We start from the raw sequence: 56599 nt of genomic DNA, 5'->3' as shown, positions 1-56599 counted from the left end.
ACTGGCGTGGGGTGTCGGCGGACATGGGCGGTTCCTCAGTTTCCGGTCGGGGTGCGCCAGGAGGTGAAGCGGCGCTCGAGAGCCACGAGCAGCTGGTTGAAGGCCACGCCGATGGCGGAGATGGTGATGATCCCGGCGTACATCTCGGGGATGGCGAAGTTGAACTGCGAGGCGTTGACGAGATAGCCGAGCCCGGCCTTGGCGCCCACCATCTCGGCGGCGACGAGCACCAGGATGGCGACCGCGCCGGCCAGCCGGATGCCGGTGAAGACGGTCGGCACGGAGGCGGGCAGGATCACCTTCTGGAAGATCCTGGGCGCCGGCAGATCCATCGACTTGGCGAGCCTCAACAGGGTCGGATCGACGCTGCGTACGGCGCTGATGGTGTTGAGCAGGATCGGCCAGGTGCAGGCGTAGAGCACGATGGAGATCTTCGAGGTCTCGCCGATGCCGAGCAGCAGGACGAAGACCGGCAGCAGGGCGAGCGCCGCCGTGTTGCGGAAGACCTCCAGGAGCGGCCCGAGGAGATCGGCGAGCGGCCGGTACCAGCCGATCAGCAGCCCCAGCGGTACGGAGATGGCGACCGCGAGCCCGAAGCCGGCGAAGGACCGGCCGAGGCTGGCCTGCGCGTGCTTGGCCAGCTGTCCGTCCAGGAGCAACTGCCACCAGGCGACGGCGACTTCGGAGAACGGCGGCAGGAAGGTCCGGTCGACCAGGCCGAGCCGGGGTGCCGTCTCCCACACCGCGAGCAGTACCGCGATCGCGATGGTGCGGGTGACGGCGGTCAGCAGGATCCGGCCGGCACGGCGGGCGGGGGCGGGCAGTACGCGGTGCGGTGCCGCGACCGCCGGCCCGGCGTGCTGCGCCGCGCCGCTCACATCGACGGCAGTCGCGAGCGCTTTCTCGGTGGTGATGCTCATAGCGTGGCGGCCTCCCTCTCCTCTTGCTGGGCCCGGCTGACCTCGTCGCGCAGCAGGTTCCAGATCTGGTGGCGGTGGTGCGCGAACTCTGGGCTGGAGCGCGGATCGGTGTCGGAGCTGCGGTCCCCGAGGCCGATCGGCACGACCTCCTTGATCCGGCCGGGGCGGGAGGTGAGAACGGCGACCCGCTGTCCGAGGTGGACCGCCTCGTCGATGCCGTGCGTGATGAAGACGATGGTCTTTCCGGTGCGCTGCCAGATCCGCAGCAGCTCGTCCTGGAGGGACTCGCGGGTCTGCGCGTCGAGGGCGGCGAACGGCTCGTCCATCAGCAGCACATCGGGGTCGTACGCGAGACTGCGGGCGATCGCCACGCGCTGGCGCATACCGCCGGAGAGCTCGTGCGGATGCCGGTCCTCGAAGCCGGTGAGCCCGACGAGCGCCAGATACTCCCTGGCCCGCTCCGCCCGCTCGCGGCGGGGCACATGGGTGGCTTCCAGGCCGAACTCCACATTGCCCTGGGCGGTGCGCCAGGGGAGCAGGGCGTACTGCTGGAAGACGATGCCCCGGTCCAGACCGGGCCCGGTGACGGGCTTGCCGTCCAGCAGGATCTGGCCGCTGGTGGGCTCGGAGAGTCCGCCGAGGAGATCGAGCAGGGTGGACTTCCCGCAGCCGCTCGGGCCGACGACAACCACGAACTCACCGTCGGCGATGTCGAGGCCGATCCCGTCCAGCGCGGTGACGGGCCGCTGTTTTCCGCGTACGGGGAAGGTCTTGCCGACCCCTTGGAAGCTGATCTTCGCGGTCATGGGGTCAACTCGCCTTCGTGGCACGGATGTCGTTGTACTCGTTGGTGTAGAGGTCCTCGACGTGCACCTGGCCGGACTTGACGTCGCCGCGCTCGGTCAGCCAGTCGGCCCAGACCGACAGCTCCGTCTCCGCGATCCGGCCGCCGGGCGCCGAGACGCCGTAGGAGCGCCAGTACTTGAGCGCGTCCGCGCTCTCGCTGCGCTTCCGCTTGGCGACGATCTCGGTCATCCGCGCGACGACTTCCTCGCGGGACGTGGTGCGGGACCAGTCCAGGGCCTTGCCCACTCCGGTGACGAAGGTCCGTACCGTCTCCGGGTTCTGCTCGATGAAGCGGTCGGTCAGGATGTACGTACCGGCGCTGAAGGCCCCGCGCAGATCGAAGTCGCTGAAGAGCTTGCGCACGCCGCCGGTCTCCAGCGCCTTGTCGCGCAGGATGCCGCCGAGGACGGCCACGTCGATCTGGCGCTGGCGCAGGGACTGTTCGGTGTTGACGGGAGGGACGACGATCCGCTCGACCCGCTCGGCCTCCGCCCGGCTCAGCCCGTTCATCTTGAGGTAGATGTCGAGCATCGCCTCGGCGTGGGCGCCGAGGGTGTTCATCCCGGCCTTCTTGCCGATCAGGTCTCGGGGTGAGCGTATGGCGCTGTTCTCGGCCACGTAGAAGCCGCTGTAGGCGTACTTGTCGGAGCCGTAGTAGCTGATGACGGCCTTGATCGGGGCCTTGCGGGCGGCGAGCTTGACCACGGCGCCGTTGAAGGCGCCGCCGAAGTCGGTCTGGCCGGACGCGGCGGACTGGATGTCCTGCGGGCCGCTGATGGTGTTGCCCACCCAGTCGAGCTTCAGATCGCCCAGGTAGCCGAGGTCCGCGGCGAGTTCGGGCGGGGTGACCGCACCGGACGAACCCTGGTAGCGGAGCTTGTCGGTGTTCCGGCTGCTGCTGCCTGCTGCTGTGCCGCAGCCTGCGGCCGCCAGTGCGGAGATGCCGGTGAGCACAAGGAAGTTGCGTCGGGATGTGGTGTGCACGTCGGGTTCCTTCAGTGGCTGCGGGAGGCGGGCGTCGCCGCACCGTGGACGTGGGAGGGGAGTGACTCGATGAACTCGTCGACCACGTCGAACAGCCGGAGTTCGGCCTCGGGGCGCAGCTGCGCGCCGCCGCCGGGCAGCGGCTCGACATGGCTGTCGAGGAGGAAGGAGCCGGCGACGACATGCCGGGCTCCGAGCGCCGAGAGGACCGGACGCAGTGCGTAGTCGATGGTCAGTACGTGCGCCAGGCTGCCGCCCGTGGCCAGCGGCAGAACCGTCTTGCCGGCCAGGCCGGACTGCGGCAGCAGATCGAGGAAGGCCTTGAGCAGTCCGGTGTAGGAGGCCTTGTAGACAGGTGTGGCCACGATCAGTCCGTCCGCGGCGGCTATCTGTTCGGCCGCCGCGCGCAGGGCGGGGGAGTCGGACCGGCCGGACAGCAGCTCGGCGGCGGGCAGTTCACGCACCTTCAGATGGCCGGCGTCGAAGCCGGTGACGGACAGTCGCTCGACCGCGTGCTCGACCAGCAATTCGGTGCGTGAGTTCACGGAGGGGCTTCCGGAAACAGCCAGGATGGAGGTCATCAGTCATTCCGTTTCGGGGTACGCGAAGATGCCTGAAACGTCGCGCCAAAAGTGCTTCGCTTTCAGGAAAGGGTGATGAAAATCGGCAGATGAATTGTGGGAAAGGTCTGCCGATGGAATTACCGAAGGGCCCGACCGGAGGTGCTCAGCCTGCCCTGACCCCCATGAAGAGGGGGCTCGGTGCGGGAAAAGAAGTCAGCTGTGCGTGTTTCAGCGGCCGGCGGCACAGAGTGCGCTGGCGTGCCGTCGAAGATCGACGTGCAGGTGCGATACGAGAATGTCAGCTTGACTCACACCCGAGAGAATGGCAGCGATTTCCGGTCACGTCAATGCGCGCCGTAAATCGTCTCGCATGGTGAATTGTTACAGCTTTCATTCGCGAATATGGCGCGCACTGATGGGCCGTCAGGGGCGGCGTCGGACCCCTTCCGCCGCCCGGCGTCAGCCTGCCGGTGCCCGCTGTTCTCCCCAACGTTCCCACCGCCCCCTGGTGCGTTGGTTCGAGCGCCGCGATGCTGTCCGCAGACAGCCCTTACTGCGTGCTCAACCAGCCGTATTCAGGAGTAGTTGTGGACCCAGGCAGAGCAAGACGCTCCGTCGTGCTGTTCGCGACGGCGTCCGCACTGGCGGCGGGGGCGTTATCCCCCGCCGTCGCTGATTCCACCCCCGACCCCCGTCCCCGTGACCGGGCCGAAGTGCTGCGGCCCCTCGCGCCGCCGCCCGCGAGCGGCCCGGCCGGACGGCCGAGATCCGTCGCGGACGGCGACGGCATCGAGACCGCGCGCAGCTCCCGGCCGATCGCTCCGGGCATCCGGCTCACCTCGTACGACCGGCTTGAATCGGACAAGTGGCTGCGCGTCGACGCGCTCTTGGCCGACCTCGACGGCACCGGCGCACAGGCCGACTACCTCTCCTCCGGCACGGTCGCGGACCGCCGCTCCGTCTCCGAACTCGCCGCCCGGCACGACCCGGGCAAGGGTCGCCGTACGGTCGCCGCGATCAACGCGGACTTCTTCGACATCAACCAGACCGGCGCACCCCAGGGCCCCGGCATCAAGGACGGCAAGCTCACGCACTCGCCGGCCGCCGGCGCCAACCGGGCCGTCGGTATCGGACCCGAGAGTGCCGGACGCGTCCTGCAGCTGTACTTCGACGGCACGGTGACGCTCCCATCCGGTTCGCACCCGCTGAACGCGTACAACGCCGCGAATGTCCCGGCAGGCGGGATCGGCGCCTACAACGCCGCCTGGGGAACCGCCGACCGGGCCCTGACCGTCGACACGGCGACCCCCGTCGCCGAAGCGGTCGTACGGGACGGCAGGATCGTTGCCGTCGCCGACCGTCCCGGCACCGGGGCGATCGCCGCGGACACCACCGTGCTCGTCGGCCGGGAGGCCGGAGCCGGGCTGCTGGCCGCGCTGCGTCCGGGCGACCCGGTCTCGCTCGAGTACCGGCCGCGCACCGACAGCGGACCCGTTCCGCGCACCGCCGTCGGCGGCCGCGAACTCCTCGTCGTCGACGGGGTGCCGCTGAACCACGAGGGCGAGGGCAACAACACCGCCGCGCCCCGTACCGCCGTCGGCTTCTCGAAGGACGGGCGCGCGATGCAGGTCGTCACCGTCGACGGCCGGCAGGCCGACAGCGGCGGCGTCACCCTCACCGAACTCGGCCTGATGATGAAGAAGGCCGGTGCGTACAGCGCGCTCAACCTCGACGGCGGCGGCTCCTCCACACTCGTCGCCCGAGAACCGGGCAGCGACGCCCTCCAGGTCGAGAACAGCCCCTCGGACGGCAGCGAGCGGACGGTCCCCAACGGCCTCGCGCTCACCGCGCCCGACGGCAGCGGACGGCTGCGCGGCTTCTGGGTCGAGACCCGGACGCCGGCCGGCAGCGCCCCCACCGCCGACCCGGTCAAGGGCGGCCACCCCGAGCGGGTGTTCCCCGGTCTGACCCGCCGGCTCACCGCCGCCGGTTACGACGAGACGTACGGACCGGCTGCCGGGACCCCGCACTGGCGGGCCGTACGGCCCTCGACAGGACAGGTCGACGACCACGGCGTGTTCCGGGCGTGGCGCAGCGGCACCACCGAGATTCGCGCGGAACGCGCGGGCGCCCACGGCAGCACCGAACTGACCGTGCTCGACGACCTCGCCCGGATCGAGCCGACCACCCGCCGCGTCGGCCTCGCGGACGGGAGCGCCACCGGCACCTTCGGCATCCTCGGGCTCGACGCCCAGGGCAACAGCGCGCCCGTGGAGCCGGCGGACGTGAAACTGGCCTACGACCACGCGCTGTTCGACATTCGCGACGACGGCAAGGGCTCCTTCACCGTCAAGTCCCTTACGGGCAGCGGCGCCGGACAGATCACGGCGACGGTCGCCGGCGTCACCACCGGCCTCGCCGTCAGCGTGGGCCTCGCCGAACAGCCGGTCACCGCCTTCGACGACGCCGCGTCCTGGACCTTCAGCCAGGCGCGCGCGAGCGGCTCGGTCGCGGCCACGCCCGAGGGGCAGAGCGGCACCGGTCTGGAGCTCAGCTACGACTTCACGCAGTCGACCGCGACCCGGGCCGCGTACGCCAACCCGCCGCGGCAGATCGCAGTCCCCGGCCAGCCGCAGTCCTTCACGCTCTGGATCAAGGGCGACGGCAAGGGCGCCTGGCCGACGCTGCACCTCAAGGACGCCGCAGGCTCCGACCAACTGCTGCGCGGGCCGTACGTCACCTGGACCGGCTGGCGGCAGGTGACCTTCGCCGTGCCGCCGGGGGCCGCGACGCCGCTGTCGGTGTACCGCTTCTATCTGGCCGAGACCGCGGCCGCCAGGCAGTACACCGGGAGGATCGTGATCGATGGCCTCAGCGCACAGGTGCCGCCAACCGTCGTGCTGCCCGAACAGCCGCGTACGGCCGATCCGTTGATCGACCCCGCTGCCGAGACCGAGGGCAGGGACTGGCAGTTCGCGGTCGTGTCCGACGCGCAGTTCGTCGCCCGTGACCCGGACAGCGCGATCGTGGCGCAGGCGCGCCGGTCACTGCGCGAGATCAAGGCGGCGCGGCCCGACTTCCTCGTCGTCAACGGCGACCTGGTCGACGAGGGCTCGCCTGCCGACCTCGCCTTCGCGCGCCGCGTGCTCACTGAGGAGCTGGGGGACGAGCTGCCCTGGTACTACGTGCCGGGCAACCATGAGGTGATGGGCGGGAAGATCGACAACTTCGTCGCCGAATTCGGTCCGGCACAGCGGACGTTCGACCATCGCGGCACCCGGTTCCTGACCCTGGACACCTCGAGCCTGAGCCTGCGCGGCGGGGGCTTCGCCCAGATCAAGGGAGTGCGCGCCCAGCTCGACGCGGCGGCCAAGGACCCGGGCATCGGCTCGGTGATGATCGTCGAGCATGTTCCGCCGCGCGATCCCACCGTCCAGAAGGGCAGCCAGTTGAGCGACCGCAAGGAGGCGGCGCTGATCGAGCAGTGGCTCGCGGAGTTCCGCCGTACGACCGGAAAGGGCGCGGGGCTCATCGGCAGTCATGTCGGTGTCTTCCACGCCGAGCACGTGGACGGCGTGCCGTACTTGATCAACGGCAACTCGGGCAAGTCTCCGGCGGGCCCGGCGGACGAGGGCGGGTTCACCGGCTGGTCGCTGGTCGGTGTGGACGAGGTGTCGCGGGGTGAGCAGACGGTCGGCAGGCTCAGGCCGTGGGAGGGACGCCCGGACTTCGTCTCGGTGCAGACCCGAGCGCATGTCGACGGACTCGCGCTCGACGCGCCCGCCGTACTGAGCCCCGGACACGCGGCTGACGCCGGGGCGACGGTGACGCAGGGTCCGCGGCGGGTCCCGGTGACGTTCCCGCTGAGCGCGGACTGGACAGGCTCGCCGAACCTGTACATCGGCGCGCCGGAGGATGTCCGGCACCGGCACGCGGCCGCGTTCGACCCGACGACGGGCCGCCTCACGGCGCTGCGCCCCGGGACGGTCACGCTGGCGGTGACGGTGGCAGGAGTCACGCAGCGCGCGGAGATCCGCATCGCGGCGGAGGGGGTGACGGGAGCGGCGGCCTGGGCTCGCCGTGCGTGAAGCACCCGCAGCGGGCAGCCTTGGTCGTGAGCGCTGCGGAGGAGGTGGTTCTCCTTGTCGGATCCGACCGCCTCCGGGGCCAGGCCGCCTGCCTCCGGCGCCGCGCCGCCCGCATCCCGTCTGATACGAAAGCCCGACGAACAGGCACCACCGCGCACGCCGAGTACAGGAGCACCATGACCGCCGCACGCCCGAGCATTCTCTACGTCACCGATCTCGGCTACGAGGCGAAGGGCCGCCGCTACTGCGACGAGGACATCCGGCTCTCCGGATGCCTGCGCGAGGATTTCGACATCGCCCTGTGTCATCCGTTGGACGCGGCGCGCCTGATGGGCTCCTTCGACGCGGTCGTCGTACGCAACAGCGGCCCCGTGCTCCACTACCAGCGCGAGTACGACGCCTTCCGCACACTCGCCCGGCAGTCCGGCACGCGGCTCTACAACCCGCCGACGGGCCGCGCCGACATGGCGGGCAAGCAGTATCTGGTGGAGCTGAGCGCGGCCGGATTTCCGGTCATACCGACCGTGGACCACGGCGAGGATCTCGGACGGCTGCCGCGGGCCGATGAGTACGTCGTCAAACCCAAGCTCGGCGCAGACTCGATAGGGATGGAGTTCGTCGGCCGGGACCGGCTCGGGGAGCTCGGATACGGGGACGTCCTGGTGCAGCCGAGGATCCAGTTCCGCTACGAGGTGTCGTTCTACTTCGTCGACCGGGACTTCCAGTACGCCCTCTACGCCCCGCGCCCGGAGCGCCGCTGGGAACTGGAGCGGTACGAACCGGGCCCGGGGGACCTGGAGTTCGCGCAGCGGTTCGTCGACTGGAACACCCTGGACCACGGCATCCAGCGCGTCGACGCCTGCCGGGCCCCGGACGGCGAGCTGCTCCTCGTCGAGCTGGAGGATCTCAATCCGTATCTCTCGCTGGACCTTGTCGCGGAGGGCGTGCGCGCGGCCTTCGTCGCGCGGATGAAGGCCTCGCTCCGCGACTTCCTCGGCGGCTGATCCGCGGTTGATTCCCGGGGCATTCGGGGGTCTCAGCCACCGAGCCCCAGTTCGCCGTCTCCGAGCGGTGCGAAGAACCGGGCCACGTCCGCGTCCGTCACCTCCGAAAGCTCGGCCGGCGACCAGCGCGGCCTGCGGTCCCTGTCGATGACCTGCGCGCGGATGCCCTCCACCAGGTCGGGCGAGGACAGTGCCGCGCACGAGACGCGGTACTCCTGGTCCAGCACCTGCTCCAGTGCGCCCAGTTCCCGGGCCCGCCGCAGCGCGGCGAGGGTCACCTTGAGGGAAGTCGGCGACCTGGTGAGGATCGTCTCGGCCGCCTCTTTCGCCGCCGGCTCGCCACAGTCGAGGAGCCGGCCGACGATCTCCTCCACCGAGTCCGCGGCGTAGGAATCGTCGATCCACGCGCGCTGCCCGGCCAAGTCACCCTCGGGGGCGGGCTGCGCACACCGCCGTACGGCCTTCGCCACATCGAGCTCGGCGAGCGATGCGGCGAGCTCCGTCAGCCGCCGCGACGGTATGAAGTGGTCGGCGAGCCCGCACAGCAGTGCATCGCCGGCGCCCACCGCCGCGCCGGTGAGGGCGAGATGGGTGCCCAGCTCGCCGGGTGCCCGCGCCAGCAGATGTGTACCGCCGACGTCCGGCACGAAGCCGATGCCGGTCTCGGGCATGGCGAGATTCGAGCGTTCTGTGACGATCCGGACATCGCCGTGCGCGGACACTCCGACACCGCCGCCCATGACGATGCCGTCCATCAGCGCCACGTACGGCTTGGAGTAGCGGGCGATACGGGCGTTGAGGCGGTACTCGTCCCGCCAGAAGGCGGCGGACTCGCGGCCGCCCGCCCGCGCGTCGGCGTGGATGGCGCGGATGTCCCCGCCCGCGCAGAGCCCGCGCTCACCGGCTCCCGAGACGACCACGACGGAGACGGCATCGTCCCGCTCCCACGCGGCGAGGGCCGTATCGATCCGGCGGACCATCGCGTGGGTGAGTGCGTTGAGCGCCCGCGGGCGGTTGAGGGTGATGTACCCGGCGCGGCCCTCGGTGCGCAGCAGTACGGAGTCGTCGGGGGCCATCGGATGTTCCTTCCGGGGCGGATCGGGGCGGATCGGGGCGGATCGGGGCGGATCAGGGGGGTTCCTGGGTGGATCTTCTCGACCCATACTCGCTCACGTCGATGACGGGCCGAGAGGGCGGGGGAGGACTGTCCGTTCGAGCTCTTCCCGCCAGTCCGACCAGTCGGTACGTTCGGGTGAGCTGGGTACCGGCAGGCCGAAAGCCGGCCCGAGGCGACGGAGGACGCCATGTCAGAGCGTGCACCACAGATCGACGGCCACTGCGACGAACGGTTCCGGGCCGTGCGCGCCGCCTTCGAGGAGAACATCAGCGAACGCGGCGAACTGGGCGCGGCCGTAACCGTGCTGCTCGACGGGGAGCCCGTCGTCGACCTGTGGGGAGGCTGGGCCGACGAGGCACGCACCCGCACCTGGGAGCGCGAGACGCTGGTCAACGTGTGGTCGACGACCAAGGGCCCCACCGCCCTGTGCGCGCATCTGCTCGCCGACCGCGGGCTGCTCGATCTGGACGCGCCCGTCGCCGCCTACTGGCCGGAGTTCGCCGCGGCCGGCAAGGCGGCCATCCCCGTACGCCAGCTGCTCTCGCACCGCGCCGGTCTGTCCGGGCTGCGCGAACCGCACTCGCTCGAGCAGCTCTACGACTGGGAGCTCACCACTTCGCGCCTCGCGGCCACCGAGCCCTGGTGGGAGCCGGGCACCCAGTCCGGGTACCACGCGATGACGTACGGGTTCCTGGTCGGTGAGGTCGTCCGGCGTATCACCGGACAGCTCCCGGGGGACTTTCTGCAGCAGGAGGTCACAGGACCGCTCGGCATCGACTTCACCATCGGGCTGCCGGAGAAGGAGGCCGGGCGCGCCGCCGAGCTGGTGCATCCGCCGGCCGCGTCCGGCAGTGAACAGGCCGCCATCTTCGCCCAGTTGCAGCCGGCCGCTCTGGCGGCCCTGGTCAACCCCGTCGTCGGTGCGACCGAGGCCAATACGCCGGCGTGGCGCGCCGCCCAGATCCCCGCCGCCAACGGCCACGGCACGGCCCGTGCCGTCGCAGCGCTCTACGGGATCTTCGCCGGCCGCGGCGAGTTCCAAGGCCGGCGCGTGCTGTCCCCGGAGGCCGCCGAACGCGTCCGCGAAGGCCAGGGCAGCTGCCGGGACCTGGTGCTCGGCGCGGGTTTCGAGAACGAGACGGAGGTGGCGCTCGGCCTCTGGCTGAGCGGCAGGAACGGCTCGTACGGCCCCAACCCCCGCGCCTTCGGCCACGACGGCTTCGGCGGCTCCTGCGGCCTTGCCGACCCGGAGGCGGGCCTCAGTCTGGGCTACGTCATGAACCGCATGGGCCCTCATATCGCCGACGACCCGCGGAAGATGGCACTGATCGACGCGCTCTACCGGTCGGTGGGGTGACCGTCCCGCCCTGCCGGCTGCCCTCAAGGGCCGGCCGGGCCTGACTGCCCCGGGCCCTTCCAGATTCTTGCAACACGTTCTACTGTGTGCGCCGCGCATGGGACGGATCGCGAGACACCTGGAGGGGCCGTGCACCTCGAATACACGCCTGAACAGCAGCAGTTGCGAGCCGAACTGCGCACCTACTTCACCGACCTGGTGCCGGACAACGTCTACGCGCGCTACGCCGACCCGGGTGCGCAGAAGCGCTTCTACCGCGAGACGGTCCGCAGGCTCGGCACCGACGGCTGGCTCGGCGTCGGCTGGCCCAAGGAGTACGGCGGCCGCGGGCTGAGCCCCATGGAGCAGTTCATCTTCTTCGACGAGGCCGCCCAGGCCGGCGTACCGCTGCCGCTGATGGCGCTCAACACCGTCGGCCCGACGATCATGCAGTTCGGTACGGACGAGCAGAGGGCGTACTTCCTGCCGAAGATCCTCGCCGGGGAGATCGACTTCGCGATCGGATACAGCGAGCCCGACGCCGGCACCGACCTCGCCGCCCTCAAGACCCGCGCCGTACGCGAGGGCGACGAGGACACGGGTACGTACACCGTCAACGGGCAGAAGATCTGGACCACCAACGGCGACACCGCCGACTGGGTCTGGCTCGCCGTGCGCACCGACCCCGAAGCCCCGCCCCACAAGGGCATCACCATGCTGCTGGTCCCGACCTCCGACCCCGGCTACTCCTGCACCATCATCAACACCCTCGCCTCGCACGACACCACCGCCAGCTACTACGAGAACATCAAGGTGCCCGCCTCCCGCCGCGTCGGCCAGGAGAACAAGGGCTGGCGGCTGATCACCAACCAGCTCAACCACGAGCGCGTCACCCTCGCCGCCCACGGCACCATGGCCATCCGCGCGCTCCACGACGTCCAGCGCTGGGCCGCCGACACCAAGCTCGCCGACGGCCGCCGCGTCATCGACCTCGGCTGGGTGCGGGGGCGCCTCGCGCGGACCCACACCAAACTCGATGCCATGAAGCTGCTCAACTGGCAGATGGTGGGCGCCGTCCAGGAGGGCACCCTCACCCCGCAGGACGCGTCCGCAGTCAAGGTGTACGGCTCCGAGGCGCGCCGTGACGCCTACGCCTGGCTGATGGAGGTCGTCGGCGCGGCGGGCCACCTCAAGGAGGGCTCGGCCGGCGCCGTCCTGCACGGTGAGCTGGAGCGCGGCTACCGCTCAGCCGTGATCTTCACCTTCGGCGGTGGCAACAACGAGATCCAGCGCGAGATCATCTCCTGGATCGGACTGGGGATGCCGCGGGTTCGTCGCTAGGGGCGTGCGACAAAGATCTATAGTTGACACTTAAGGTGGGTAGTTGGCACCAAGATCATTACCCTCCATAGTCAGGAAATGTCTGCTCTGAACGGTCAGTAACCGATGGCCTCGTCAACCTGGATCTGCAGGGGTCGTTCTTCGTCGGAGGCTACTGCCAGGAGTGACGCGTAGCGGTCGAGGCGCTGTCGGAGAATGAGTCGCGACTGGCGAAGATCCCGGTGGTAGACGTCTGCGTAGTTGACGTAGTTGCGCGGATCGGTGCCACTTTCACGCGGAGCCTTGAGAAGCGCGCGGGTTCCAGAGTCGCTGGACGCGCGCGGCCGCGAACTCACAAGCGGATGTCTTCCGCCCCCGAGGTCGGGTTGCAGGACGCTACGGGGAACGTCATGGACGCTGCGGGCCTGCGATCTCGCGTCTGGTCGGAGCCGCTTTCGTGCCGTCGTACGTCCTGGTTGGTCCGCATGCCCGCGACCGCGCCGCGGCAGAGACCGCCGAAGGGCTGATGACCTCGCCCGCCGTGACCGCCCGCGCCCAGTGGAGCATCGTCGAAGCGGCCCGGGAAATGACCCGCCAGCAGGTCAAGCGGCTGCCCGTGGTCAACGAGGCCGGACACCTCGTCGGGATCATCAGCCGAAGCGATCTCCTTCGGGTCTTTCTGCGGCAGGACAGCGCGATCCGCGAGGAGATCACCCGAGAGGTCCTGAGGGACACACTGTCCCTCTCTTCCGAAGAGGTCCAAGTCAGTGTGGTCGACGGTGTGGTGACGCTGACCGGCAGAGTCAGGCAGCGCAGCCTCATCCCGATCGCGATGCGGCTGTGCCAGGCCGTCGGCGGCGTCGTCACCGTACACGGGGTTCTCGACTCACCCGGCGACGACGAGTTTGGGGCGGCCGAGACGGCCAACCCCGACAGTGTCGTCGGATACACCCAGCGCCATTGAAGTCATCGATCGGGGCAGCGGACCCGCCGACGTCCGTCGGTTCAGGTGCCGTCGGTGAGCCGGCGGCACGCGGCCGCGGCCTACTCGGCCGGATGTGTGGGGTGTTCACTGCTCGTGCCGTCGAGTGCGCGTAGCACCTCCGATCACGTTGTGGTCGAAGGTGATGGTCAGGTCTAGCACGGCACGGACCTCGATCCGTCTGTCCACGGAGCGGGGCCGCTCGGTCACGCCGCCGACGCCACCTGAAAGGCATCAGACTCGGCGGGGCGATCCCGACCCCGCCGCCGGCGCCGAACATCCCTACCGCTCCCCGGGCAGGGTGAGTGTGCAGGATTCCCCGGGCGCCACCGAGACCGTGCGGTCCAGCAGGGCGATGTCGATCGGTGAGCGGTCGGATTCGGTCACGGTGATCTGCAGCTCCCCTGCGCGCAGCCGGAGCCGTACGCCCCAGTGGCCCTGGTAGCGGATCGCAAAGCCGTACTCCTGTGGACTTCTTGGGCTCAGTCGTGGGGGACCACCGCAACGGGCGAGGTGGCGTGGTGGAGTACGGCATGTGCGACGGGCCCGATGTGGGCGCCGAGCGTCGAACGGCGAGTCCGGCGGCCGACAACGACCAGGGACGCGTCTCGGGAGGCGTCCACCAGGTGGTTGGCGGGTTTGCCCGATCGCGACCGCTCGACGACTTCGACGGCCGGGAACTTCTGCCGCCAGGGGCGCAGCGTCTCGGCCAGGGAGTCCGCCTCCTGGGCGGCCAGTTGGGCGTTCATCCTCGGGTCGGCGGGAAGCCCGTATGCGAAGTAGGGCGGCAAGTTCCAGCCGTGGACGACGTGCAGGGCGGTGGCGCGGCGCGCAGCCGCGTCGAAGGCGAACTCGATCACGGAGTCGTCCGGGTGCTCGGTGTCGAGGCCCAGCACAACGGGCCGGTTCGCAGTGGGACCGGGCGCGCGCTCGTCCTCGGTCTTCTCCTCTGCCCGTACGAGGACGACGGGCCGCTCCGTGTGGGCCACGGTTGCCATGCCGACGGACCCGACCATGAATCCGGCGACGCCGCTCAGGCCACGGGAGCCCAGGACCAGGAGCTCGGCGTCCCGGGCCTCGTCGGGCAGGACGGTACCGGGCCGGCCGGCGACCTGATCCGCGGTGATCTCCACATCCGGGTGACGGAGCCGCAGTTCGTCGGCCGTATCGCGGGGAATGCGCTCCGCCCAGTGCTGCATCGTTTCGCCGCCCAGGAGTGGAGCCTGAATGTAGGGCTGCGGTTCCCAGACGTTGACGAGGCGTAGCGGCAGACCGCGCAGCCGCGCTTCGCGGGCGGCCCATTCGGCGGCGGCCAGGCTCTCGTTCGAGCCGTCCAGGCCGACGGTGACGGTGCGGGACATGATGCGTACCTCCTGGGTGGCGGGCGGATCTGTCGGACGACCCGCTTCCAGCGTCGTGGGCGGGGCGGGCGTCTTGGAGGGGCCGCTGGTCCCCGGCCGGGGCCGGTCGGCCCATACCTGGGCCGTCGGCGGCCGGAGACCGGCGGCCCCCTCTCCGGAAGGTGGCGCAGGGGTCAGCGCAGCCAGCCGTTGTTGCGTACGAACGGCAGTCGCGCCCAGATCCGGCCGAGCCCCCAGGTCTCGCCCGCGGACGTCAGGGCGAGGGCGACAAGGGCGGCCGCATAGATGACGTGGTACTCCACGACGGGGTTGGTGGACATGCTCGGCGAGCCGTCGGACAGGTGCTGGGCAGGCGGCCACTCCGCGAGCCACATCAGCGCCATCATCGCCGTGCCGGCGACCGCCGCCAGGCGCAGCGCGGTACCGGTCAGCAGGGCGGCACCGATGCCGAGCAGGCCGAGCATGAACAGCCAGTCCGCCCCGGCGGCACCTGCCCAGTCGTGGAACGTGGACTCCATGGGCCCGGCGGCGACGGAGCTCAGGAAGCCCTTGGTCGGCGAGCCGCCGTCGATCCAGCCCTTGCCGGACGGGGTGGCATAGCCCCAGCCGAAGGTCTTGTCGAGGAAAGCCCACAGAAAGGCGAAGCCGGTCAGGAGGCGCAGGGCCGCGATGGCGTAGGTCGGCCGGGTCTGTGTTCCGGCGGTCGTCGCGGCCGCGGTCCTGGTCCTGCGCCAAGAGGGAAAGTGGAGTACGGGGCGCTTGTGGGGGTGCTCGTGCACAGCCATGGTGGTGATCCCTTCGGAGGATGCCGGGTCGGTGCCTGACATCGCTCACTGTCGTGGCCCGGCGGCCCGCGCCGCCGGGGGCCGAAGGGCGTTACTGCTGGGGCTGAACGGCCCTGGTTCCGGGGCTCGTTGGGGTACGGAGGCGGATCATGGGGCCGGTCGGCCCTCGCGACTGCGTCGGGGCGGCGGGATGCTGAGGGGCCGCGACGAAAGGAGTGCCATGTCCCAGCGCGCCGGTACGGGCGGCCCGAGGTGGCGCCTGATCCCCGGGGTGGCCGTACTGGTGGGATACGAGCGCTCCTGGCTGCGCGGCGACCTGCTGGCCGGGGTGACCGTGGCCGGGTATCTCGTGCCGCAGGTCATGGCGTACGCGGGCGTGGCCGGGCTACCGCCGGTCGCATGCTGTGCGGCGTCTTCCCCGGGACCGACGGCAAGTACCTCATGAGCGTTCCCATGGCCGAAGATGTGTGGGAGCGAGTCCGTGACCAGGCCGCCGCAACCGGGAAGAAACCGGAGGACTTCCTGAGCGAGGCCGTCGCGCAGGCGCTCGCCCGCGAGCGGTCCGTTCACAGGGCACGGCTGGACCGCTCGCTCGATGGACTGCTGCGCGCGTTCACTCCCGAGGAGGTCACGGCGGCTGCCGCTCGGCGGATCAGACCCTCGATCTGACCGAGCGGGGAGCCGAGGCGCCGTCGGCATGCTCCAGTGGCAATTTGCTGCCCCCTTACTCCTCGCAGGTCAGCCGGCCTCGCGCCACGGAGCACTGGCCTGGAAGCGGCTGGGCGCTCCGAGCATCTCCAGCAGATCCGCTGCCATGCGCTGGGCGGTACGGGGCCCGCCCGGGCGCTTGGTCACGGCTTCGTCAGCGAGTCCCTGACCCAGGAGCCGCACCACCTCAGCCTCTCGCCAAGGCATTGGTGGAGGGGCAGGTACGGGAACGGGATGCGCGCGGCCTGTGCTTTACCCCTCTTCAAGGCACGCGGAGAGGATGGCGCGAGGCGCACGAGATCTTCTCCGCCGGTGTTCATGCCAGCCGGACGGTGAGGAGTACCGCCGCGTCCGTCTCGGCGGTCAGGCTGTGCCGTCGGTCGGGAATCGCGACGATGTCGCCCTGGCCGAGGGGCCATGTGCGGTCGGCGGTGCGCAGTGTCACCCGGCCGGTCAGGCAGGTGAGGGTGGCGGCGTCCGGGGCCTCGTGTTCGGCGAGTTCGGAACCCGTCGCGAGCGCGATCAGGGTGACGCGGAGTCCCGGAAGGGTGACGACGGTTCGTGCTGTTCGCGCGGAGCTTCCGGAGTTCGCGGACCTGGCATCGGCGAGCAACTCCTCTCCCATGGCCGGCAGGTTGGTGACCTCACCGGCGGACAGGTGTGCCTCGGGAGGCCGGGCAGGACCGTTGTGGTGGGTGTTCATCAGGTGCGTTCCCATCCGCGCCGGGGCGTGCGGGAGCCCAGCTGCGCGTCGCGGCTGCGATAGACGATGTAGGGGCGGGTGAGGTAGCCGAGCGGTGCGGTGAGCATGTGCACCAGCCGGGTGAACGGCCAGGCGCCGAACAGCAGCAGGGCGCTGAGCGCGTGCAGGCGGAACAACAGTGGCGCACCGGCCATCAGCGCGGGGTCGGGGTGCAGGTAGAAGACCGACCGGAACCAGGGCGAGATGGTGGTGCGGTAGTCGTAGCCTCCGCCGATGATGTTGCTGACCACGGTGGCGGACAGCCCCAGCGCCAGGGTCAGGGTGAGCATGACGTACATGAGCTTGTCGTTGCGGGTGGTGGCGCTGAACACCGACCCGACCGTACGTCGGCGGTAGACGAGGATGGCGAGCCCGGCCAGGGTGGCGGCACCGGCGATGGTCCCCAGCCCGGTGGCCATGAGGTGGTAGGCGTGCTCGCTGACGCCGATGCCTTCGGTCCAGCGCTTCGGGATCACCAGTCCGCCGATGTGGCCGAGCACCACCGCCAGGACCCCGAAGTGGAACAGCGGGCTGCCGATGCGCAGCAGCCGGCTCTCGTACAGCTGGCTGGACCGGGTGGTCCAGCCGAACTTGTCGTAGCGGTAGCGCCAGACATGGCCGACGATGAACAGGGTCAGCGCGATGTACGGCAGGACGACCCACAGCACCACGTCGAGCGCGTCCGCGTCCGGGGTCATGACCTGCCTCCCGTCGGGGCGGGCATGAACTCTGGTGGTGCGAACGGCGCGAGGCCTACCTGTTCCTCGGGCGGTCCCTGGGCGGCGAGCTTGGCGACGGCCTCGCGCTCGTCACCGGCCAGCGGGGGCAGGGTCGCCGATACGGAGTCCAGGACGTCGGCCCATGCGGATCGCGCGTCGCGCAGTGCCAGGCGCAGCAGTTCCAGGCCGGCCCGGTGCTCGGTGAGGAGGCGCCGGCCTGCTTCGGGGTCGCCGGTGGCGGCGAATTCCAGGACGACGCAGAGGTGGTCGGGCAGTTCGTCGTCGGTCAGCCGTAGTCCGGCGGCGGTGTAGGCCTGCTTGAGGCGCAGCAGCGCGGCGCCGCGATTGCGGGTGTCGCCGTGGGCGTAGTACGTCAGGAAGAGGCAGTTGCGTTTGCGGTGGTCGAAGGTGGTGACGTAGTCCGCCGCCAGGTCGGTGGCGGGCGTGCGGTCGAGGTGCCCGAGGAATCGGCGCAGGGGCTCGGCGACCCGGTCGGGCAGGGTCTCGGTCACCGCTCGTACGAGCGGCACCTGTTCGAGGAGCCGCTCGTCGGGATAGCCGAGGAGCAGGGACTGGACCTGCCAGGCGGCGGGGTTGCGGGCGGTGCCTTCGCGGGTCATGGACGCGGCTCGCTCTCGTCGTCTCCGGAGGAGCTGGGGAACAGGCCCTGGGGGCGGCCGTTGCCGTCCCAGTTGAGGAGGTTGAGCCGGGTGGACTTGTCGCCGGGGGCGGCTGGGGAATCGGCTGGGGTGTCGACGGCGTCGGCTCTCTGGCGGTCGCGCTGCAGGTGGAAGTTCTCCACGGCGATCGGGGCCGGAGCGTCGCCGGACGCCTCGCCGAAGGGGCCGGAGCCTCCCATGCCGGGGCCGTCCTCGAAGTCGAGGCTGCACTCGGTGGCCAACTCCTCCAGGCTGTGCGCCTGTTCGGCGTGCGCGGGCGGGATGACGTACCTGTCCTCGTACTTGGCCAGCGCCAGGAGCCGGAACATGTCGTACATCTCTTCCTCGGTCATGCCCACCGCGGCGGGGATGCTCGCGTCGGGTTCGCGGCCGAGGTTGATGTCGCGCATATAGCTGCGCATGGCGGCCAGCCGTCGCAGCACGGCGTCGACGGGGGCCGGGTCACCGGCGGTGAACAGCTGGGCGAGGTAGTCCACGGGGATGCGCAGGGCGTCGATCGCGGCGAACAGATTGCCCCGGTCCTCGGCGTCGTAGCCGGTGTCGCGGACCACGTCCACCACCGGGGACAGCGGCGGGATGTACCAGACCATGGGCAGCGTGCGGTACTCCGGGTGCAGCGGCAGAGCGACCTTGTACGTGTTGATCAGGGCGTGGACCGGGGAGCGCCGGGCGGCCTCGATCCAGTCCCGTGGGATGCCCGACCGCTCCGCGTCGGCGGCCACCTGCGGGTCGTCGGGGTCGAGGAAGACCTGCCGCTGCGCCTCGTAGAGGTCAGTGTCGTCGGGGGTGGAGGCGGCTTCGAGGACCTGGTCGGGGTCGTAGAGGACCAGGCCGATGTAACGGAGCCGGCCGACGCAGGTCTCGGCGCAGACGGTGGGCTGGCCGACCTCGATGCGCGGGAAGCAGAAGGTGCACTTCTCGGCCTTGCCGGTGCGGTGGTTGAAGTAGATCTTCTTGTACGGGCAGCCGGACACGCACATCCGCCAGCCCCGGCAACGGTCCTGGTCGACCAGCACGATGCCGTCCTCCGAGCGCTTGTAGATCGCGCCGGAGGGACAGGAGGCGACGCAGGACGGGTTGAGGCAGTGCTCGCAGATCCGCGGCAGATAGAACATGAAGGTCTGCTCGAACTCGAACTTGACCTTCTCCGCGATCCCGGCGAGCAGTACGTCCTTGTCACCGTGGTCGGCGGAGCCGCCGAGGTTGTCGTCCCAGTTGGCCGACCAGGTGATCTTCATGTCCTTGCCGGTGATCAGGGACTTGGGCCGTGCGACCGGGGTGTGTTCCTGGAGCGGCGCGTTGGTCAGCGTCTCGTAGTCGTACGTCCAGGGCTGGTAGTAGTCGTCGAGCGAGGGCAGCGTGGGGTTGGAGAAGATGTTGATCAGCTTCTTGAACCGGCCGCCGCCCTTCAGTTTCAGATTGCCGCGCTTTTTGAGGTCCCAGCCGCCGCGCCACTTCTCCTGGTCCTCGTAGCGGCGCGGATAGCCCTGGCCGGGGCGGGTCTCGACGTTGTTGAACCACACGTACTCCACGCCGGGACGGTTGGTCCAGGCCTGTTTGCAGGTGACCGAGCAGGTGTGGCAGCCGATGCACTTGTCGAGGTTCATCACCATCGCCATCTGGGCCATGACCCGGCGGCCGGTTGGTGTGCCTGCGGGCATCAGTACGTCACCTCCTGGTCGGTGCGACGGCGGATGACGGTGACCTCGTCGCGCTGGTTGCCGGTCGGGCCGAGGTAGTTGAAGGCGTACGTCAACTGGGCGTAGCCGCCGATGAGATGGCTTGGCTTGACCAGCAGCCGGGTCAGCGAGTTGTGGACGCCGCCGCGCCGCCCGTTGGTCTCGGTGCGGGGGACGTCGATGAGCCGGTCCTGGGCGTGGTGCATGTAGACGGTGCCTTCCGGCATGCGGTGGGAGACGACCGCGCGGGCGGCGACGACGCCGTTGCGGTTGACCGCCTCGATCCAGTCGTTGTCGTGCACGCCGATCTTCGCCGCGTCCTCTTTGCTCATCCAGACGGTCGGGCCGCCCCGGGAGAGCGAGAGCATGAACAGGTTGTCCTGGTACTCGGAGTGGATGGACCACTTGTTGTGCGGGGTCAAGTAGCGCACTGTGATGCCGAGTTCGCCCTGATCGCCGACTTCGGGCTCGTCGAAGAGGGCGTGCATGTTGAGCGGCGGCCGGTAGACGGGCATCCACTCGCCGAGTTCGGCCATCCAGTCGTGGTCGATGAAGAAGTGCTGACGACCCGTCAGGGTGTGCCAGGGCTTGAGCCGTTCGACGTTGATGGTGAACGGTGAGTAGCGGCGCCCGCCGGACTCCGTCCCCGACCACTCCGGCGACGTGATGACCGGGACGGGGCCCGCCTGGGTGTCGGCGAAGGTGACCCGCTTGCCCTCGGCCTCGGCGGCCAGGTCGGCCAACTTGACGCCGGTACGGGCCTCCAGGGTGCGGAAGCCCTGGGTGGCCAGGTGCCCGTTGGTGGTTCCCGACAGGGCCAGGATCGCCTCGCAGACCTGCACGTCCCGGGCGATCGACGGGCGGCCGTCCGCGGGACCGCCGCGCACGGTGCCGTTCCTGTGCCGCAGGTACTCCAGCTCCTGCCGTACGTCGAAGGTGACGCCCTTGGTGGTGGCGCCCAGGGTGTCCAGGAGCGGGCCGAGGGCGGTCATCCGGTCGGCGACGGCCGGATAGTCGCGCTCGACCGTCACGAGCCTGGGCATGGTCCGGCCGGGGACCGGCTCGCACTCGCCTGCCTTCCAGTCCCGGACACGGCCGTGCGGGGTGGCCATCGCGTCGGGGGTGTCGTGCAGCAGCGGCGCGGCCACCACGTCCTTTTCGGTGCCGAGCCGCCCTTCGGCGAGTCGGCTGAACGCCGCCGCGATGGTGTTGAAGGCGTCCCAGTCGGTGCGGGTCTGCCACGGCGGCGGGATGGCCGGGTTGAAGGAGTTCACGAACGGGTGCATGTCCGTGGTGTTCAGGTCGTGCTTCTCGTACCAGGTCGCCGCCGGAAGCACGATGTCGGAGTAGACGGTGGTGCTCGTCATCCGGAAGTCCAGGGTGAGCAGCAGGTCGAGCTTGCCCACCGGTGCCTCGTCCCGCCACACCACGTCGCGTGGGCGGGCGTCGGGCGGCGCCTCGGTGGCGCGTACGGCGGAGTCGGTGCCGAGCAGGTGCTTGAGGAAGTACTCGTTGCCCTTGGCGGAGGAGCCGAGCAGGTTCGCCCGCCAAATGGTCAGCACCCGGGGGAAGTTCTCCGGCGCGTCCGGGTCCTCGCCCGCGAACTTCAGCCGCCCGGACTTGAGTTGGTCCACGACGTACTCCGGCACCTTCTGCCCGGCGGCTTCCGCGTCCGTCGCGAGGGTGAGTGGGTTGCGGTCGAACGTCGGGTAGGAGGGCATCCAGCCCATCCGGGCCGAGGCCGCGATGACGTCCGCGGTGCTCTTCCCGGCGAACGTACCGCCCGCGCCCGCGGCGGCGAGGGTGTCGGCGCTGAAGGGGTCGTAGCGGAACTGGTCGGTGTGCAGGTACCAGTAGGCGGTCTGGATCATCTGCCGGGCGGGCCGGTGCCAGTCGGCGGCCGTCGCGATCGCCGAGTACCCGGTGATCGGGCGGACCTTCTCCTGCCCCACGTAGTGGGCCCAGCCGCCGCCGTTCACACCCTGGCAGCCGGTCAGCGTCGTCAGGGTGAGGAAGGAGCGGTAGATGGTGTCGGAGTGGAACCAGTGGTTGGTCCCCGCCCCCATGATGATCATTGAACGGCCCCTGGATTCCTCGGCGTTGGTGGCGAACTCGCGCGCTATGCGGGCCGCCGTCTCACCGGCCACCCCGGTGATGGCCGCCTGCCAGGCCGGGGTGTAGGGCTGGTCGGGGTCGTCGTATCCGGTCGGCCAGATCCCCGGCAGCCCGTCGCGGGCCACGCCGTACTGGGCGAGCAGCAGGTCGAGCACCGTGGTCACCAGCTGCCCGGCGACCCGGCGTACGGGGACACCCCGCCGCAGCTGTCCGGCGGTCCCGTCCGGGGTGTCGAACCGGGTCAGCTCCACGGTCACGGCGGACTCACCGCCATCGCTGCCGCCGGCCGCCGTCAGCAGCGGGTCGGTGTCGCCGAGGTCGAGGTTCCACTTCCCGGCGCCGGACTTGCCGTAGCGGTGGCCGAGCGAACCGTTCGGGACGACGGGCTCGCCGGTGGCGGAGTCCAGGAGGACGGTCCTGAACTCCGCGTTCTCCGCCTCGGCCGCCGTGCCGCCCAGGTCGGCGGCGGTGAGGAACTTCCCCGGCGCGTACGTCAAGTCCGGCCCGGTGCCGCGCTGTTCGAGGGTGACGAGGAAAGGCAGGTCGGTGTAGCGCTTGACGTAGTCGGTGAAGTAACCGACCTGGCGGTCGACGAAGAACTCCTTGAGGATCACATGCCCCATCGACATCGCCAGCGCCCCGTCGGTGCCAGGCGCGGCGGGCAGCCACTCGTCGGCGAACTTGACGTTGTCGGCGTAGTCCGGGGCGACCGCGATCACCTTCTGGCCCCGGTAGCGTGCCTCCGCCATCCAGTGCGCGTCCGGGGTGCGGGTCACCGGCAGGTTCGAGCCCCACATGATCAGATAGCCGGCGTCCCACCAGTCCCCGGACTCCGGTACGTCGGTCTGGTCCCCGAAGACCTGCGGCGATGCGACCGGCAGGTCGGCGTACCAGTCGTAGAACGACAGCATCACCCCGCCCAGCAGCGAGTAGAAGCGGGCCCCCGCGGCGTGGGAGACCATCGACATCGCCGGTATCGGCGAGAACCCGGCCAGCCGGTCGGGACCGTACTCCTTGATGGTGTGCACATGGGCGGCGGCGATCATCTCGCTCGCCTCGTCCCAACTCGCCCGTACCAGACCGCCCTTGCCGCGCGCCGACTTGTAGCGCCGGGACCGCTCCGGGTCGGAGACGACGTCCGCCCACGCCAGCACCGGGTCACCGAGCCGGGCCCTGGCCTCCCGGTACATCTCCAGGAGCACCCCGCGCACATAGGGGTAGCGGACGCGGGTGGGCGAGTAGGTGTACCAGGAGAACGCGGCGCCGCGCGGGCAGCCGCGCGGCTCGTACTCGGGGCTGTCCGGGCCGACCGTGGGGTAGTCGGTCTGCTGGGACTCCCAGGTGATGATCCCGTCCTTGACGTACACCTTCCACGAACACGAGCCGGTGCAGTTCACCCCGTGGGTGGAGCGCACCACCTTGTCGTGGCTCCAGCGGTCCCGGTAGAAGTCGTCGGCTTTCCGGCCACCGATCTTGTACAGGGTGCGATGGTCGGCGGAGACCTCGGCTCGGGTGAAGAACCGGCGGGTGCCCACCAGTGCGTCCGCCAACTCACCGTCCAGGCCGGCCGGTTTGCGTGCCTGCGGGTCGGTTCCTGGGGTTCGTGGGCTCACGATGCCGCCTTCCCGGGCGTCAGCGGCCCGTCCTGCTGTGATCCGGCGTGCTGATCGATATCGGCACCGGCTTCTGTGGCGAACCCCGTTGTGGCGAAATCCGCGCTCAGCGTTCCGACGCGGGAGCGGACCGCGTCCATGGCCTCCCAGTCCTCGGTGCTCAGCCCGGCCAGGGCGGCGGGGAACACGCCGTCCTGTTCCTTGAGGATGTGGTTGCGCAGCAGATCCAGGGCGTCCAGGAGCCGCTGGGGCCAGGCGGGGTCGGCCGGGACGCCCGCGGCGGCCCCGTCGAGAACCGCCTCGACGAGCCGGTGTTCGGCCCGAAGCGCCGCCATGCCGTCGGGAAACTCCTTTGCCAGCGGCGGGAAGAGACCCTGCTCCTCCACCGCCGTGTGCGGCACGAGAACGGCGGAGACGCGGCGCGCGATCCACGCCGTCCGGGGTACGTCCGCGTCGCGGTGCGCGGTGCGGACGTACCCGATGAGATTGACGACCAGGTCGTGTTCACGGGTCAGTTCGGCGATCTGGGGTAATGCCTGGCAGCCGCAGTACTCACACATGGTGACTCGTCTCAGGCCGGGTCGATGGCCGTCGGGGTGCGGTGGGCGCCGCGGGTGACGGCCTTGCGGACGGTGGTCGCGGTGAACGCCAGGGCGGTGGCGGCGATCAGGGCGAGCAGGGCCAGCCCGAGCGCGTAGTCGCCGTAAGCGCCGTACAGGGAACCCATCAGCAGAGGTGGGACGAAGCCGCCCAGCCCGCCGGCCGCGCCGACGACGCCGGTGACGGCGCCGACCTTGCCGGCCGGGGCGAGCAGGGCGACGAGGGCGAAGGTGGCACCGCTGCCCGCGCCGAGCGCGGCGGCGATCGCCAGGAACGCGATGGTGCCCAGTGGGGCCAGCGGCGGGGCGAAGGACTGGACGGCCGCGCTCACCGTGACCACGGCGAGCGCCACGGCCAGTACGCGGGTGGGGCCCAGCCGGTCGGAGAGCCAGCCGCCGACCGGTCGCATCACCACCGCCAGGAGGACGAACCCGGCCATCCGGTTGGCCGCGTCGGCCTGCGCCAGGCCGTACCCGGACTTGAGGTAGGTGGGCAGATAGACGGAGAAGGCGACATATCCGCCGAACGCGACCGCGTACAGCGCCGATGCCTGCCAGGTGACACCGAGCCTGACGGTGGCGGCGAGCCGGCCCGTCATGGTCCCGGGCGGTACGGTCCTGCCCGGAGCGTCGCGCAGCAGGAACGCGGCCAGCGCCGCATAGCCGGCCAGCACGATCGCGGTCACCACGAACGGGGTGGCCAGACTGTGCGTCTTGACCAGGTTCACCGTGGTCAGGGCGCTGATGGCGGTGCCGCCCATCCCGGCACCGAAGACACCGATCGCGAGCCCCCGGCGCTCGGGCGGGAACCAGGCGCTCACGAATGGCACCCCCACCGCGAACGCGGTGCCGCCGATACCGAGAAAGAACCCGCCCACCAGCAGCTGGTTCAGGGAGGAATGTCCGGCCAGCCCCAGGTACAGGACGGGGACGATGGTGGCCGCGGAGACCAGCGGGAACATCACCCGGCCGCCGAACCGGTCCGCCAGCGCACCCACCGGTATGCGGCCCAGCGAGCCCACCACCACCGGCACGGCGACCAGCAACGCCTGCTGGAACGCGCTCAGTTGCAGGCTGTCCTTGAACCGCGGGCCGAGCGGGCTCAGCAGCGCCCAGGCCCAGAAGTTCACCGCGAACCCGACCGTGGCAAGCGCCAGCATCAGCCACCGCCGGCCGGCCGACGGCGGCGCCTGCGCGTCCGTGGCAGGGCCGGGGGACCGGGGCGAGCCGATGGCTTCCTCCGGGTTGTCCGCCGGGCTGCCCGTCGGCGACCTGCCTGCTGAGGACTTGTCTGTCGGGATCTCCGGCTTCGCGGGGCGGGGCATCGTAGGCATGCTTTCCTCGGCTCCTCAAAAGTGCCGTCGCACGGTCGCGTCCCGTGTCTCGTGGCCGTGGTGGCCCGACCACGCCGTCCCCGCAAGAATCGCCAGGGGCCAGCTCCCACGGCAGGGGCCGTTGGTCCTCATCTCCCGAGCCGACTGGGGTACATGTGCCGGGCGGTGTTCGGGTCCGTTGGAGCGCGTCGGCGCGGACAGGGGCGCCATCGTGAGACCTCTCATCGCGCGGTACAGGGGTCCGGGGGCAGCCGATCCCGGCCGCTGCCGGCGATGGTCGCGGTGACGATCCGCCGCAGCTGGGAGAGCGGGGCGCTGCGCAGCGAGCACGGCTGCATGACGGGAGACAGAACGGAACCGGTGGCCGCAGGGGAGGCACCGGGCGGCCGAAAAGGGCGCCACCGATGCATCCGTGTCAACTGGCAGTATGCCGCCGAGGTCCAGGGCGTCCGGCCTCAGCCTAGCCCCATCCCGTGGGCAAGGGACTGCGGTGCGCTTCGGGAAATGAGGACCTGCGGTGCGTCGGCCACGTTGGCCCCGATCCCGCACTGTGCTTGTGGATGTCCCCTGGATTTGGTGCGGCGGACGGCGCGGGATCCCTCCAGCCGCGAAGAGGGCAGTCCATGAGCTGAGGCAGGCGCACGGGATTCCTCAACTATGGGAGGACTGCCGAACTGGGGCCGGCAGTGCGGACGTTCGTCGGCCTCAACGGCACCCGGTCAGTCTCCGTCGACGGTCAAACGGGGTCCATCGGCCCCTTGTACGGGCCGATGGGCTCTGCTCCGGTGTGCGGTGTGTGTGCGACCGTCGCTGCGGGTTACTCGTACCGCCGTGATCGGAGAGCGGGGTCGGCCATGGGCATGAAGGTGAGGTGGTGGCGTTGGCGGCGCAATCCGCTCAGGCGCCGCTCGGATGCCGTCGAGGCATGGGTCGTCCTGGTGACGTCCGTGGTGATGGCGGTGGGCATGCCCCTGGCCGGAGCCCTGAGTTCGGTGCGTGTCGGAAGCGTGCTGCTCCAGCAGCGCCAGGAGTGGCACCGTACCTCCGCCGTGCTGACCGAGGACGCCGGCGATCCGGGTCCCGGCACGTACGCCCGTACCTGGGCGGTTGTGCGGTGGACGGCGTCCGGCGACTCGGTCCGTACGGCGGGGGTACGGGTCGCGGCGGGCAGCAGGGCGGGCGCCAGGACTGTGATCTGGACGGACGGGCAGGGCCGGCTCGTCAGCGCGCCGCTCACCCCTGGGCAGGCCGTCGCACTGTCCGCCTTCGCCGGGATGCTGGCCGCGAGCGGTGTCGCCCTGTCGCTGCTGGCCGGCCGCCGGGCCGTACGGACGGTGCTGGACTGGCACCGTGCGGGGCTGTGGGAGCGGGCGTGGGCCCTCACCGGTCCCCGGTGGAGCGGAAGCACGCCTGACAACGCACCGGGCCCCGGGCAGGAAGGGCCAGCGGTTCCACCGCCGTGACGGCGGACACGAGTTGGTGACGCGTGCCAGGACCGGCACGCACCCCGCGAATGCCGGGTGCGTGCCCCGAGACCGCGCACCACCGGCGGCCACCGCATCGAACCCGGAGAGAACCATGACAGCTCAGCCTGCGCCTGCGCCCGGCATCGCGCACCCGGCGGGTCTCACCGAGGACCAGGCCGCCCGGCGGCTGGCGGAACGTGGTCCCAATGAGCTGGGCGCGCAGCGCCGGATACCGCTGCGGTCGCGGATTGGCGCGCAACTGCGCGATCCGATGATCGTAATCCTGCTGGCGGCGGTGGTGCTCACCGTGGCGACCGGGGACCATGCGGACGCGGTGGTCATCGCCCTGGTGATCGTGGCGAACACCGCCGTGGGGGTGGCCCAGGAGGTACGCGCGGACAACGCCGTCGCCGCGCTGTCCGCCATGACCGCCCCGACAGCCCGGGTGCTGCGCGGCGGCACCGAGCGCGAGGTGGCGTCCGCGGCCGTCGTTCCGGGCGACGCGCTGGTGCTCGGCGAGGGCGACATCGTCCCTGCCGACGCGGCGCTGGCCGAGTCGTCCGCGCTGCTGGTCGACGAGTCGGCGCTGACCGGGGAGTCGGTGCCGGTGGACAAGGACGCGCGGGCCGACGACCCGGACGCCGCACGGCTCCAGGCGGGCACCGTCGTGGTGCGGGGCCGGGCCGTCGCCACCGTCACCGCGACCGGGCCGCACAGTGCTCTCGGCCGCATCGCCGCCCTGCTGCACTCCCACCCGGAACCCACACCGCTGCAACGCCGACTGGCAGGTCTCGGCCGGGTGCTGGCCCTGGTGGCGGTGGGCCTGTGCCTGATCGTCTTCGCGCTGGGCCTCGCCCGCGGCCAGTCGCCGCAGATCATGGCGGTCATCGCGGTCAGCCTCGCCGTGGCCGCCGTACCGGAGTCGCTGCCCGCTGTGGTCACTCTCGGCCTGGCGCTCGGTGCCCGGCGGATGGCCGCCCGCCACGCGCTGGTACGGCGGCTGTCCGCGGTGGAGACCCTCGGCTCGGTCACCATGCTGGCCACCGACAAGACCGGCACTCTCACCGAGGGCCGGATGGTCGTGGAACGGGTCTGGACCGCCGGGGGCACGGCCGGCACCACGGCCGCGCTCACCGGTAGCGGGTACGGGCCCGCGGGAGAGGTCCTGGTCGCGGGTGGGCCCCCGGACCCGGACACGCTGCGTGCCGTACAGGACCTGCTCACGGCGGCGGCGCTGTGCAACGACGCCTCCCTGCGGCCACCTGAGAACAGTACGAAGGGCGCTGACGGCACCGACGGCACCGACGGCTGGACCGCACTCGGGGATCCCACCGAGGCCGCGCTGCTCGCCGCCGCGGTCAAGGCCGGCCGCGGCCGCGACGAACTGCTGCCCGCGCACCCGCGTATCGGCGAGGTGCCGTTCGACAGTCTCCGTAAGCGTATGACCACGCTGCACCGCGCCCCCTCCGGCCAGGTGGAGGTCTGTCTCAAGGGCGCGCCGGAGGCGGTGCTCGACGGCGCGACCCTGGACGAGAGCCCCGACCTGCTGGAACGTGCCCGCAAGGAGGCCGCCGCGCTCGCTGCCGAGGGCTTCCGCGTCCTGGCGGTGGCGTCGGCCCTGCGCGCGGACCTCCCGGCCCGGTACGAGGACGCCGAGACCGGGCTGCGGCTGCTGGGCCTGGTGGCCATCAGCGACCCGCCCAAGGAGGCGGCCGAGGCGACCATCACGGCCTGCCGGCTGGCCGGCATCACCCCGGTGCTGATCACCGGCGATCATCCGGCCACCGCCCGCGCCATCGCGACCAGGGTCGGCATCCTCGGCCCCGGCAACGGCGTTTCCGGCGACACCGCCTCCGACGAGGTGGTCACCGGCCGGAAGCTGGCCGCCGGGGAGGTTCCGGACCTCACCCGGGTCCGGGTGTTCGCCCGCACCACTCCTCAGCAGAAGCTGGACATCGTCCAGGCATGGCGCGCCGGCGGAGCCGTCACCGCCATGACCGGTGACGGCGTCAACGACGGCCCGGCGCTGCGGCAGGCCGACATCGGCGTGGCCATGGGCCGCCGGGGGACCGAAGTCGCCCGGCAGGCCGCCGACCTGGTGCTCGCCGACGACGAACTGTCCACCGTGGTCACGGCGGTGGAGGAGGGCCGCAGGGTCTACGACAACATCCGCCGCTTCCTGCTCTACGCCCTGGCCGGTGGCGTCGCGGAGATCCTCGTCATGCTGCTCGGCCCGCTGTTCGGCCTCGCCCTGCCCCTGCGGGCCGGCCAGATCCTGTGGATCAACCTCCTCACCCACGGTCTGACGGGCGTCGCCATGGGCGCCGAGCCGGTCTCCCGGCACGCCATGCGTCGCCCGCCGCGCCCGCCCGGGCAGCATGTGCTCGGCGGTGGGCTGTGGCAGCGGATACTGCGCCTCGGCACGGTGGTCACCGGCACGAGCCTCGCCGCCGGGCTGTGGGTCCGCCACACCGGGCAGCCCTGGCAGACCACGCTGTTTCTCGCGTTGCTGGCCGCCCAGCTCGGCGTTGTACTGGGGCTGCGGGAGCGGTTGCTCACCCGTGAGAACCCCTTCCTGCCCTGGGCGGTGCTGGCCGCGGTAGGGCTGGGAGGCGCGGCGCTGTACGTGCCGTTCCTGCGGGCCGTCCTGGAGACCTCGCCGCCGTCCTGGCCCGGTCTTGTGGCTGCTCTCGCCGCGGGGCTGACCGGATTCGGCACCGCCCGCGCGGAGAGCCGGTCCACCCGGGCCGTCGGGCGCCCGGACGGGGCCCGGACCGTGACCGTCCCCACCCCAGGACCGACGAGTGACGAGTGACGAGTGACAAGGCGAAAGGAAGTGATCGGCCATGCTGGAACCGACGAGGAACGCCGGAGACATCGGACGGCGGGTGGCAGCGCGGCGCGAGGAACTGGGGCTCACCAGGGAGCAGGTGGCCGAGCGGGCGGGCACGACTCCGGATTACCTGCGGTACGTGGAGGAGCGGCCGACCGCGTCCCCGGGCACGGGCTTCCTGATTCGGCTGGCCGGCGCGCTGGAGACCACCGTGGCCTAACTGCGCGGCAGCGATGTCGACTTGCCGCCCGGCATCGGGCGGGCGGCCTACCACCCCGAGCTGACGGAACTGGACCCCGGGGAGTGCTGGGCCCGGCTGTCCACACACGGCGTCGGACGCGTCTCGGTGTCCACGCCCGACGGCCCGGCCATCGTCCCGGTCAACTACACGGTCGTGGACGGCGCGGTCGCCTTCAGCACCGCGCGCGGCGCCACACCGGCCCTGGCCGCCGGAGCCGAGGCCGCCTTCGAGGTGGACCACATCGACGAGGCGCTGAGCGAGGGCTGGAGCGTCCTGGTCGTCGGCCGTGCCGAATGGGTCACCGACCCCGCCGCCACCCGTCACCTCGTCGGCGCGGCCCGCTCCGCACCGTGGGCGGGCGGTGACCGCGAACTGTGGGTCCGCATCACCCCGGAGCGGGTCACCGGACGCCGGATACAGGTCCTTTGAGGATTTTGACGGTCCTTGCCGACCAATGTCGATCCGTGACGTTTTTGCCGGTCAGAAGCGGTAGGCCGAGTCGGCATCCCTTCGTCCTTGTCGGTCTGTTCCTGTCCTTGCGTCCCGAACGCGCCCCGAACGGGACCCGGTTGGACGGACTCAGGGATCGTGAAGGCCGATCCCGCCAACTCGGGAAAGGATCTCGAACCAACCCGCAGCGGATCCCCCTTCCCACGCACAGAGGCTCCACCCGCCAACGCTCACGCCTCCTGCCCGACGCGGCACAGTCACCACGTGCGGGCAGTCGCGCGCATCCTTACCAGGGCAACAGAGCACCTGGTCCTCGCTGGTCTCCGGCGTGTCCTCGTTCGGCAGGTGCAATGTCGTTGACCGCGATGTTCACCTCGACGACTTCCAGGCCCGTCATCCGTTCCACCGCAGCGATCACGTTCACACGGACCTCTGCGGCGACCTCGGTGATGCTCACCTCGTATTCCAGACGACCTGGAGGTCGACGGCGGTCCGCTTCTCGCCGACCTCGACTTTGACGCCGCGCCCCGCGCTCGCGTGCCCGCCGGGGACACCGGTCGCGCGGCGCCCACAGTGCGAGTGAATCCGCCGCCCAGTGCGTTGATTCCGGGGACTTCCCGTGCGGCGATCCCGGCGATCTTCTCCACCACCCCGTCCGCGATGGCCGTCGGGCCGCGGGTCTCCGGCGGTTCCCCAGGTCCGGGCCGTGCGGCCTGCGGAGTTGAACTGTTCGGCTCCGCCGTGCGAAACCACCTCCTCAGGTGGTGCACGGACCGCGGACCGTCGTACCCGGGCTGCCGTCGGTCACCGTATTTCGCGCTGGCTGCCCAAGTACCGCGCAGGACACCGGACATACCCGCGCGGCATCATGTCCAGGCGTTGCCCGGGTACGAGAAGCGGACGGCTTCGGACCGTCCGTCGGACCGGGTCGAGGACTATGCTGCGGTACGGACGTCCCAGACCCCGGCGGTTTGTCGTTGCTCGACACAGATGGCTGCGGGGAGCGGGCTCTTCGTCCGTCACCCGGCGCATCCCTGGAGGGAACCGGGTGGGTCCGCTGTCCTGTCGCACAGGCTGCCGGGCCAGCCGTTGCTTCGCCTCCGCCGAACGCACGCCCCTGCCGGCAGCGCGCCATGGGCGCCGGGATTCCCGGCGTCACCACGTCCGTTGCCGGATGGTCTTCTGAACTGAGGCGTCATGCCCCTCCCGCAGCTCACTGTCTACCGCCATGACCGAAGGAAACGGGCACTGATCACCCTGGCCGGTGAGATCGACCTGGAATCGGCCTCTCTGGTACGCACGGCACTGGCGCGGTGCCTGAGCGACGGCATCCGCACCATCGACATCGACCTCAGCCCTGTCACCTTCTGCGACTGCAGCGGCCTCAACGTCTTCCTCCACGCCGCGCAGAGGACCACCGAGGCCGGCGGGACCCTGCGACTGCATCACCCGCCACCGACACTGAGCCTGATCCTCGACCTCACCGGCTCCGGGTTCCTGCTCCTCGATGTTCCGTTCGGGCATTTGTCACCTCCTCTCGGGGGTGTCCCGGCCGCGACCGCCCAAACCCCGCGGAACCGGACTGTTCCGCTTGCCTCTGTGCTCTCGGGTGATGCGCGGTGACGGCCCGGTCGGCGTGGGGGCAGCCGCGAAAGCCCCGTGGCAGCGCGTCGTCCACCATGGACACGGTCCGGCTACGTCGGGCGAACCGCCGGCAGGCACAGGACCCGAGCGGGAAGCTGACGGATCTGTACATGGACTCCCGCGAGACGTCACCTCCTGAGGCGTACCGCCGTCCCAGCCGCCGGCACTTTCTGGACCGTCTCACCGCCGATATCCGGCGGCCGGGCTTCGCCATGGTGATCGCTGAGACGGACGGCCCCGTGGGATGCGCTTCCGGCTTCCCGGTGCGCGGCGACGGCTTCTGGTGGCTCGGGTTCGACGGGGCACCGCCGCGCGGCATCGAGCAACTCACCGCGTCCAGCGGAGTCCTCGCGATCACCGATATCCCGGTCCGCCCGCACCCACAGGATGCGCATGTGGCCCGCCGATCGCAGGAGCGGCTGCCGGCCGACCAGCAGGCGTCGCTCGGCGTCGCCACCCTGGTGGGCCGGGCCGACCACCCCGCCCTCACTTCGCTCCGTTCCTGGGGATGGCCGGACGTGGGAGAGGTCCGGAAGCCGGTCACCGCCACACTGCTCCGGGTGCTGGTCCTTCCCGTCTGCGAACGAACCGCGCCGAGGCTGGAGGGACTTGTGCACGATGCCTGGACGCGGTGGCCAGGATGACGTCCGACAGCCGGTCGGCCCGGATCCAGATGCTGGTCGCCGAGGAGGCGGCGCGACGCGGTGCCCGGGTCGGTGTGGTGGACGTGTGCACCGCTGCCGTGGCCGCGCTCCCGGTCGGCGGGGCCGGGCTGTCGGCGATGTCCCGCACCGCGCCCAGTCATCCGCTGTGCGGCACCGACAGCATCAGCGAACAGCTGGAGGAGCTGCAGCTCACCCTCGGCGAGGGACCCTGCGTGGATGCCTTCCGGCACGGCTCGGCCGTCCTGATACCCGATCTACTGGCCAGTGAGATACAGGACCGCTGGGTCGTGTTCGCGGATGCGGCCCTGGAGGCCGGGGCACGCGCCGTCTTCGCGCTCCCCCTGCAGATCGGGGCGATCAGCCCCGGAGTTCTGGACCTGTACGCCGACGTGCCGACCGTGCTGGACGCCGGGGAGCTGGCCGATGCGCTGGCGTTCGCCGATCTCGCGACGCTGCTCCTGCTCGACGCGCGGATCGACGAGACGAACGCGCCGGTCGACGGAGCACGGGAAGACCGAGGCTTCGAGGACCTGGGCGGATACCGGGCGGAGATCGACCAGGCCGCCGGCATCCTCACCGTCCAGCTCGGTGTTGGCATCGACGAAGCCTTCGTACGGATGCGCGCCCACGCCTACCTGCGGGGACGCCGGCTCACCGAGGTGGCCGCCGACGTGGTGGCCCACCGGCTCCGTTTCTCTCCGGACGCGGAACCCAGACGGACCGACGAGGAAACCTGACGCACCGGTGCCATCGGATGAACGTGCTGTGCTTCCCGCCGCATTCCGGCCGGACTAGTCTCAATCGAGGGTGCCCACGATGAATCAGCAGCTTCTGGCCAAGACCTTCGTCGAGCTGGCGGACAACCTGGTCGCCGACTTCGACCTGATCGACTTCCTGCGCCTGCTCACCGACCGCTGCGTCGGCATGCTCGGCGCGAGCGCCGCCGGGGTGCTGCTCGCCGACCGCGACGGCGAACTGCGCGTCATGGCCGCCTCCGACGAACAGGTACGCCTGCTGGAACTCTTCCAGCTCCAGAACGACGAGGGCCCCTGCCTGGAGTGCTTCCGCACCGGCACACCCGTGATCGTCCCCGACCTGAGTGCGGAGACCGTGCGCTGGCCCCGCTTCGCGGTAGCGGTCCAGCGCAGTGGTTTCACGGCCGTCCAGGCGCTGCCCATGCGCCTGCGGGACGAGGTCGTCGGCGCCCTGAACCTCTTCCACTCCACGCCCGGCCCCTTCGACCCGGCAGACATACTCGTCGCCCAGGCCCTGGCCGACGTCGCCACCATCAGCCTCCTGCAACAACGCTCCGCCCAACTCGGCACGATCCTCAACGAACAGCTGCAGACCGCGCTGAACAGCCGCGTACTGATCGAACAGGCCAAAGGCAAACTCGCCGAACGCCAGGGCGTCGACATGGAACAGGCCTTCACCGCCCTGCGTGGCTACGCCCGTTCCCACAACCGGCGCCTGTCCGATGTGGCCCGCGCCTTCATCGACGACTCCGAACCCTTCCCCGGACTGGGGTCCTGACCCACTCCGCGCCACCGACCGCCGCCCCCGCGCCGGGATTCGCGCCACGTACGGCCGCCGCCGCACTGCGGCGGCGGCCGTACGTGGCGCGAGGATGGGAGGCCCCCTCCACCGTGTCCTCGCTCGCGCGCTGTCCTCCGCGGCGGCGGGACTGGTGAGAACACCCCGTCTGGAAATGCCGGGAGGACGGAGGCTGGAGCCGCGCACTGCGGCGATGCGGCTCCGGCCGGGCCTGGTTTCCGACTCGGGGGCTGGGAGCCTGGATGGGAAGACCTGCTGGTACCTGACACGGCCGCAGTCCCGTCTTCCCCGCGTGAAGCCTAGAGCAGATGCCGGTGAAGGGGAACAGCGCCGTTCGCGGGCGCCGCCCATGCACCCGTCCGGCGTGTCGTCGTAGCCGTGGGGGCGTGCGCTTCGTGAACTCTGCGTGCGTACGTACGGCATGGGCACGTGTCTCCCCGATCGGTGGCATCACTCACCGTGGGAGCCGGCAGACCGCAGCGCACAGAGGAGCAGCGACAGCTGCTCGCACGGGCGTGCCTTCGGTCCGAAGCACACCGGACGGCTTCCCCAACAGCCCGCGTTCAAACAGGGTTTCCGCCGTCCGACCGCGGCTGTCCGCGGATGGTCCGGCCGACGCGCTCACCGTTCGTCCATCGGCACCCCAGTGTCCCCGTGCCCCCAACGGGCCCCGCCGGGGCTCCGATCCGGGGCTATGCTGCTGTACAGACGTCCTGGACCCCGGCGCCGCACTGCCCATCGGCCACGATGGCACTCCCGCACATCTGCCGGTCTCCTGAACCGAGGCGCCCCATGCGCACCCCGCGGCAACCACCCGAACCCGAAGGCTCAGAGCGTCTCGACCTGGACACGGTGCGGCTGCGCCGACTGAACCGCTGGCAGGCCGAGGGCCTGCGGGAGGACCTGGCGGATCTGTACGTGGAGTCCTCCGCCGCCGAGCCGGGTGAGGAGTTCCACGACCGGCAGAAGTTCCTGCACCGTCTGGCGGACAACGTGAAACTACCGGGATTCGACATGCTGGTCGCCGAGGCGCAGGCCCTGACCGGCTGTGTCGTCGGAATCTCCGTGCCGCGCGACGGCTCCTGGTGGTACGGGTTCGAAGGTCCACTGCCACAGAACCTGGAACAACTGACCGCGTCCGGGCATGTCTTCGCGATCCTCGAAACAGTCGTCCATCCGCACCGGTACGCCCACGGACTGGCCCGCCGGCTCCAGGAGCGCCTGCTCACTGACCACCATGCCTCGCTCGGCGTCACCCTGGTGGAGCACTCCGACCGTCCGGTGGGTGCCGCCCTGGAGGCGTGGGGCTGGCAGGACGCGGGGCGGATCCGGCGCCCGCCCGAACCGACAGCCCTGCGGCTCATGGTTCTTCCCCTCGGGGAACGCACGGCGGATCATCCGGACGGCCTCGCTCACAACGCCCGTACCCAGCGGCCCGAATAGCCGTCCGCACCGGCCGGAAACGGCGGGTGCGCAGGTGTGGAGGAGCCTGTGGAGCTGTCGCCGGAGCAGGAGACGCGGCGGATCGCTGCGGTGCGGCGGCACGACATCCCGGACACTCCGCCCGCCGGCGCCTTCGACCGGACAGCCGCCTCACCGACACGGCGTGCGCTCGAACGGGATTCGGCCATGGTGCGGTGGACGGGCATCAGCCCCGGCGTACTCGATCTGTACTCCAGCAGTTCGGTCGAGCTGGACGCGGACGAGGTGGCCGACGCGATGGCCTTCGCCGACACCGCCGCGCTGCTTCTGCTCGATGCCCGGATCACTGAGACGGGTGTTCCGTCCGACACCGGCGCGTCCGACACCGATCGGACGGACGCCGCGCCCTTCGACGACCTGGGCGGTTACCGCGCCGAGATCGACCAGGCCACCGGCATCCTCATGGTCCAGCTCGGCGTCGGCTTCGAGGAAGCCTTCGTCCGGCTGCGCGCCCACGCGTACGCCCGGGGGACACGGATCTCGGTGGTCGCCGCCGACGTGGTCGCCCATCGGCTCCGCCTCCCCCCGGGCACGACTCCGTCCGACATGCAACCGCCGGATGCGCGACCTCTCGACGACGAGCCCTGATGCTCCCACCCCACACACAGAGGTGTGCACGATGAAGGAACAGCTGATGGCCCGGACGTTCGTCGAGCTGGCGGACAGTCTCGTCGCCGACTTCGACCTCATGGACTTCCTCCGCCTGCTCACCGACCGCTGCGTCGACCTGCTCGACGCGAGCGCGGCGGGCGTCCTGCTCGCCGACCGTGACGGCGTGCTGCGCGTCATGGCCGCCTCCGACGAAAGGGTGCGCCTCCTGGAACTCTTCCAGCTCCAGAACCACGAAGGCCCCTGCCTGGACTGCTTCCACACCGGAATCGCGATCTCCGTTCACGACCTGCGCGACGAGGCCGCCCGCTGGCCCCTGTTCACCGCCCAAGCCCGGCGGAGCGGCTTCACCGCCGTCCAGGCGCTGCCCATGCGCCTGCGCGACGAGGTCGTCGGCGCCCTCAACCTCTTCCACACCACCCCGGCGCCCATCAGTCCCGCAGCAACCCCCTTCGCCCAGGCCCTCGCCGACGTCGCCACCATCAGCCTGCTGCAACAGCGCACCAGCGAGCGCAGCACGCTCCTCAACGAGCAGTTGCAGACAGCCCTCAGCAGCCGCGTCCTGATCGAACAGGCCAAGGGAAAACTCGCCGAACGCCACCACACGGACATGGAACAGGCGTTCACCACCCTGCGGGTCTACGCCCGCTCCCACAACCGCCGGCTCTCGGACGTCGCCCGCGCCTTCATCGACGAAACCGAATTCCTCCCCGGCCTCAGCACCCGAAAGTCCTGAAGTCCCGAACAGCCCTCTTCAAGAAGGGTTCGTCATGCCACTCCGTCCCCCTCCCGAGGCTTCCCTCTACGCGCTCGACACCCCCGACGGTCTCAACCGCCTCGACGAGGAAGAACTGAGCGCGCTGGACGCCCACTGGCGGGCGGCGAAGTACCTGGCCGTCGGGCGGATCTGCATCGCCCGGCTGCTGCCTGCGGAGGAACACCCGCACAGCAAGCCCGACAGCGAGTGCGACGCGCTGTTCACCCCTGACAAACCCGTCGTCTTCGCGTACCACGGCTGTCCGTGGCTGATCCACCGGCTTGCCTACCACCGAGCCAACCACCCGCATCTGCACGTGCGCGGCTACAAGGAGGAGGGCACCACCACGACCCCGTTCGACATGATCGTACGCAACGACCTCGACCTGTACCGGCTGGTCATGGACGTCATCGACCGGGTGCCCGGTCCCGCGGTCCGCGCGGCGGCGCTGCGGCGGCAGCGGATGGTCGACGTCCGTCACCGCCATCACGACTGGATCCGCGCCCATGGGGCGGACCTTCCCGAGGTGGCCGAATGGACCTGGAGTCAGTGACCACCCGGGTGGCAGAGCTGCGGGTGGGGGACGCCGCCGCCGAGGACGCGAAGGCCGTGCTGGCCGCGCTCGCGAGCAGTCCCGAAGGTCTGTCCGGGGGCGAGAGGGGTGAGGCGGCCGAGCGGCTCACGGCCGTCGGGCCGAACGCCGTACGCACGCACCACGTCCGCGTCCTGGCGGTCCTCGGGCGGCAGCTGCGCAGCGCCCTGCTGATCCTGCTGGCGGTGACGGCCGGGGTCTCGTACTTCTTCGGCGAGCGGACTGGCGCGGTCATCATCGCGGGGATTCTGGTGCTGAGCGTGGCGCTGGGTTTCGTCAACGAGTACCGGGCGGAGAAGGCGGCACAGGCCCTGCACTCGCGGGTGCGGCACACGGCCGTCGTGGTCCGTGACGGCGCGGCCACCGAGGTCGATGTGACCGAGCTGGTGCCGGGCGATGTCGTACGTCTGACGCTGGGGCAGGTGGTGCCCGCGGACCTGCGCCTGCTGGCGTGCACCGCGTTCGCCTGCGACGAGAGCGTCCTCACCGGGGAGTCCGCCCCCGCCGACAAAGCCCCGGAGCCGGTCGCCGCAGGGGCGGCACTGGCCGAGCTGACCTCCTGCGCGCTGATGGGGACGGTGGTGCACGGGGGCAGCGCGACCGGAGTGGTCGTCGCCACCGGGGGCCGTGCCGAGTTCGGGCGGATCGCGCTGGGGCTGGGAGAGCGGCAGCCGGAGACCGAATTCCAGGCGGGACTGCGCCGCTTCTCCATGCTGCTCCTCAAGGTCGCCGCCGCCCTCACCACGGGGATCTCCGCGCCGACGCGCGAGCCGCGCATCCGCCGGTACGCCACCGCACCCTCCGGCACCGCATCCAACGCCGGGCCGGCCGCTTCAGCCACCCCGGACCGCTGTGACCTGGTAAGACACTGTCACCAGAGCCATCGGCGGTACAGCACCGAGACGATCCGCGTCACGTCCGGCGGCCGGGAACGGTCAGCCGCTCAGCGACGGCCCAGCAGGCCGGTGTCCTCGGCTCCCTCGCGAGTATGTCCCTGTCCCCGCGTCCTGTCGGCGTCCCGAATTCACCGTTCCCTTCATCGGACTGGTCGCCCGCGGTGGCTCACGCCAACACCGGACCGATGCATCCGAGCAGGCCAGCGGAGCGCCAAGTGCCACAGACCGGCCCGGACCCGAACTCGCGAGCCGCGGATCCAGTCCGTCGGCCCAGGGCGGAGTGAGTGTGAGCGGCGGGGCTGCCTGGGTCAGTCGTGCGGGACGACCGCGACCGGGGCCGCGGCGTGGTGCATCACCGCGTGGGCGACCGGGCCGAGGTGCGTGCCGATCGCCGAATCGCGGTTGCGGCGGCCGATGACCAGCAGGCCAGCGGCGGCAGCGGCCTCCACCAGGTGGTGGGCGGCCCCGCCGATCACGGACTTCTCGGTCACCTCGACTCCGGGGAACTTCTCCCGCCACGGGCGCAGCGCGTCGGTCAGTCCGCCCGCCTCCTGTGCGGCCAGTTCGCCGCCCAGGCCCAAAGTGACGGCGCCGGAGGTGTAGCCGAAGCCGGTGTCCAGGCCGTAGTGGGCCGGCGGGGTCCAGCCCTGAATGACACGCAGGGCCGACGCGCGACGGGCGGCGGCATCGAAGGCGAACTCGATCAGCGCGTCGGCGGGCCGCCGCAGGTCCAGGCCGAGTACGACCTTGCCGTACGGGGGCTCCGCAGGGCGAGGGCCGGAGGCGTCCGGCTCCTCGGCCCGCACCAGGACCACCGGGTTGGTGGCGTGGGCCACCACCGAGAGCGCCACCGAGCCGACGAGGAAACCGCCGATGCCGCTCAGCCCCCGCGACCCGATGACCAGCAGTTCGGCGTCGTCCGCGGCCGCCAGCAGCACCGGGACCGGCTGCCCGTCGACCTGATCGGCGCTGACCCGCAGGCCGGGGTAGCGGCGACGCAGATCCTCCTCGGCCTCGCGCGGCACGCGCTCCGCCCAGTGGCGTTGCAGGTCCGGCCCGGTCGGCGGAGCGTAGGCGGTGGGGTAGTCGTACGACTGCAGTTCCCACGCGTGTACGAGGCGGCAGGGCAGATCACGGAGCAGGGACTCACGGGCCGCCCAGTTGGCTGCGGCCAGGCTTTCGCGCGAGCCGTCCAGGCCTACGGTGATGATGCGGGACATGATGCCAACTTCCTTGGAGAGCGGGTGTGTTGCCTGGCGCACGGTCAGCGGCGAGGGAGGTCGACCTGCCGGGTCCGGCCGGGAGCGACCGTGATGTCGTGGCCGGCGACGACGACCCGGATGGGCGTCCCGCCAGAGGCGGGGACGCTGATGCGCAGGTGTCCGGCGCGCATACTCAGGCCGACGCCCTGGTGGCCCCGGTAGCGGATGGAGAACCTGTACTCGGACAGCTCGGGGAGTGGTACCGGGTCGAGCCACAGGGCGTCATCACGGGTTTCGAGGCCGGTGAGGCCGCGCTGTACAAGGTCGAGGGTGCCGGCGCAGGCGCCCAGGTGGATGCCCTCGGCGGTGGTACCGCCCTGGAGGTCGGCGATGTCGCCGGTGAGGGCCTCCGAGACGTACTTCCAGGCCTCGGCGGGGCGGGTGCGGGCCAGTACCCAGCCGTGGACCAGGCCGCTGAGGGTGGAGCCATGGCTGGTGCGGGCGAGGTAGTGGTCGACGGTGGTACGCCAGGTGTCGCCGTCGAGGGTGTGCCCGAGGCGGGCCAGAAGCGCCGAGAGTTCGGCGGGCGAGAAGAGGTAGCCGAGCATCAGTACATCGGCCTGTTTGGACGCCTGGTAGCGGTTGACGCTGTCGCCCTCGGCCTCCAGGATCCGGTCGAGACGCCGGATGTCGCCGTAGCGGGTGCGGTAGCCGTCCCAGTCCAGCTCGGCGAGGTCACCGTAGCCGTCGAACTGGCTGATAACGCCCCGGTGGAGGGGGACTCGCAGCCGGCGGGAGACATCCTCCCAGTGCCCCAGTTCCGCCGGTTCCAGCCCGATGCGCTCGAACAACTCCTGACGGCGCGGCGCGGGCAGCCCGGTGGCGAGGTCCAGGGCACGGCACAGCACCCAGGCCGCGGTGACGTTGGTGTACGCGTTGTCGTCGAGGCCGGGTCCGGCGGCGCCGGGATACGCGTCGTGGTACTCGTCGGGGCCGACCACGCCGCGGATCCGGTACCGCTCGTACGCCGGATCCCACACCGCGCTGTCTGCCCAGAAGCGGGCGATCTGCAGCAGCATCTCCGCGCCCGCCCCGTGCAGGAACCCGGTGTCCCCGGTGGCCTGGCAGTACTGCCAGACGTTGTAGGCCACCGCCGATCCGACATGGTGCTGGAGTCGCGAGTTGTCGGGTGACCAGCGGCCGGAGCGGGGGTTCAGGTGCAGCGTCTGGGTCTCCTCGCGGCCGTCGCTGCCGCTCTGCCACGGGTACATGGCCCCGGACCGACCGGCTTCGGCCGCCGCATGGACCGCCTGGCCCAGCCGCCGGTGGCGGTAGGACAGCAGTGCCCGGGAGACCTCCGGGAGGTGGAGGTTCAGATAGGGCAGGACGAAGAGTTCGTCCCAGAAGACATGGCCCCGGTAGGCCTCGCCGTGCAGTCCCCGGGCCGGTACGCCCGCGTCGAGCTCGGCGGTGTGCGGCGACAGGGTCTGCAGCACATGGAAAAGGTGCAGCCGCAGGATCCTTCCGGCCTCGCCGGGCACGTCCAACTCCGTTCTCCGCCACAGCTGTTCCCATGCGACGTGGTGGGAGGCGAGCAGTCCTGCGAAGTCGGTCGCCCGCTCCACGCGGTCGTTCGCGGCGGACCGGGGATCGCCGGTCGCCGGGTCGCGTGAGGTGTGCAGGGCCACCGTCTTCTCCACCGCGACGGGCCGGCCGGGCCCGATCGGCAGCGTCAGCAGGTGCACGGCTCGACGCTCCCCGGGCAGGAGCCGCACGGCCGCCGGGCCGGCGGATACGGCCCGGGTGCGGGCGGCCATCGCGATGCGGATGCCGGAGGCGGAGGTGCGGCAGTTCAGCCATACGGTGTCGGGTCCGGTCGCCCCGGTGTGCCAGTCGGTGAGGTGGTGGCCGTTCAGATCGCGGTAGCGGTCCACACCCGAGTTGGTGACGTCACCGTCGATCGCGGACTCCACCTCCAGGGTGCCCGTCCAGCCCCGCGCCGTGAACTCGGTGCGCAGGGCCGCCAGATGGGGGTCGCCCATGTGCACCAGGCGGTACTGCTCGACGGCCAGTTCGCGGCCCTGCGCGTCCCGCAGCCGCATCCGGCGGGTGAGTGTGCCCCGGCGCAGGTCCAGGGTCTGCCGGTACTCCAGCAGCGAGCCGTCGTCCGGCGAGAACCACGGACCGGGCGGAGCCTCGCCGCCGCCGAGGCAACGGAAGTGCAGCGGCAGCCAGTTGGGGAGGTTGACGATGTCCTCGTTCTCGACCTGGCGTTCGGCGACGGTCGAGGTCAGCCGGTTGTAGCAGCCCGCGGCGTAGGTGCCGGGGTAGTGCGCCGGGCCCGCGGTGGTCTCGGGGGCGGCGCCCCGGGTGGCGAAGGAGCCGTTGCCCAGCGTGCACAGTGCCTCGCGCAGCCGCTCGTCCGCCGGGTCGTAGCCCTCGTAGCTCAGGGTCCAGTCGTCCGGCATCGTTACGCCTCCGTGGCGGTCAGTAACTCGGCGAGGTCTGCGACCACCAGGTCGGCCCCGTGCTCGCTCAGGTCGTCGGCACTGGTCGGCCCGGCGGTCCGGTCCACCCCGACCACCAGGCCGAAGCCGCCGCGTCGGCCGGCTTCGACACCGGCCAGCGCGTCCTCGACGACGGCCGCCTCCCCGGCCGGTACGTCCAGCCGCCGGGCCGCCTCCAGGAAGATCGCCGGGTCGGGCTTGCCCGGCAGCCCGAGGCGGGCCGCCTCGTTGCCGTCCACCACGGCCTCGAACAGGTCCCGGACTCCCGCACCCGTCAGCAGTTCCGGCGCGTGCCGGGAAGCCGAGATCGCGGCGCACGGCACGCCCCCGGCGCGCAGCGCGTGCAGCAGTCGTACGGTGCCGGGCCAGGCGGGGATGGAACCCGCTGCCAGCCGTCGTGCGAACAGTTGCTCCTTGCGGGCGGCGACGGCCTGCACGGTTCTGGTGCCGGGCGGGTCGGCGGGGGTGCCGGCCGGCAGCCGCAGCCCGCGAGCGGTGAGGAAGGCGGCGGCGCCGTCCAGCCGGGCCCTGCCGTCGACGTAGCGGCGGTAGTCCTCCACCGGGTCGAACGGGCGGTGCTGACCCGCCGCCTCCAGGCAGGCGTCGAAGGCCTCCTGCCAGGCGGCGGCGTGCAGCCGGGCCGAGTCGGTGATCACCCCGTCGGTGTCGAACACCACGGCCCGAATCGCCCGCAGGCGAGGTACCAGGGCCTGACCGGCGATGGTGGTCACAGCCGGGCGGCGACGTATTCGGTGAGGTCGAGCAGTCGGTTGCTGTAGCCCCACTCGTTGTCGTACCAGCCGAAGACCTTCACCAGGTCGCCGTGGGCCTGGGTGAGGGGGGCGTCGATGATGCAGGAGGCGGGGTCGCCGATGATGTCGCGGGAGACGATGGGAGCGGTGTTCACGCGCAGGATGCCGTGCAGCGGTCCCTCGGCGGCTTCGGTGAAGGCGGTGTTGATCTCTTCGGTGGTGACCTCCTGCCGCAGTACCAGGGTGAGGTCGGTCAGGGAGCCGTCCGGGACGGGCACGCGGACGGCGATGCCGTCCAGGGCGCCGTCGAGTGCGGGGATGACCAGGCCGACGGCGCGGGCGGCGCCGGTGCTGGTCGGGATGATGCTCACAGCGGCCGACCGGGCGCGGCGCAGGTCCTTGTGGGGGCTGTCGAGCAGGGCCTGGTCGTTGGTGTAGCCGTGGATGGTGGTCATCAAGCCCTTGACGATGCCGAATTGCTCGTGCAGGACGTGCACCATCGGTACGACGCAGTTGGTGGTGCAGGAGGCGCCCGAGACGATGTGGTGCCGGTCCGGGTCGTAGCCGGCCTGGTTGACGCCCATCACCACGGTGGCGTCGACGTCCTTGCCGGGCGAGGAGATCAGCACCTTGCGGGCACCGGCCTTCAGGTGCAGGGCCGCGTCGTCGCGGGTACGGAAATGGCCGGTGGACTCGATGAGGATCTCCACCCCGAGCTTGCCCCAGGCCAGGACGGCCGGGTCGCGTTGGGCGGTGAAGGCGATGCGCTGCCCGTCGACGGTGATCGAATGCTCGTCGTGGCCGACGGCCCGGCCGAGTGGCCCATAGGTGGAGTCGTACTCCAGCAGGTGGGCCAGGGCCGCGGCGGGGGCGATGTCGTTGACGGCCACCACCTCGACCTCCGCGGCCCCCCGTCCCGCCCGGGCCAGGACGCTCCGCAGGTAGTTGCGGCCGATACGGCCGAAGCCGTTGATACCTACACGTACGGTCATGGCGGTGCCTCTGCTTGCCGTTGAGGAGGGGAGGGGATGGGTCCGGGGGACCCGGTTATCGGTCCCCCGGGTGTACGGGCCGGGCTCAGCGGAGCCAGGTGTGGTCGCGGACGACGGGGAGTCGGGCCCAGGTCCTGCCGAGTCCCCAGGTGGTGCCGGCCGAGGCGACCGCGAGGGCGATCAGGACGGCCGCGTACAGGACGTGGTAGTCGATGAGCGGGTTGGTGGACATGCTCGGCGAGCCGTCGGCCAGGTGCTTGGCCGGCGGCCACTCGGCGATCCACATGAACGCCATCAGGGCGGTCCCGGCGACCGCGGCGAGCCGCAGCGCGATGCCGCTGACCAGGGCGAGGCCGACGCCGAGCAGACCGAGCATGAACAGCCAGTTCGCCCAGCCCGCTCCGGCCCAGGAGTGGAAGGTGGATTCCATGGGTCCGGCGGCGACGCCGCTGAGGAAGCCCTTGGTGGGTGAGCCGCCGTCGGTCCAGCCCTTGCCGGATGCGGTGGCGTAGCCCCAGCCGAAGGTCTTGTCGAGGAAGGCCCACAGGAAGATGAACCCGGTCACGATCCGCAGCCCCGCGAAGACCTGGGCGCGGGTCGCCGTGGCCGTCGTGTCGATCGTGGTCTCTCCGGCCCTCTGGGCCGTCCCGGCCCGGCGTCGCGACGGGAGGTGGAACCCCGTGTGCCGGCCGGGAGTTTCGTGTACTGCCATGATGTTCATCCCTGTCTGGGGCTCTGGTAGGCGTAGCGCGATAGCTGTCCGCGTGCCGTCGTCGTCCTGCGTTCAATGTCCTGCCCCGGGCCAGTCGGACCACAGGGGCCCACAGGTACCGTCACAGGGGCCGAACGTCCCCGCCCCGCTCCGGAGGCCGCGGGTGCCGGACCGGGTCCTGCCGTCGCCTGCCCGTTTCGGGCGGACTCACCGCCGGGGGCGGGAGGTTGGGGCCGTTCGGCCCCTGCCGTGGGCGGGGACACCGGGCGATGCTGGATACACCGCAGGGCGGCTCGTCGCGTCAAGGTCACACCGGACCACACCGACAGCCCTGCGGACGGACCCGGGCCAATTCCCCTGCTCCGCCGACGTACTCCGGGACCTCGCGCGGGAACGACGCGGTCCTCATTCTGAGGAGCAGCACCATGGAAGTCCTGATCTTCCTTCTGGTCAGCGTGATCCTTTTGGCCCTGGTGGCACTCGCAATGGCCGTCAAGGTCGTCAAGCAGTACGAGCAAGGGGTGCTGTTCAGGTTCGGCCGGCTCGTCGGATCACGGGAACCGGGGCTGCGGGTCATCGTCCCGGTCGTGGAAGTCCTGCACCGGGTGTCGCTGCGGATCGTGACGATGCCGATCCAGTCCCAGGGCATCATCACCCGGGACAACGTGAGCGTCGATGTGTCGGCGGTCGCCTACTTCCGGGTCGTGGACGCGGTGAAATCGGTCATCGCGATCGAGAACGTCAACGCGGCGATCAACCAGATCGCCCAGACCACCCTGCGCAAGGTCGTCGGCCAGCACACCCTCGACGAGACGCTCTCGGAGACCGACCGCATCAACCTCGGCATCCGCGAGATCCTCGACGTCACGACCGCCGAATGGGGTGTGGAGGTCACCCTGGTCGAGCTCAAGGACATCCAGCTCCCCGACAGCATGAAGCGGGCAATGGCCCGCCAGGCCGAGGCCGAGCGCGAGAAGCGCGCCAAAATCATCAACGCCGAGGGCGAGTCACTGGCCGCCGCAGCGCTCGGCGACGCCTCGGACATCATGATGAACCACCCGCTCGCACTCCAACTCCGCAACCTCCAGAGCCTGGTGGAGATCGGCGTGGACAAGAACACCACCGTCGTCTTCCCCGCCCCCCTCATGAGCACCATCGGTGAACTCGGCTCCTTCCTCGCCCGCGAAACAGCAGCGGCCGCCACCCCCACCGCGCCGCGGTCCGCCGGCGACACCAGGACCGACCCCGCCCCGGTACTGAACGGGGCAACCAAGACCGTCTGATCAACCGCGTCGCCATGGCGGTGACCTGCCAGGACCTGTCCTGGCAGGTCACCGCCATGGCGACGCGGGACGGTGGTCCCCTTGTGCCTGGTCCGAATGGGGCTACGCTGGCGACTAGACGTCCTGGACCCCGGCGCTTACTGCCAGTTGACACGGATGCACCCGGGCGGCTTCCTGCGCGGTCGCCCGATGCTTCCCCCGCGGCCGCCGGCCCGATACCCGAACTCTCCCGCCGTACGGCCGCATTCAGAGACACACGGCACCGCGCCCGGAGTCCATGACCGTGTCCTGGGGCATCAGGAAGGACCGTTGCTCCAGTCTTCCCCTCGCGAAGACACGCACGTCCTGCCCCGCACCACGGCGCCGTGCCGACCTCTTCCGGACGGAGGCACAATGCCCACCTCTCAGATGCTGACAGCGCATCGGCACGGCGCTGATGGCCGGGTCCTGATCACCGGGGCAGGCGAACCCGGCAACGATCCGGTGCCACGTACGGGACCTCCCCAGAGGCTTCGGCCAGTGCACCCGGGCTCCGAGCCCGGCTCCCGGAGCCCACGGTGGTGACCACACCGACCGGGACCCGAACCGCCGACGCGGAACCCCACAACCCCCAGGTCGAACGGCTCCTCGCACGCCGACGCTCGGTCGTTGCCTGGTGTGACCGTCACCTGATGGCCATCCACGCCCTGTCCACCCTCATGACGGACGACCCGGGCATTGTCGAGGCGGCCCTGTCCGAGGTGTTCGCCGACCCCGTCGACCCTCCCGCGGCCTTCGGCAAGGAGGAGAGCCCCAGCTTCGCTGTCCCTGCTCGTCACCGAGCACCCCCACGGCCTGCTCCCGCACACCTGCCCGCGGCCAGAGACCGCTGTCCCGACAGCGCCTCCTCCCCGCTCGACCGCATCGAGCTGGCTCTCCACCTCATCGGTGACCGCTCCTGCGACACCGTCTCCCGAACACTCGGCCTCCCCGAGCGCTCCATCGCCGCCCGCCTGAGTTCGGGGCTGTGGGTGCTGTTCACCCCCTGCGACGGCGATACCAGCTACTCGCCGCATGGCCGGCTCTCTTCCGGGTGCCGTTAGGTCTCCCACGTGAACAGAAGCAAGGAAAACCTCATATGAGGACCCGGGTGAACGACGCAGCGTCCGGCACACCTCCGGTGCCGCAGGCCCCGGTCGAGGCCGCCCCGCTGCGCCGCCTCGACCTGGACGAACTGGCCCGTGTGCGGTTCCCTCCCCGGCGCCCGAGCGGATTCTGGAGACCGAGACCGTCCACGAACTGCTGAACAGCGGCACGCTCGTCATCTGCGCGGGCGGGGGAGGCGTCCCCGTCACCGCCGACCGTGTCCTGTGCACTGCCCGGCCCTCCCCGCAGGCCGCCGCGCGTCACGAGGATCGAAGCGGAGACATTCCAGTGCGAGGCAAGGGAGAACCGGCGATGACAGCGACAGTGACGGCCGGAACGCGGCCGCCCGAGGCATGGCGTGGCTTCGCCGGGACACGGTGGCGCGAGCGTATCGACGTACGAGACTTCATCCAGGCCAACTACACGCCGTACGAGGGCGATTCTGCCTTCCTGGCAGGTCCGACGGGCCGCACCCGAGCCGTGTGGGAGAAGGTCAGTGCCCTGTTCCCGGAGGAGCGGCGCAGGGGCATCCTCGACGTCGACACCGCGACCCCGTCGACGATCACCTCGCACGCGCCCGGATACATCGACCGCGAGCGGGAGTTGATCGTCGGCCTGCAGACCAATGCCCCGCTGAAGCGCGCGATCATGCCGAACGGCGGCCTGCGGATGGTCGAGAACAGCCTGAAGGCGTACGGCTATGAACCCGACCCCTTCGTGTCCCGCGTCTTCGGGACCTATCGCAAGACCCACAACGACGGCGTCTTCGACGCGTACACCCCCGAGATGCGGGCCGCCCGCAAGGCCGGGATCATCACCGGACTGCCCGACGCCTACGGCCGCGGCCGGATCATCGGCGACTACCGGCGCGTCGCGCTGTACGGCACCGCCTTCCTCGCGCACGCCAAGCGCGCCGAGCGCGCTCTCCTCGACGCCGGGCCGTCGACGGCGGACACCATCCGGGACCGTGAGGAACTCGCCGAGCAGATGCGGGCGTTGGGCGAGCTGACGCGGATGGCGGCCACCTACGGCTGCGACGTCTCCCGCCCGGCCGCCACCGCGCACGAGGCCGTGCAGTGGCTCTACCTCGGCTACCTCGCCGCCGTGAAGGAGCAGAACGGCGCCGCGATGTCGCTGGGCCGCACGTCCACCTTCCTGGACGTCTACCTCCAGCGGGACCTGGACGACGGAGTCCTTGACGAGTCCCGTGCCCAGGAGCTGATCGACGACTTCGTGATCAAACTGCGGATCGTACGGTTCCTGCGCACCCCCGAGTACGACGCGCTGTTCTCCGGCGACCCGACCTGGGTGACGGAGTCCATCGGCGGCCTCGGTTCGGACGGCCGCCCGCTGGTCACCCGCACCTCCTTCCGCTTCCTCCAGACCCTCTACAACCTCGGCCCCGCGCCCGAACCCAACCTGACCGTGCTGTGGTCACCCCGACTGCCACCGGGCTTCAAGGAGTTCTGCGCCCAGGTGTCGATCGACACCAGCGCCGTCCAGTACGAGTCCGACGAGCTGACGCGCCCGCACACCGGGGACGACACGGCGATCGCGTGCTGTGTGTCGGCGATGGCGGTCGGGAAGCAGATGCAGTTCTTCGGGGCCCGGGTCAATCTCGCCAAGGCGCTGCTGTACGCGGTCAACGGCGGCCGGGACGAGCTGAGCGGCGAGCAGATCGCGCCCGGGACGCCCGCGCTGACCGGCGAGTACCTGGAGTACGGGGAGTTGTCGGCGGCGTACGACCGGATGCTGGACTGGCTGGCGGCGACGTACGTCAACACGCTCAACGTCATCCACTTCATGCACGACAAGTATGCCTACGAGCGCGTCGAGATGGCGCTGCACGACCACCCGGTGCACCGCTTCATGGCCTGCGGGATCGCGGGTCTGTCGGTCGCAGCCGACAGCCTGTCCGCGGTCAGGTACGCGCGGGTGAAGGTGATCCGCGACGACACTGGGCTGGCCGTGGACTTCGAGACCGAGGGCGACTGGCCGGCGTACGGGAACAACGACGACCGGGTGGATGCCATCGCGGTCGGGCTGGTCGAGTCCTTCATGGCCAAGGTGCGCGAGCACCCCACCTACCGGGACGCCGAGCACACCCAGTCGGTGCTGACGATCACCTCCAACGTCGTCTACGGCAAGCACACCGGCAACACCCCCGACGGCCGCCGCACCGGACAGCCCTTCGCGCCCGGCGCCAACCCCATGAACGGCCGCGACCGGCACGGGGTGGCCGCTTCCGCGCTCTCGGTCGCCAAGCTCCCCTACGAGCAGGCACGCGACGGCATCTCACTGACCACGACGATCACTCCGGAAGGCTTGGGGCACGCGCCGTCCGAGCGCGCGGGCCATCTGGTCGGCATCCTCGACGCGTACACGGCCTCCGGCGGCTTCCACATGAACGTCAACGTCCTGGACCGGGCCACGCTTCAGGACGCGATGGAACACCCGGACAAATACCTGGAGTTGACCATCCGGGTCTCCGGCTACGCCGTCAACTTCGTCCGGCTGACCCGCGAGCAGCAGCTCGACGTGATCAGCCGTACCTTCCACGGATCGCTGTGAGCACCGTGGAGGCCATCACGATGGGGCGGATTCACTCCTGGGACCTGTCGACCGGTGTGGACGGTCCCGGCACCCGGTTCGTCCTCTTCGTCAGTGGCTGCTCGCTGCGCTGCCTGTACTGCGCCAACCCCGACACCTGGCACCTGCGGGACGGGAGGGAGGTCACCGTCGACGAGGTGATGGCGGAGATCGAGAAGTACCGGGACTTCATCACCACGGCAGGCGGCGGGGTGACCATCACGGGCGGCGAGCCGCTGCTCCAGCCCGCCTTCACCGGCGCGATCCTGCGCCGCTGCAAGGAGGCGGGACTGCACACGGCCGTGGACACCTCCGGCCTCCTCGGCGCCCGCGCCACCGACGAACTGCTCGCCGACACCGACCTGGTGCTCCTGGACATCAAGTCCTTCGACATCCGTGCGTACCGGAAGCTGACCGGCGGAGAGCTCGCGCCCACTCTCAACTTCGCCACCCGGCTCGACCGGCTCGGTGTCCCGATGTGGATCCGGTACGTCCTGGTGCCGGGCTGGACCGACGACTGCCAGGCCGTTGCCGGACTCGCACGCTTCGTCGCCGGCCTCGGCAGTGTCGGCCGAGTGGACGTTCTGCCGTTCCACAAGCTGAGCGCCGCGAAGTACGAAGCCCTCGGGATCCCCTTCCCGCTGCGCGACAACCCGGCTCCCGAACCGGCACTGACCGAGCGGGTGCGCGAACAGTTCAGGGAACAGGGGCTCACGGCCTACTGAAGCCGGGGCCACTGGCGACCGGCGCGCATGGAGAGCGGTAGTGCCGGGCCCGACGGAGAAGTCCGAGGTGGCGGCAGGTCTGCTCCACTGGAGCACGAGGGCGATCGGCGTCCGCGAGCAGGGGCCACCGGGCCGCCGTGGGGCCCTTCGGCCCCATGGCGTGCGCCGGCCGGGACGGCCAGGGAGCGCCGGTTCGAACCCTCGGCTCGCAAGCCGTGGCGAACGCGCGACACAACGGCGCCTCACCCCGTTGCCGGTTCCTGGCCCGGGATTCGACCGAGCGCTGAGGACCGAGGGCGTGGTCAGTCGTGCGGGACCACCGCGACCGGGGCGGCGACATGGTGCAGGACCGCGTGTGTCACCGGTCCGATGTGATTCCCGAACGGTGTACGACGGTTGCGCCGGCCGATGACGACAAGTGCGGCGTTCCGGGAGGCGTCCACCAGGTGGGAGCCCGCCGTGCCGATCAGGGCCTGCTCGTTCACCTCGACGCCGGGGAACTTCGACCGCCACGGCCGCAGTGCGTCGGCCAGCCTGCGCCGCACCTGCGTGCCCAGTTCCGCGTTGGGCTCGATATCGAAGGCCTCGCCGTAGCCGTAGGAGGAGGGCGGTGGCTTCCAGCCGTGGACTACGCGCAGGTTCGCCGCACGGCGGGAAGCCGCGTGGAACGCGAACCCGATCACGGAGTTGTCGGAGTTCTCCAGCCCGAGCCCGAGCACGACATCGCCCGTCATATGATCGTTCTCGGCGCCTTCACCGGCTCGGACGAGGACGACCGGCCGCTCGGTCCGGGCCACGACCCAGAGCCCGACGGAGTCGGCCAGGAAACCGGTCACTCCGCTCAGGCCCCGGGATCCGAGCACCAGGAGATCGGCGTCTCTGGAGGCAGCCAGCAGGGCCGTGACGGGCCGCTCCGCGCTCTGTTCGGCGCTGACGCGCAGACCGGGATGGCGTTCGGCAAGCCGGGCCGCGGTCTCGCGCGGCAGGCGTTCGGCCCAGTCGCGCCGCGGGTCGTTCAGGCGCGACGGTGTGGGGGTGCCCGTCAGTGGCGCGTACGTGCGGGGCTGCCACCGCCCGGCGTGCACGAGGCGCAGGGGCGTGTCGCGGAGCTGCGCTTCGCGGGCGGCCCAGTCGACCGCGGCGAGGCTCTCGGGTGAGCCGTCCAGGCCGACGGTGATGTTGCGGAGCATGTGGAGACCTCTTTCAGGGACGCGCTTCAGTCTCCGGCCCGGGAGCGGGTGTCAGGAGGGGCCGCTGGTCCCCGGCAGGGCCCGAAGGTCCTTCTCCGGGAGCCCGTTCAGTCGGCTCGGATCCCGCCGTCGCCCGCAGGCGGTCGGTGGGTTTCGCGCAATCGCGTCTATACGTTCCTGGAGGGGACGACCACGACCGGGCAATGGGCGTGGATCAGCAAGGCGTGGGTGACCGGGCTCAGTTGCCGGCCGAGCCGGTGGGGTCCGCGGCGGGCGCTGACGACCACGACCGCAGCGTCACAAGTCGCCTTCAGCAGCGCGGGCGCCGGGCCGGTCCGGACCGTACGGGTCCCTCCCTCGGCATGGGGGTACCACTGCCTTGGCCCGGCCACCGCAAGGCGGGGCACGGCTTGTTCGGTTCGAACCTGCCGGGTGTCATGGTCCTCCACCTGATGAGAGTGCACCAGGGACGGGAGTTCGGGCGCCAGGTAACGACGGGGCCGGGCGTTCAGCACCCGCAGCCGGGCTCCGCGGCGTGCCGCCTCCGCGAAGGCGAACACGGCGGCATCCGCATCGCTGTCGCTCTCCAGCCCGAGCAACACCTCGCCACGACTTGAGGGCCGACGGTCCCCTAGTACGACGAGCAGCGGGCCGTGCGTGTGCGCGGCCAGCCGCAGACTCACCGAGCCCAACAGCAGTCCGGCCATGCTGCCGAGCCCGCGGGTGCCGACCACGGTGAGCTCGGCGTCGCGGCCGTGACGCAGCGGCGCCTGGACAGGTCCGCCCTCGACGGCACAGGCCGTGACCGGAGGCCGGGGTGGCGGTCACGCACCCGAGCGGCTGCAGACGCCAGTACCGGACCGGCCTCCTCGAGGTCGGGCACGGCGTACACGATGTCCAGCACGGCGCCGCGCAGTGCGGCCTCTTCGCAGGCCCGGTCCAGCGCCCGTACGGCGACGAGTGAACCGTCCACGCCTACTGTCACATGACGGGTGGTCATGTCTGTCCCTCCCCTTGGCTGGTGCTGTCTAGGTGGCGGCCGACGCGCCGTCGGCCCGGTTCGCGAGGGCGGCTCGGCCCGCCTCCAGGCGGGCGGCCGGGACGCGGAACGGCGAGCAGGAGACGTAGTCGAGGCCGGTGTCGTGGAAGAAGTGGATGGAGTCCGGGTCGCCGCCGTGTTCTCCGCAGACGCCGGTCTTCAGGCCGGGCTTCGTGGCGCGGCCCTCCTCGACGGCGATGCGGACCAGGCGGCCGACGCCGTCGCGGTCGAGGGTCTCGAAGGGGGAGGCGGCGAAAATGCCCTGGGCCAGGTAGGCGGGGAAGAAGGACGCTTCGGCATCGTCACGGGACAGGCCCCAGGCGGTCTGGGTCAGGTCGTTGGTGCCGAAGGAGAAGAAGTCGGCGGCCTCGGCGATACGGCCGGCGGTCAGCGCCGCACGGGGCAGTTCGATCATCGTGCCGATGGGGCAGTCGACCGTGAGCCCGGAGGCGTCCGACACCTCGGCCAGCACGCGTTGCGCCGTCTCCCGAACAATCCGCAGTTCCTCGACCGCGCCGACCAGCGGAACCATGATCTCGGCCTGGGGGTCTCCTCCCACCCGCAGCCGTTCCACGACGGCCTCGGCGATCGCCCGTACCTGCATCTCGACCAGACCCGGGACAACGAGTCCCAGGCGCACGCCGCGCAGCCCCAGCATGGGGTTGCTCTCGTGCATCCGCTCGACGGCGGCCAGCAGGCGCCGGTCGTGGGTGGTGGGGTGGGTGGCGACGCGCACGGCGAGTTCGGTGCGGTCGGGCAGGAACTCGTGCAGCGGCGGGTCGATGAGGCGGATCGTCACCGGCAGCCCGTCCATGGCGGCCAGGATTGCGGTGAAGTCGTCCCGCTGGAGTGGCAGGAGGGCGTCCAGGGCCGCGCACCGCCCGGTCTCGTCCTCGGCCAGGATCATCGCCTCGACCAGGCTCCGCCGCTCACCGAGAAACATGTGCTCGGTGCGGCACAGGCCGATGCCATCGGCTCCGTAGCGGCGGGCGCGGGCCGCGTCCTCGGGGGTGTCGGCGTTGGCGCGCACTCCTAATCGCCGTACGGAGTCGGCGTGTTCGAGGGTGCGGGCCACGGCGTCGGTCAGCACGCCGTCCCGCTCGCCGGTGTCCAGGAAGCGGCCGACCGGGGAGTCCGCGAGCGGCAGCGCGCCGAGGTGGACGGTGCCCGCCGTGCCGTCCACGGAGATCACCGTGCCTTCGGCGAGTACGGCCTGGTCGGGTGCCGTGAGCGTCCGTGCCCCGACGTCCACCGTCAGCTCCTCGGCCCCGCACACGCAGACCTTGCCCATGCCACGTGCCACGACGGCCGCGTGGCTCGTCTTGCCCCCGCGGCTGGTCAGCACGGCCTCGGCGGCGACCATCCCTGGCAGATCGTCGGGGGTGGTCTCACGGCGTACGAGGATCACCTTGTCCCCCGTCGCGGCACGGCGTACGGCCTCCGCCGAGTCAAAGACGATCGCGCCGACGGCCGCGCCGGGAGAGGCGGGGACGCCGTGCGCCAGTGGCCTGGTATCCGCGTGTGCTTCGAAGCGGGGGAACATCAGCCGGGCGAGCTGCGCCCCGCCGACGCGGGCCAGCGCCTCGTCATCGCCGATCATCCTCTCGTCGACGAGCGCCTCGGCGATGCGGAACGCGGCCTCGGCGGTGCGCTTGCCGACCCGGGTCTGGAGCATCCAGAGCGTGCCGCGCTCGACGGTGAACTCGATGTCGCACAGGTCGCGGTACTGGTGCTCAAGGGTTCCCATGTGATCGACGAGTTGCCGGTACGAGGTCGGGTCGAGGCGGTCCAGTTCGGCGAGCGGTACGGCGTTGCGGATGCCGGCGACGACGTCCTCGCCCTGGGCATCGGGCAGGTAGTCGCCGTAGACGCCGCGGGCGCCGGTCGCCGGGTCGCGGGTGAAGGCGACGCCGGTGCCGCTGCCTCTGGACGTCGCGGTCGGGCCGAGGTTGCCGAAGACCATGACCTGGATGTTGACGGCGGTGCCCAGGTCGTCGGGGATGTGCTCGCGGCTGCGGTAGAGGCGGGCGCGCTCACTGTTCCAGGAACGGAAGACCGCCCGGATCGCGCGGTACAGCTGCTCGCCCGGGTCCTGCGGGAACTCCTCACCGGTCGCGTCCCGGATCACCTGCTTGAAGTCCTCGACGAGCTGGGCGGGGTCGTCGGTGGGTTCGTGCCGGTCGAACAGCCCCGGAGCGATGCCGAGGACGGTACGACCGTACATCTGGAGGAGCCGGCGGTAGGAGTCCCACGCGAAGCGCTCGCTGTCGGCGGCCTTGGCGAGCCCCAGGACGGACTCGTCGCCGAGGCCGATGTCGAGGATCGTCTCCATCATCCCGGGCATCGAGAACTTGCTGCCCGAGCGCACCGACAGCAGCAGGGGGTTGTCCCGCCCGCCCAGCTCGCGGCCGATTCGGTGCTCCAGCTCGGCCAGTGCGTGGGCGACCTGGGCGCCCAGCCCCTCGGGTTCCGCGCCGGTGGCAAGGTACTCCCGGCAGGCGCGGGTGGTGACGGTGAAGCCAGGGGGGACGGGCAGTCCCAGCCGGGTCATCTCCGCGAGGTTCGCCCCCTTGCCGCCGAGCACGTCCGCCATGTCACGGCCGCCCTCGGCGAATGCGTACACGTACCTGGTCATCTCTCTCACCCTCCGGGTTTGTTCAGGCGTGCGGGACGACGGCGACGGGGCAGGGCGCGTGATGCAGCGCCGCGTGTGCGACGGGGCCGAGGTGGGTGCCGAGACGGGATTCGCGGATCCGGCGTCCCACCACGACGAGGGCCGCGCCGGCCGAGGCGCTGATCAGCTCGTCGGCCGCACGTCCTTCGGTGACGCTCTCGGTGACGGCGACCTCGGGGAACTTCTCGCACCAGGGGCGCAGCGCGGCGACCACGGCGTGCTCCCGCTCCGCCCGTAGCTCCGGGCCGCTCACCGGGACGGTCCTGTCCGCCGCCGTGAATTCCGGCGGACGGCTGAAGGCGTGGATCACGCGCAGCGAGGAGCCCCGGCGCCCGGCGGCGTCGAAGGCGAACTCGATCAGCTCGTCACAGGGCCGGCCGGTGTCGAGACCGAGCACGACATCGCGGTACGGGATCCCGGGTATCTCCTCCGGGGAGATGCCGTCCGGTGCCGAGAAGTGCTCATCGGCGGTGCTCCCGCACACCCTCACCAACACCACGGGACCCAGTGCCCTGGCGACGACCCGCTGCGACACCGACCCCATCAGGAACCCCGCGACGCCGCCGAGCCCACGGGAGCCGAGGACCAGCAACTCGGCCTGCTCGGCCGCCTTGAGAAGGGCTGAGACCGGCGAGTCCGCCAGCGCCTGGCCGATGACCCGCAGACCTGGGTGCGCGGCGCGCATGCTGTCCGCCACCCGTTCCGGCAGGTCCTCGGCCAGGGCCCGTTCGGACATGTCCGCGGGCACGGACGGGGCCGGACGCGGATGCCACTCCCAGGCATGCACCAGGCACAGCGCGGCGCCCCGGCGCGTGGCTTCCCGGGCCGCCCAGTGCGCGGCTGCCAGGCTTTCGGGAGAACCGTCGATCCCCGCGGTGACATGTCGAAGCATGATCCGTACCTCCAGCGTCGCTGCCCGTGGGTTCCTCTTCTCCCACCGAGCCTGGTACTGGGGCGAGCACTGGCGCAGAGGCCGGGCAGGCCCTTCCGAGGGGCCCTTCGGCCCTGATGCCGTCCCGCCGTGCACGGGCGGCCTCCCGCACCTCGCGGCACGAGCACGGGCCATGCCTGATCGCTCTGGCCGATGCCATGCGGCCCGGCCTGGGGGCCGGGTGGCCCATGGCG

Annotated in this window: 48 protein-coding genes and 5 pseudogenes (1 of these 53 only partly in view); 25 read left to right on the top strand and 28 right to left on the bottom strand. The window is 70.9% G+C overall.

The features are described 5' to 3' along the window. The 5 genes in view from SLUN_RS03555 to ssuE are tightly spaced (at most 11 nt apart) and all read right to left on the bottom strand, a layout consistent with a single transcriptional unit that may run on beyond the window. Positions 1-25 carry the start of an LLM class flavin-dependent oxidoreductase gene (locus SLUN_RS03555; RefSeq protein ID WP_108147111.1) on the bottom strand. It extends 1319 nt beyond the left edge of the window, so 25 of the gene's 1344 nt are visible here — the first part of the coding sequence; the start codon lies at positions 23-25; its stop codon lies beyond the left edge, outside the window. A 10-nt stretch (positions 26-35) separates the two neighbouring features. Further along, positions 36-920: an ABC transporter permease gene (locus SLUN_RS03550; protein WP_108147110.1), complete on the bottom strand. Its 885-nt coding sequence runs from the start codon at positions 918-920 to the stop codon at positions 36-38. After that, positions 917-1726, bottom strand: coding sequence for an ABC transporter ATP-binding protein (locus SLUN_RS03545; RefSeq protein WP_108147109.1), 810 nt, complete (start codon positions 1724-1726; stop codon positions 917-919). The genes SLUN_RS03550 and SLUN_RS03545 overlap by 4 nt, the downstream gene beginning before the upstream one ends. A gap of 4 nt (positions 1727-1730) precedes the next feature. Next, a complete protein-coding gene (locus SLUN_RS03540) occupies positions 1731-2750 on the bottom strand; it encodes an ABC transporter substrate-binding protein (protein WP_108147108.1) in 1020 nt (339 codons plus the stop codon). An 11-nt stretch (positions 2751-2761) separates the two neighbouring features. Next, positions 2762-3331: an NADPH-dependent FMN reductase gene (ssuE, locus tag SLUN_RS03535; RefSeq protein ID WP_108147107.1), complete on the bottom strand. Its 570-nt coding sequence runs from the start codon at positions 3329-3331 to the stop codon at positions 2762-2764. A gap of 569 nt (positions 3332-3900) precedes the next feature. Between ssuE and SLUN_RS03525 the strand changes: the two genes are divergently transcribed. Continuing rightward, positions 3901-7401 carry a phosphodiester glycosidase family protein gene (locus SLUN_RS03525; RefSeq protein WP_371413805.1) on the top strand — a complete coding sequence of 1167 codons (3501 nt, stop codon included), beginning with the start codon at positions 3901-3903 and terminating at the stop codon, positions 7399-7401. A 176-nt stretch (positions 7402-7577) separates the two neighbouring features. Beyond that, complete coding sequence (locus SLUN_RS03520) at positions 7578-8405, top strand: ATP-grasp domain-containing protein (RefSeq protein ID WP_108147104.1); 828 nt, start codon at positions 7578-7580, stop codon at positions 8403-8405. A gap of 32 nt (positions 8406-8437) precedes the next feature. Here SLUN_RS03520 and SLUN_RS03515 read toward each other — a convergent pair whose 3' ends face one another. Continuing rightward, positions 8438-9481: an enoyl-CoA hydratase/isomerase family protein gene (locus SLUN_RS03515; RefSeq protein ID WP_108147103.1), complete on the bottom strand. Its 1044-nt coding sequence runs from the start codon at positions 9479-9481 to the stop codon at positions 8438-8440. Positions 9482-9709: 228 nt separating this feature from the next. Between SLUN_RS03515 and SLUN_RS03510 the strand changes: the two genes are divergently transcribed. From SLUN_RS03510 to SLUN_RS03495, 3 genes are all read left to right on the top strand, one after another. Further along, positions 9710-10879 carry a serine hydrolase domain-containing protein gene (locus SLUN_RS03510; RefSeq protein WP_108147102.1) on the top strand — a complete coding sequence of 390 codons (1170 nt, stop codon included), beginning with the start codon at positions 9710-9712 and terminating at the stop codon, positions 10877-10879. 129 nt (positions 10880-11008) lie between these two features. Beyond that, on the top strand, positions 11009-12199 hold the full coding sequence (locus SLUN_RS03505) for an acyl-CoA dehydrogenase family protein (protein WP_108147101.1): 1191 nt from the start codon (positions 11009-11011) through the stop codon (positions 12197-12199). Positions 12200-12635: 436 nt separating this feature from the next. Then, complete coding sequence (locus SLUN_RS03495; RefSeq protein WP_306610673.1) at positions 12636-13142, top strand: CBS domain-containing protein; 507 nt, start codon at positions 12636-12638, stop codon at positions 13140-13142. Positions 13143-13247: 105 nt separating this feature from the next. Here the strand turns inward: SLUN_RS03495 and SLUN_RS42285 are convergent, their stop codons facing one another. The 4 genes from SLUN_RS42285 to SLUN_RS03475 form a co-directional block, all read right to left on the bottom strand. Continuing rightward, entirely contained in the window at positions 13248-13370 is a 123-nt protein-coding gene (locus SLUN_RS42285) for a hypothetical protein (RefSeq protein WP_108147099.1), read from the bottom strand. Between the two features lie 72 nt (positions 13371-13442). Continuing rightward, on the bottom strand, positions 13443-13610 hold the full coding sequence (locus tag SLUN_RS42680; protein ID WP_503461807.1) for a hypothetical protein: 168 nt from the start codon (positions 13608-13610) through the stop codon (positions 13443-13445). Between the two features lie 32 nt (positions 13611-13642). Beyond that, complete coding sequence (locus tag SLUN_RS03480) at positions 13643-14521, bottom strand: universal stress protein (protein WP_108147098.1); 879 nt, start codon at positions 14519-14521, stop codon at positions 13643-13645. A gap of 173 nt (positions 14522-14694) precedes the next feature. Further along, positions 14695-15306, bottom strand: coding sequence for a DoxX family membrane protein (locus tag SLUN_RS03475; protein WP_108154495.1), 612 nt, complete (start codon positions 15304-15306; stop codon positions 14695-14697). Positions 15307-15526: 220 nt separating this feature from the next. Here SLUN_RS03475 and SLUN_RS03470 point away from each other — a divergent pair. Further along, positions 15527-15706 (top strand): annotated as a pseudogene (locus tag SLUN_RS03470) (SulP family inorganic anion transporter); the annotation flags it as partial. 53 nt (positions 15707-15759) lie between these two features. Next, positions 15760-15975 (top strand): hypothetical protein, encoded by a 216-nt coding sequence (locus tag SLUN_RS03465; RefSeq protein WP_108147097.1) that lies wholly within the window; start codon positions 15760-15762, stop codon positions 15973-15975. A gap of 355 nt (positions 15976-16330) precedes the next feature. On the opposite strand, the gene SLUN_RS03460 is transcribed toward SLUN_RS03465, so the two are convergent. From SLUN_RS03460 to SLUN_RS03430, 7 genes are read right to left on the bottom strand one after another with little or no spacing between them, the layout of a single operon-like run. Continuing rightward, the gene (locus SLUN_RS03460) at positions 16331-16717 is read right to left on the bottom strand and encodes a cupin domain-containing protein (protein WP_108147096.1); all 387 of its coding nucleotides are present in this window, start codon (positions 16715-16717) and stop codon (positions 16331-16333) included. Beyond that, entirely contained in the window at positions 16717-17454 is a 738-nt protein-coding gene (gene narI, locus SLUN_RS03455; RefSeq protein WP_108147095.1) for a respiratory nitrate reductase subunit gamma, read from the bottom strand. Before narI ends, SLUN_RS03460 begins: the two co-directional genes overlap by 1 nt. Further along, positions 17451-18095 carry a nitrate reductase molybdenum cofactor assembly chaperone gene (narJ, locus tag SLUN_RS03450; protein ID WP_108147094.1) on the bottom strand — a complete coding sequence of 215 codons (645 nt, stop codon included), beginning with the start codon at positions 18093-18095 and terminating at the stop codon, positions 17451-17453. Before narJ ends, narI begins: the two co-directional genes overlap by 4 nt. Further along, positions 18092-19816 (bottom strand): nitrate reductase subunit beta, encoded by a 1725-nt coding sequence (gene narH, locus SLUN_RS03445; protein ID WP_175313616.1) that lies wholly within the window; start codon positions 19814-19816, stop codon positions 18092-18094. The genes narJ and narH overlap by 4 nt, the downstream gene beginning before the upstream one ends. Beyond that, positions 19816-23565: a nitrate reductase subunit alpha gene (locus SLUN_RS03440; protein WP_371413899.1), complete on the bottom strand. Its 3750-nt coding sequence runs from the start codon at positions 23563-23565 to the stop codon at positions 19816-19818. Before SLUN_RS03440 ends, narH begins: the two co-directional genes overlap by 1 nt. Beyond that, positions 23559-24122 (bottom strand): hemerythrin domain-containing protein, encoded by a 564-nt coding sequence (locus SLUN_RS03435; protein WP_108147093.1) that lies wholly within the window; start codon positions 24120-24122, stop codon positions 23559-23561. The genes SLUN_RS03440 and SLUN_RS03435 overlap by 7 nt, the downstream gene beginning before the upstream one ends. Positions 24123-24133: 11 nt before the next feature. Continuing rightward, entirely contained in the window at positions 24134-25321 is a 1188-nt protein-coding gene (locus SLUN_RS03430; RefSeq protein WP_159100448.1) for an MFS transporter, read from the bottom strand. 1028 nt (positions 25322-26349) lie between these two features. Here SLUN_RS03430 and SLUN_RS03425 point away from each other — a divergent pair. From SLUN_RS03425 to SLUN_RS03415, 4 genes are all read left to right on the top strand, one after another. Next, a complete protein-coding gene (locus SLUN_RS03425; protein WP_175313617.1) occupies positions 26350-26958 on the top strand; it encodes an Rv1733c family protein in 609 nt (202 codons plus the stop codon). 115 nt (positions 26959-27073) lie between these two features. After that, positions 27074-29776 carry a cation-translocating P-type ATPase gene (locus tag SLUN_RS03420; protein WP_108147091.1) on the top strand — a complete coding sequence of 901 codons (2703 nt, stop codon included), beginning with the start codon at positions 27074-27076 and terminating at the stop codon, positions 29774-29776. Between the two features lie 31 nt (positions 29777-29807). Continuing rightward, complete coding sequence (locus tag SLUN_RS42015; RefSeq protein WP_306610672.1) at positions 29808-30014, top strand: helix-turn-helix domain-containing protein; 207 nt, start codon at positions 29808-29810, stop codon at positions 30012-30014. Between the two features lie 21 nt (positions 30015-30035). Continuing rightward, a complete protein-coding gene (locus SLUN_RS03415) occupies positions 30036-30464 on the top strand; it encodes a pyridoxamine 5'-phosphate oxidase family protein (RefSeq protein ID WP_306610671.1) in 429 nt (142 codons plus the stop codon). A 370-nt stretch (positions 30465-30834) separates the two neighbouring features. Here the strand turns inward: SLUN_RS03415 and SLUN_RS03410 are convergent. Further along, positions 30835-31339 (bottom strand): annotated as a pseudogene (locus SLUN_RS03410) (Asp23/Gls24 family envelope stress response protein); the annotation flags it as partial. 343 nt (positions 31340-31682) lie between these two features. On the opposite strand from SLUN_RS03410, the gene SLUN_RS03405 reads away from it, so the two are divergent. The 9 genes and pseudogenes from SLUN_RS03405 to SLUN_RS03365 form a co-directional block, all read left to right on the top strand. After that, entirely contained in the window at positions 31683-32108 is a 426-nt protein-coding gene (locus SLUN_RS03405) for an STAS domain-containing protein (RefSeq protein WP_108147090.1), read from the top strand. A gap of 131 nt (positions 32109-32239) precedes the next feature. Then, positions 32240-32773, top strand: coding sequence for a hypothetical protein (locus SLUN_RS03400; RefSeq protein WP_254710068.1), 534 nt, complete (start codon positions 32240-32242; stop codon positions 32771-32773). Further along, on the top strand, positions 32770-33531 hold the full coding sequence (locus SLUN_RS03395; RefSeq protein WP_254710069.1) for an ANTAR domain-containing protein: 762 nt from the start codon (positions 32770-32772) through the stop codon (positions 33529-33531). Before SLUN_RS03400 ends, SLUN_RS03395 begins: the two co-directional genes overlap by 4 nt. Before the next feature lie 79 nt (positions 33532-33610). After that, positions 33611-34327: a GAF and ANTAR domain-containing protein gene (locus tag SLUN_RS03390; RefSeq protein WP_108147088.1), complete on the top strand. Its 717-nt coding sequence runs from the start codon at positions 33611-33613 to the stop codon at positions 34325-34327. An 813-nt stretch (positions 34328-35140) separates the two neighbouring features. Then, positions 35141-35791: a hypothetical protein gene (locus SLUN_RS03385; protein ID WP_257153648.1), complete on the top strand. Its 651-nt coding sequence runs from the start codon at positions 35141-35143 to the stop codon at positions 35789-35791. Positions 35792-35827: 36 nt separating this feature from the next. Then, entirely contained in the window at positions 35828-36418 is a 591-nt protein-coding gene (locus tag SLUN_RS03380) for an ANTAR domain-containing protein (RefSeq protein WP_257153647.1), read from the top strand. Between the two features lie 31 nt (positions 36419-36449). Then, positions 36450-37175: a GAF and ANTAR domain-containing protein gene (locus SLUN_RS03375; RefSeq protein WP_108147087.1), complete on the top strand. Its 726-nt coding sequence runs from the start codon at positions 36450-36452 to the stop codon at positions 37173-37175. Positions 37176-37335: 160 nt separating this feature from the next. Continuing rightward, positions 37336-37749 (top strand): annotated as a pseudogene (locus SLUN_RS03370) (phosphoketolase family protein); the annotation flags it as partial. After that, positions 37731-38378: pseudogene (locus SLUN_RS03365) on the top strand (HAD-IC family P-type ATPase); the annotation flags it as partial. The pseudogenes SLUN_RS03370 and SLUN_RS03365, both read left to right, overlap by 19 nt. 614 nt (positions 38379-38992) lie before the next feature. Here SLUN_RS03365 and SLUN_RS03360 read toward each other — a convergent pair. The 5 genes from SLUN_RS03360 to SLUN_RS03340 form a co-directional block, all read right to left on the bottom strand. Further along, complete coding sequence (locus tag SLUN_RS03360; protein WP_108147086.1) at positions 38993-39904, bottom strand: universal stress protein; 912 nt, start codon at positions 39902-39904, stop codon at positions 38993-38995. A 44-nt stretch (positions 39905-39948) separates the two neighbouring features. Then, complete coding sequence (locus SLUN_RS03355; RefSeq protein WP_108147085.1) at positions 39949-42354, bottom strand: glycoside hydrolase family 65 protein; 2406 nt, start codon at positions 42352-42354, stop codon at positions 39949-39951. 2 nt (positions 42355-42356) lie between these two features. Beyond that, positions 42357-43124, bottom strand: coding sequence for an HAD family hydrolase (locus tag SLUN_RS03350; RefSeq protein ID WP_257153646.1), 768 nt, complete (start codon positions 43122-43124; stop codon positions 42357-42359). Next, the gene (gap, locus tag SLUN_RS03345; protein WP_108147084.1) at positions 43121-44137 is read right to left on the bottom strand and encodes a type I glyceraldehyde-3-phosphate dehydrogenase; all 1017 of its coding nucleotides are present in this window, start codon (positions 44135-44137) and stop codon (positions 43121-43123) included. The genes SLUN_RS03350 and gap overlap by 4 nt, the downstream gene beginning before the upstream one ends. A gap of 85 nt (positions 44138-44222) precedes the next feature. Continuing rightward, positions 44223-44849 (bottom strand): DoxX family membrane protein, encoded by a 627-nt coding sequence (locus SLUN_RS03340; protein ID WP_108147083.1) that lies wholly within the window; start codon positions 44847-44849, stop codon positions 44223-44225. A gap of 425 nt (positions 44850-45274) precedes the next feature. On the opposite strand from SLUN_RS03340, the gene SLUN_RS03335 reads away from it, so the two are divergent. The 5 genes and pseudogenes from SLUN_RS03335 to pflA all read left to right on the top strand — a co-directional run bounded on the left by SLUN_RS03335 (position 45275) and on the right by pflA (position 50571). Next, positions 45275-46132: a slipin family protein gene (locus tag SLUN_RS03335; RefSeq protein ID WP_108147082.1), complete on the top strand. Its 858-nt coding sequence runs from the start codon at positions 45275-45277 to the stop codon at positions 46130-46132. Positions 46133-46803: 671 nt separating this feature from the next. After that, the gene (locus SLUN_RS03330; protein WP_159100173.1) at positions 46804-47214 is read left to right on the top strand and encodes a hypothetical protein; all 411 of its coding nucleotides are present in this window, start codon (positions 46804-46806) and stop codon (positions 47212-47214) included. A gap of 145 nt (positions 47215-47359) precedes the next feature. Continuing rightward, positions 47360-47473, top strand: a pseudogene (locus SLUN_RS40850) (carbamate kinase); the annotation flags it as partial. A gap of 96 nt (positions 47474-47569) precedes the next feature. Beyond that, entirely contained in the window at positions 47570-49828 is a 2259-nt protein-coding gene (pflB, locus tag SLUN_RS03325; RefSeq protein ID WP_108147080.1) for a formate C-acetyltransferase, read from the top strand. Between the two features lie 20 nt (positions 49829-49848). Beyond that, the gene (pflA, locus tag SLUN_RS03320) at positions 49849-50571 is read left to right on the top strand and encodes a pyruvate formate-lyase-activating protein (protein WP_108154489.1); all 723 of its coding nucleotides are present in this window, start codon (positions 49849-49851) and stop codon (positions 50569-50571) included. 302 nt (positions 50572-50873) lie between these two features. On the opposite strand, the gene SLUN_RS03315 is transcribed toward pflA, so the two are convergent. The 5 genes from SLUN_RS03315 to SLUN_RS03300 all read right to left on the bottom strand — a co-directional run bounded on the left by SLUN_RS03315 (position 50874) and on the right by SLUN_RS03300 (position 56366). Beyond that, a complete protein-coding gene (locus SLUN_RS03315) occupies positions 50874-51761 on the bottom strand; it encodes a universal stress protein (RefSeq protein ID WP_108147079.1) in 888 nt (295 codons plus the stop codon). A 167-nt stretch (positions 51762-51928) separates the two neighbouring features. After that, positions 51929-52495 (bottom strand): universal stress protein, encoded by a 567-nt coding sequence (locus SLUN_RS03310; RefSeq protein ID WP_306610670.1) that lies wholly within the window; start codon positions 52493-52495, stop codon positions 51929-51931. Then, positions 52441-52761, bottom strand: coding sequence for a universal stress protein (locus tag SLUN_RS42010; protein WP_306610669.1), 321 nt, complete (start codon positions 52759-52761; stop codon positions 52441-52443). Before SLUN_RS42010 ends, SLUN_RS03310 begins: the two co-directional genes overlap by 55 nt. Before the next feature lie 28 nt (positions 52762-52789). Then, the gene (gene ppdK / locus SLUN_RS03305) at positions 52790-55435 is read right to left on the bottom strand and encodes a pyruvate, phosphate dikinase (RefSeq protein WP_108147078.1); all 2646 of its coding nucleotides are present in this window, start codon (positions 55433-55435) and stop codon (positions 52790-52792) included. Positions 55436-55457: 22 nt separating this feature from the next. Beyond that, entirely contained in the window at positions 55458-56366 is a 909-nt protein-coding gene (locus SLUN_RS03300) for a universal stress protein (protein ID WP_108147077.1), read from the bottom strand. Between the last annotated feature and the right edge of the window lie 233 nt (positions 56367-56599).

It is taken from the genome of Streptomyces lunaelactis (genome assembly GCF_003054555.1).
Taxonomy (GTDB): Bacteria; Actinomycetota; Actinomycetes; order Streptomycetales; family Streptomycetaceae; genus Streptomyces; species Streptomyces lunaelactis.
Note: the sequence above shows the minus strand (reverse complement) of the source record. Positions and strands in the feature narration are given on the sequence as shown.

What these genes read in the sequence shown, in the direction of transcription:
- SLUN_RS03550 (WP_108147110.1), bottom strand. Translation starts at nt 920, where the DNA reads ATGAGCATCACCACCGAGAAAGCGCTCGCGACTGCCGTCGATGTGAGC.
- SLUN_RS03480 (WP_108147098.1), bottom strand. Translation starts at nt 14,521, where the DNA reads ATGTCCCGCACCGTCACCGTCGGCCTGGACGGCTCGAACGAGAGCCTG.
- SLUN_RS03360 (WP_108147086.1), bottom strand. Translation starts at nt 39,904, where the DNA reads ATGTCCCGCATCATCACCGTAGGCCTGGACGGCTCGCGCGAAAGCCTG.
- SLUN_RS03315 (WP_108147079.1), bottom strand. Translation starts at nt 51,761, where the DNA reads ATGCTCCGCAACATCACCGTCGGCCTGGACGGCTCACCCGAGAGCCTC.
- SLUN_RS03465 (WP_108147097.1), top strand. Translation starts at nt 15,760, where the DNA reads ATGGCCGAAGATGTGTGGGAGCGAGTCCGTGACCAGGCCGCCGCAACC.
- SLUN_RS03420 (WP_108147091.1), top strand. Translation starts at nt 27,074, where the DNA reads ATGACAGCTCAGCCTGCGCCTGCGCCCGGCATCGCGCACCCGGCGGGT.
- SLUN_RS03475 (WP_108154495.1), bottom strand. Translation starts at nt 15,306, where the DNA reads ATGGCTGTGCACGAGCACCCCCACAAGCGCCCCGTACTCCACTTTCCC.
- SLUN_RS03340 (WP_108147083.1), bottom strand. Translation starts at nt 44,849, where the DNA reads ATGGCAGTACACGAAACTCCCGGCCGGCACACGGGGTTCCACCTCCCG.
- pflB (WP_108147080.1), top strand. Translation starts at nt 47,570, where the DNA reads ATGACAGCGACAGTGACGGCCGGAACGCGGCCGCCCGAGGCATGGCGT.
- SLUN_RS42010 (WP_306610669.1), bottom strand. Translation starts at nt 52,761, where the DNA reads ATGACCACCCGTCATGTGACAGTAGGCGTGGACGGTTCACTCGTCGCC.
- SLUN_RS03390 (WP_108147088.1), top strand. Translation starts at nt 33,611, where the DNA reads ATGAATCAGCAGCTTCTGGCCAAGACCTTCGTCGAGCTGGCGGACAAC.
- SLUN_RS03405 (WP_108147090.1), top strand. Translation starts at nt 31,683, where the DNA reads ATGCCCCTCCCGCAGCTCACTGTCTACCGCCATGACCGAAGGAAACGG.
- SLUN_RS03300 (WP_108147077.1), bottom strand. Translation starts at nt 56,366, where the DNA reads ATGCTTCGACATGTCACCGCGGGGATCGACGGTTCTCCCGAAAGCCTG.
- SLUN_RS03515 (WP_108147103.1), bottom strand. Translation starts at nt 9,481, where the DNA reads ATGGCCCCCGACGACTCCGTACTGCTGCGCACCGAGGGCCGCGCCGGG.
- SLUN_RS03435 (WP_108147093.1), bottom strand. Translation starts at nt 24,122, where the DNA reads ATGTGTGAGTACTGCGGCTGCCAGGCATTACCCCAGATCGCCGAACTG.
- narI (WP_108147095.1), bottom strand. Translation starts at nt 17,454, where the DNA reads ATGACCCCGGACGCGGACGCGCTCGACGTGGTGCTGTGGGTCGTCCTG.
- SLUN_RS03425 (WP_175313617.1), top strand. Translation starts at nt 26,350, where the DNA reads ATGGGCATGAAGGTGAGGTGGTGGCGTTGGCGGCGCAATCCGCTCAGG.
- ssuE (WP_108147107.1), bottom strand. Translation starts at nt 3,331, where the DNA reads ATGACCTCCATCCTGGCTGTTTCCGGAAGCCCCTCCGTGAACTCACGC.
- SLUN_RS03520 (WP_108147104.1), top strand. Translation starts at nt 7,578, where the DNA reads ATGACCGCCGCACGCCCGAGCATTCTCTACGTCACCGATCTCGGCTAC.
- SLUN_RS03385 (WP_257153648.1), top strand. Translation starts at nt 35,141, where the DNA reads ATGCGCACCCCGCGGCAACCACCCGAACCCGAAGGCTCAGAGCGTCTC.
- SLUN_RS03355 (WP_108147085.1), bottom strand. Translation starts at nt 42,354, where the DNA reads ATGCCGGACGACTGGACCCTGAGCTACGAGGGCTACGACCCGGCGGAC.
- narH (WP_175313616.1), bottom strand. Translation starts at nt 19,816, where the DNA reads ATGCCCGCAGGCACACCAACCGGCCGCCGGGTCATGGCCCAGATGGCG.
- SLUN_RS03330 (WP_159100173.1), top strand. Translation starts at nt 46,804, where the DNA reads ATGGCCATCCACGCCCTGTCCACCCTCATGACGGACGACCCGGGCATT.
- narJ (WP_108147094.1), bottom strand. Translation starts at nt 18,095, where the DNA reads ATGACCCGCGAAGGCACCGCCCGCAACCCCGCCGCCTGGCAGGTCCAG.
- SLUN_RS42015 (WP_306610672.1), top strand. Translation starts at nt 29,808, where the DNA reads ATGCTGGAACCGACGAGGAACGCCGGAGACATCGGACGGCGGGTGGCA.
- SLUN_RS03545 (WP_108147109.1), bottom strand. Translation starts at nt 1,726, where the DNA reads ATGACCGCGAAGATCAGCTTCCAAGGGGTCGGCAAGACCTTCCCCGTA.
- gap (WP_108147084.1), bottom strand. Translation starts at nt 44,137, where the DNA reads ATGACCGTACGTGTAGGTATCAACGGCTTCGGCCGTATCGGCCGCAAC.
- SLUN_RS03375 (WP_108147087.1), top strand. Translation starts at nt 36,450, where the DNA reads ATGAAGGAACAGCTGATGGCCCGGACGTTCGTCGAGCTGGCGGACAGT.
- SLUN_RS03510 (WP_108147102.1), top strand. Translation starts at nt 9,710, where the DNA reads ATGTCAGAGCGTGCACCACAGATCGACGGCCACTGCGACGAACGGTTC.
- SLUN_RS03460 (WP_108147096.1), bottom strand. Translation starts at nt 16,717, where the DNA reads ATGAACACCCACCACAACGGTCCTGCCCGGCCTCCCGAGGCACACCTG.
- SLUN_RS03400 (WP_254710068.1), top strand. Translation starts at nt 32,240, where the DNA reads ATGGACTCCCGCGAGACGTCACCTCCTGAGGCGTACCGCCGTCCCAGC.
- SLUN_RS03395 (WP_254710069.1), top strand. Translation starts at nt 32,770, where the DNA reads ATGACGTCCGACAGCCGGTCGGCCCGGATCCAGATGCTGGTCGCCGAG.
- SLUN_RS03335 (WP_108147082.1), top strand. Translation starts at nt 45,275, where the DNA reads ATGGAAGTCCTGATCTTCCTTCTGGTCAGCGTGATCCTTTTGGCCCTG.
- SLUN_RS03430 (WP_159100448.1), bottom strand. Translation starts at nt 25,321, where the DNA reads ATGCTGGCGCTTGCCACGGTCGGGTTCGCGGTGAACTTCTGGGCCTGG.
- ppdK (WP_108147078.1), bottom strand. Translation starts at nt 55,435, where the DNA reads ATGACCAGGTACGTGTACGCATTCGCCGAGGGCGGCCGTGACATGGCG.
- pflA (WP_108154489.1), top strand. Translation starts at nt 49,849, where the DNA reads ATGGGGCGGATTCACTCCTGGGACCTGTCGACCGGTGTGGACGGTCCC.